The organism is Psychrobacter sp. UBA3962 (assembly GCF_002385225.1).
Lineage (GTDB): Bacteria > Pseudomonadota > Gammaproteobacteria > Pseudomonadales > Moraxellaceae > Psychrobacter.
Genome location: NZ_DGDC01000052.1, coordinates 1 through 57671 on the forward strand (window position 1 = coordinate 1; position 57671 = coordinate 57671).

The 57671-nt window shown below is 41.5% G+C and carries 47 protein-coding genes (1 of these 47 running past the window's edge); 32 read left to right on the top strand and 15 right to left on the bottom strand.

What is annotated here, in order from left to right:
- Positions 1–144 precede the first annotated feature (144 nt).
- A complete protein-coding gene (locus B3S92_RS11810) occupies positions 145–513 on the top strand; it encodes a hypothetical protein (RefSeq protein WP_296206400.1) in 369 nt (122 codons plus the stop codon).
- A gap of 245 nt (positions 514–758) precedes the next feature.
- Entirely contained in the window at positions 759–1391 is a 633-nt protein-coding gene (gene ruvA / locus B3S92_RS11815; RefSeq protein WP_296206402.1) for a Holliday junction branch migration protein RuvA, read from the top strand.
- Positions 1392–1487: 96 nt separating this feature from the next.
- Here ruvA and B3S92_RS11820 read toward each other — a convergent pair whose 3' ends face one another.
- Both B3S92_RS11820 and B3S92_RS11825 read right to left on the bottom strand, forming a co-directional pair.
- Positions 1488–2678 carry an aspartate aminotransferase family protein gene (locus tag B3S92_RS11820; RefSeq protein WP_296206405.1) on the bottom strand — a complete coding sequence of 397 codons (1191 nt, stop codon included), beginning with the start codon at positions 2676–2678 and terminating at the stop codon, positions 1488–1490.
- A gap of 105 nt (positions 2679–2783) precedes the next feature.
- Positions 2784–2993, bottom strand: a complete 210-nt coding sequence (locus B3S92_RS11825; RefSeq protein ID WP_296206407.1) for a DNA gyrase inhibitor YacG — start codon at positions 2991–2993, stop codon at positions 2784–2786.
- Between the two features lie 245 nt (positions 2994–3238).
- Between B3S92_RS11825 and B3S92_RS11830 the strand changes: the two genes are divergently transcribed.
- The gene (locus B3S92_RS11830; RefSeq protein WP_296206409.1) at positions 3239–3994 is read left to right on the top strand and encodes a methyltransferase; all 756 of its coding nucleotides are present in this window, start codon (positions 3239–3241) and stop codon (positions 3992–3994) included.
- Between the two features lie 186 nt (positions 3995–4180).
- On the opposite strand, the gene B3S92_RS11835 is transcribed toward B3S92_RS11830, so the two are convergent.
- A complete protein-coding gene (locus B3S92_RS11835; RefSeq protein WP_296206411.1) occupies positions 4181–5617 on the bottom strand; it encodes an ABC1 kinase family protein in 1437 nt (478 codons plus the stop codon).
- A gap of 321 nt (positions 5618–5938) precedes the next feature.
- Positions 5939–7219, bottom strand: a complete 1281-nt coding sequence (gene purD, locus B3S92_RS11840; protein WP_296206414.1) for a phosphoribosylamine--glycine ligase — start codon at positions 7217–7219, stop codon at positions 5939–5941.
- A 251-nt stretch (positions 7220–7470) separates the two neighbouring features.
- Between purD and B3S92_RS11845 the strand changes: the two genes are divergently transcribed.
- The 10 genes from B3S92_RS11845 (at position 7471) to B3S92_RS11890 (ending at position 17896) form a co-directional block, all read left to right on the top strand.
- Positions 7471–7677, top strand: a complete 207-nt coding sequence (locus B3S92_RS11845) for a DUF2905 domain-containing protein (protein WP_077451747.1) — start codon at positions 7471–7473, stop codon at positions 7675–7677.
- Positions 7678–7941: 264 nt separating this feature from the next.
- A complete protein-coding gene (locus B3S92_RS11850) occupies positions 7942–8697 on the top strand; it encodes a methionine ABC transporter ATP-binding protein (protein ID WP_208608074.1) in 756 nt (251 codons plus the stop codon).
- 2 nt (positions 8698–8699) lie between these two features.
- The gene (locus B3S92_RS11855; protein WP_077451749.1) at positions 8700–9383 is read left to right on the top strand and encodes a methionine ABC transporter permease; all 684 of its coding nucleotides are present in this window, start codon (positions 8700–8702) and stop codon (positions 9381–9383) included.
- A 240-nt stretch (positions 9384–9623) separates the two neighbouring features.
- Positions 9624–10511: a MetQ/NlpA family ABC transporter substrate-binding protein gene (locus B3S92_RS11860; protein WP_296206421.1), complete on the top strand. Its 888-nt coding sequence runs from the start codon at positions 9624–9626 to the stop codon at positions 10509–10511.
- A 308-nt stretch (positions 10512–10819) separates the two neighbouring features.
- A complete protein-coding gene (locus tag B3S92_RS11865; protein ID WP_296206424.1) occupies positions 10820–11626 on the top strand; it encodes a hypothetical protein in 807 nt (268 codons plus the stop codon).
- A 129-nt stretch (positions 11627–11755) separates the two neighbouring features.
- A complete protein-coding gene (gene serC / locus B3S92_RS11870; RefSeq protein ID WP_296206429.1) occupies positions 11756–12904 on the top strand; it encodes a 3-phosphoserine/phosphohydroxythreonine transaminase in 1149 nt (382 codons plus the stop codon).
- A 106-nt stretch (positions 12905–13010) separates the two neighbouring features.
- Positions 13011–14867: an extracellular solute-binding protein gene (locus B3S92_RS11875; RefSeq protein WP_296206431.1), complete on the top strand. Its 1857-nt coding sequence runs from the start codon at positions 13011–13013 to the stop codon at positions 14865–14867.
- A gap of 89 nt (positions 14868–14956) precedes the next feature.
- On the top strand, positions 14957–15736 hold the full coding sequence (gene gloB / locus B3S92_RS11880; protein ID WP_296206433.1) for a hydroxyacylglutathione hydrolase: 780 nt from the start codon (positions 14957–14959) through the stop codon (positions 15734–15736).
- Between the two features lie 56 nt (positions 15737–15792).
- A complete protein-coding gene (locus tag B3S92_RS11885; protein ID WP_296206436.1) occupies positions 15793–16863 on the top strand; it encodes a microcin C ABC transporter permease YejB in 1071 nt (356 codons plus the stop codon).
- 1 nt (position 16864) lies between these two features.
- Positions 16865–17896, top strand: coding sequence for an ABC transporter permease (locus B3S92_RS11890; RefSeq protein WP_296206438.1), 1032 nt, complete (start codon positions 16865–16867; stop codon positions 17894–17896).
- Positions 17897–17994: 98 nt separating this feature from the next.
- On the opposite strand, the gene B3S92_RS11895 is transcribed toward B3S92_RS11890, so the two are convergent.
- Entirely contained in the window at positions 17995–18378 is a 384-nt protein-coding gene (locus tag B3S92_RS11895; RefSeq protein WP_296206440.1) for a hypothetical protein, read from the bottom strand.
- Between the two features lie 434 nt (positions 18379–18812).
- On the opposite strand from B3S92_RS11895, the gene B3S92_RS11900 reads away from it, so the two are divergent.
- Complete coding sequence (locus tag B3S92_RS11900; RefSeq protein ID WP_296206444.1) at positions 18813–19478, top strand: alpha/beta hydrolase; 666 nt, start codon at positions 18813–18815, stop codon at positions 19476–19478.
- Positions 19479–19566: 88 nt separating this feature from the next.
- Positions 19567–20703: a cell division protein ZapE gene (gene zapE / locus B3S92_RS11905; protein ID WP_296206446.1), complete on the top strand. Its 1137-nt coding sequence runs from the start codon at positions 19567–19569 to the stop codon at positions 20701–20703.
- A 164-nt stretch (positions 20704–20867) separates the two neighbouring features.
- On the opposite strand, the gene B3S92_RS11910 is transcribed toward zapE, so the two are convergent.
- Entirely contained in the window at positions 20868–21410 is a 543-nt protein-coding gene (locus B3S92_RS11910; protein WP_296206447.1) for a hypothetical protein, read from the bottom strand.
- 524 nt (positions 21411–21934) lie between these two features.
- Here B3S92_RS11910 and aceE point away from each other — a divergent pair.
- From aceE to B3S92_RS11925, 3 genes are all read left to right on the top strand, one after another.
- On the top strand, positions 21935–24760 hold the full coding sequence (gene aceE / locus B3S92_RS11915) for a pyruvate dehydrogenase (acetyl-transferring), homodimeric type (protein WP_077451289.1): 2826 nt from the start codon (positions 21935–21937) through the stop codon (positions 24758–24760).
- 60 nt (positions 24761–24820) lie between these two features.
- Positions 24821–26548 carry a 2-oxo acid dehydrogenase subunit E2 gene (locus B3S92_RS11920; protein WP_296206454.1) on the top strand — a complete coding sequence of 576 codons (1728 nt, stop codon included), beginning with the start codon at positions 24821–24823 and terminating at the stop codon, positions 26546–26548.
- A 207-nt stretch (positions 26549–26755) separates the two neighbouring features.
- Positions 26756–27751: an ion transporter gene (locus B3S92_RS11925; RefSeq protein ID WP_296206456.1), complete on the top strand. Its 996-nt coding sequence runs from the start codon at positions 26756–26758 to the stop codon at positions 27749–27751.
- A 115-nt stretch (positions 27752–27866) separates the two neighbouring features.
- On the opposite strand, the gene B3S92_RS11930 is transcribed toward B3S92_RS11925, so the two are convergent.
- The 3 genes from B3S92_RS11930 to B3S92_RS11940 form a co-directional block, all read right to left on the bottom strand.
- Complete coding sequence (locus B3S92_RS11930; RefSeq protein ID WP_296206459.1) at positions 27867–28547, bottom strand: TerD family protein; 681 nt, start codon at positions 28545–28547, stop codon at positions 27867–27869.
- Between the two features lie 120 nt (positions 28548–28667).
- Positions 28668–29720 (bottom strand): helix-turn-helix transcriptional regulator, encoded by a 1053-nt coding sequence (locus B3S92_RS11935; protein ID WP_296206462.1) that lies wholly within the window; start codon positions 29718–29720, stop codon positions 28668–28670.
- Positions 29721–29870: 150 nt separating this feature from the next.
- The gene (locus B3S92_RS11940) at positions 29871–32321 is read right to left on the bottom strand and encodes a Lon protease family protein (protein WP_296206465.1); all 2451 of its coding nucleotides are present in this window, start codon (positions 32319–32321) and stop codon (positions 29871–29873) included.
- Positions 32322–32497: 176 nt separating this feature from the next.
- Between B3S92_RS11940 and rsmG the strand changes: the two genes are divergently transcribed.
- The 7 genes from rsmG (at position 32498) to B3S92_RS11975 (ending at position 40783) form a co-directional block, all read left to right on the top strand.
- Positions 32498–33175 (top strand): 16S rRNA (guanine(527)-N(7))-methyltransferase RsmG, encoded by a 678-nt coding sequence (rsmG, locus tag B3S92_RS11945; RefSeq protein ID WP_296206468.1) that lies wholly within the window; start codon positions 32498–32500, stop codon positions 33173–33175.
- A gap of 119 nt (positions 33176–33294) precedes the next feature.
- A complete protein-coding gene (locus tag B3S92_RS11950; protein WP_077451282.1) occupies positions 33295–34059 on the top strand; it encodes a ParA family protein in 765 nt (254 codons plus the stop codon).
- A gap of 278 nt (positions 34060–34337) precedes the next feature.
- A complete protein-coding gene (locus B3S92_RS11955) occupies positions 34338–35399 on the top strand; it encodes a ParB/RepB/Spo0J family partition protein (RefSeq protein ID WP_296206473.1) in 1062 nt (353 codons plus the stop codon).
- Between the two features lie 226 nt (positions 35400–35625).
- Positions 35626–37470: a lipid A export permease/ATP-binding protein MsbA gene (gene msbA / locus B3S92_RS11960; RefSeq protein WP_414707033.1), complete on the top strand. Its 1845-nt coding sequence runs from the start codon at positions 35626–35628 to the stop codon at positions 37468–37470.
- A gap of 41 nt (positions 37471–37511) precedes the next feature.
- Complete coding sequence (gene lpxK, locus B3S92_RS11965) at positions 37512–38594, top strand: tetraacyldisaccharide 4'-kinase (protein WP_296206477.1); 1083 nt, start codon at positions 37512–37514, stop codon at positions 38592–38594.
- Between the two features lie 130 nt (positions 38595–38724).
- Positions 38725–39567 (top strand): 3-deoxy-manno-octulosonate cytidylyltransferase, encoded by an 843-nt coding sequence (gene kdsB, locus B3S92_RS11970; protein WP_296206479.1) that lies wholly within the window; start codon positions 38725–38727, stop codon positions 39565–39567.
- Positions 39568–39634: 67 nt separating this feature from the next.
- Positions 39635–40783: a DNA polymerase III subunit delta' gene (locus B3S92_RS11975; RefSeq protein ID WP_296206481.1), complete on the top strand. Its 1149-nt coding sequence runs from the start codon at positions 39635–39637 to the stop codon at positions 40781–40783.
- Between the two features lie 145 nt (positions 40784–40928).
- Here the strand turns inward: B3S92_RS11975 and B3S92_RS11980 are convergent, their stop codons facing one another.
- Positions 40929–42773, bottom strand: coding sequence for an acetyl-CoA C-acetyltransferase (locus B3S92_RS11980; protein ID WP_296206483.1), 1845 nt, complete (start codon positions 42771–42773; stop codon positions 40929–40931).
- A 623-nt stretch (positions 42774–43396) separates the two neighbouring features.
- Between B3S92_RS11980 and B3S92_RS11985 the strand changes: the two genes are divergently transcribed.
- The 4 genes from B3S92_RS11985 to B3S92_RS12000 all read left to right on the top strand — a co-directional run bounded on the left by B3S92_RS11985 (position 43397) and on the right by B3S92_RS12000 (position 47935).
- Positions 43397–44797: a 3-oxoacyl-ACP reductase gene (locus B3S92_RS11985; protein WP_296206485.1), complete on the top strand. Its 1401-nt coding sequence runs from the start codon at positions 43397–43399 to the stop codon at positions 44795–44797.
- Positions 44798–44945: 148 nt separating this feature from the next.
- Positions 44946–45845, top strand: coding sequence for a MaoC family dehydratase (locus B3S92_RS11990; protein ID WP_296206489.1), 900 nt, complete (start codon positions 44946–44948; stop codon positions 45843–45845).
- Positions 45846–45948: 103 nt separating this feature from the next.
- The gene (locus tag B3S92_RS11995) at positions 45949–46461 is read left to right on the top strand and encodes a beta-lactamase hydrolase domain-containing protein (protein ID WP_296206492.1); all 513 of its coding nucleotides are present in this window, start codon (positions 45949–45951) and stop codon (positions 46459–46461) included.
- A gap of 100 nt (positions 46462–46561) precedes the next feature.
- Positions 46562–47935 carry a serine hydrolase domain-containing protein gene (locus B3S92_RS12000; protein ID WP_296206494.1) on the top strand — a complete coding sequence of 458 codons (1374 nt, stop codon included), beginning with the start codon at positions 46562–46564 and terminating at the stop codon, positions 47933–47935.
- Positions 47936–47965: 30 nt separating this feature from the next.
- On the opposite strand, the gene B3S92_RS12005 is transcribed toward B3S92_RS12000, so the two are convergent.
- The 5 genes from B3S92_RS12005 to lipB form a co-directional block, all read right to left on the bottom strand.
- On the bottom strand, positions 47966–49210 hold the full coding sequence (locus B3S92_RS12005; protein WP_296206497.1) for a cation:proton antiporter: 1245 nt from the start codon (positions 49208–49210) through the stop codon (positions 47966–47968).
- 510 nt (positions 49211–49720) lie between these two features.
- Positions 49721–50179, bottom strand: coding sequence for a DIP1984 family protein (locus B3S92_RS12010; protein ID WP_296206499.1), 459 nt, complete (start codon positions 50177–50179; stop codon positions 49721–49723).
- A 196-nt stretch (positions 50180–50375) separates the two neighbouring features.
- Entirely contained in the window at positions 50376–52280 is a 1905-nt protein-coding gene (ilvD, locus tag B3S92_RS12015; RefSeq protein ID WP_296206502.1) for a dihydroxy-acid dehydratase, read from the bottom strand.
- A gap of 127 nt (positions 52281–52407) precedes the next feature.
- Positions 52408–53151 (bottom strand): hypothetical protein, encoded by a 744-nt coding sequence (locus tag B3S92_RS12020; protein ID WP_296206505.1) that lies wholly within the window; start codon positions 53149–53151, stop codon positions 52408–52410.
- Positions 53152–53179: 28 nt separating this feature from the next.
- Entirely contained in the window at positions 53180–53920 is a 741-nt protein-coding gene (gene lipB, locus B3S92_RS12025) for a lipoyl(octanoyl) transferase LipB (protein ID WP_296206506.1), read from the bottom strand.
- Positions 53921–54218: 298 nt separating this feature from the next.
- Between lipB and B3S92_RS12030 the strand changes: the two genes are divergently transcribed.
- The 3 genes from B3S92_RS12030 to B3S92_RS12040 all read left to right on the top strand — a co-directional run.
- On the top strand, positions 54219–55100 hold the full coding sequence (locus B3S92_RS12030) for an SDR family NAD(P)-dependent oxidoreductase (RefSeq protein WP_296206507.1): 882 nt from the start codon (positions 54219–54221) through the stop codon (positions 55098–55100).
- A 245-nt stretch (positions 55101–55345) separates the two neighbouring features.
- Positions 55346–56758: a coniferyl aldehyde dehydrogenase gene (locus B3S92_RS12035; RefSeq protein ID WP_296206511.1), complete on the top strand. Its 1413-nt coding sequence runs from the start codon at positions 55346–55348 to the stop codon at positions 56756–56758.
- Between the two features lie 303 nt (positions 56759–57061).
- Positions 57062–57671 carry the 5' end (the start) of a glycine betaine ABC transporter substrate-binding protein gene (locus B3S92_RS12040; protein ID WP_296206552.1) on the top strand. The gene runs 1307 nt beyond the window's last position, so only the first 610 of its 1917 coding nucleotides appear in the window; it begins with the start codon at positions 57062–57064; its stop codon lies beyond the right edge, outside the window.

Consider the following 57671-nt stretch of genomic DNA (forward strand, 5'->3'; position numbering starts at 1 on the left):
TTTTTCGGGGTGATTACCCCAGTACTATATTAGGTTTAGATAAACTAAAACTTAGGTTACTTAAAGCTACTTGTGTTTTCAATTACTAGCTATTAGAATGCTGAAAATCTAATATTGTAATAACACATATTGTGAGGAGTTCACATGTTATACCGTAATCTTTTAATCTCAGGTCTTGTTGCTAGTGCTGTTGCTATCACTGGTTGTAGCAAGGAGACTGAAGAAGCTGCAGATGCAGGTAATGTAGAAGCTGCTGCTGAGAGCGCAGGTCAAGATACTATTGATAATGCTCAAACGGCGGGTGCTGTAGCTACCGGTGCTGTTGTTAATGCTGGCGAAGCCATTGCTGAGGGTGCAAATTCAGCCGTTGAAGGGACAGCAACAGCAGTATCAGAAGGCGCAACTGCTGTAGCTGAGGGTTCAAAAGATGTAGCAAACAATACTACAGATAATGTAGACCTACAAGTTAATCCAGAAGTTGTGGAAGCGGTTGATGAAGATCAACAGTACTAATTTATCTGCTTAAAGTCTGTATTTTTAAATACTATATTTTTTAAATAGTATGTTTTTTAAATACTATTACATTTAAGTGTAATAAAAGCTCTGATTTTATCAGGGCTTTTTTAATGGCTATGGGTTTATGAGAATCAAATAAACAGAACATAGCGTTAATGGAAGCAGGGCACAAGCTCAGTTAATGCTTGGGTATCTTTGCTATAATGAAGCTTGTTTTTTTATTAGAGAATTAAAATAACATTATGATAGGACTAATTGAAGGTAAGGTATGTCATTTGTCTGCTCCAGTGGCATGCATTATGACCGCTTCTGGGGTAGGTTACGAGATAGAATTGCCTCTACCAGACTTTTGTCAGCTGCAACTCGATGCTAGCGTGGCTGTATGGACTCATTTACATGTGCGTGAAGATGCCCAGTTGCTTTATGGATTCATAAAGTATCAAGAAAGAGATGTTTTTCGCCAGCTAATTCGTATTAATGGGGTGGGTGCAAAAATGGCGTTGGCTATGATGTCCACCATGTCTGCCCCTGAGTTAAAGCAGGCCGTTGAGACGGATAATGAAGTGGCACTAACGCGAGTACCCGGCATTGGTAAAAAGACGGCACAGCGACTACTTATCGAACTAAAAGGTAAGTTTGATAATATTGAAAGCAGTGGTGGATTATTTGAAGTGTTAGAGGGCACACCCCAATCTGCTGCAGGTAGTGAAGGAGTTATACTTGCTGAGGTTGAATCGGCACTTATTAGCCTAGGTTACCGAGATAAAGAGGCTCAAAAAGCGATTAAAGCGGCAAGAGAAACTGAAGCGGGTCAAAATATTGTTGATACTCAGTCGTTATTAAAACTAACGTTACAACAGCTCTCAAGCTTTTAATTACTAGCTTTTAATGTTTGAAAATAACCTAAGCATAAAAAGCCCTTAAAAATTTAAGGGCTTTTTCTTTATATAGGTAGTTACGCTTTTATTTGATTAGCTTAAAGTAGATTTAATCAGTCGAGTCAATCTTTCAATCAGCTGATCACTTTCCTCACGCTTTAGATTTAAAGGAGGTAATAAGCGGATAACATGACCTCCAGTAACGTTAATGATTAGTTTCTCATACTCACGCGCTCTATCCACTAAATCGCTGCAATCGGTAGACTCTGGCAATACAACGCCTATCATCATGCCATGTCCTCGAGTGGTAACGCCAAATTCTTTTAAGGCTTCCTTCAAAGACTGCTGGATGTAGTCGCCTTCAGTAGTGGCATTTTGCATAATATCGGTATTAGTTAAAATGTCATAAACGGTATATACCACGCGGCTGCCTAAAGGTGTGCCCCCGTAGGTAGAACCATGACTACCCACTTGGAATAAGTCACAAGCACGACCACGAACCATGCAAGCACCAATAGGGAAGCCGTTACCCAAACCTTTGGCGGTAGACAATACGTCAGGCTTAGCGTTACTGTGCTGATAAGCAAAATATTTGCCGGTACGACCATTACCCGTTTGAACTTCATCTAGCATAAATAACCAGTCTTGCTGATCACACAGGGCTTGTACTTGCTCCAAATACTCGAAGCCGTCTTTAGCGGTATTTAAGCCGCCTTCACCTTGAATAGGTTCTAGTAGCACTGCCGTAATCTCATCTTCATCTTGTGCGACTTGTTTTAAAGCTTCAATATCACCGAAAGGGACTCGGATAAAGTCTGAGTCTAAAGTATAAAAGCCTTCACGTGCCTTGGGGTTTGCAGTAGCGGTTACCGTCAATAGAGTACGACCATGGAATGATTTCTCCATGACGATAACTTTAGGTTTCTTAAAGCCTTTTTTATAGCCATATAGACGGGCCATCTTAAGTGCAGCCTCATTGGCTTCAGCGCCACTGTTGGCGAAGAAAACACTGTCCATGCCAGCTGCTTGACACAAAGCTTCAGCGGCTTTTTGTTGCCATTCGATTTGGAATAGGTTACTGGTATGGACTAAAGTGGCTGCCTGCTCCTGAATGGCTTTAGTAATCTCAGGATGGCAATGACCCAGACCACAAACTGCAATACCCGTTAATGCGTCTAAGTAAGCAGTATTGTCAGCAGTAAAAAGCCAGCTGCCTTCTCCTCGAGTGAAGCTTATGGGTTGAGGGCTATAGGTAGGCATAATATAGGAATGTGATGCTGACATGATGGGTCCTTAAACATTTAGCAGATAGGAGGGTAATAAGTATTGTAGCTGAATAAATACGATGTGTGCAGTATTTAAAACAGCCTCTTAAAGGCAAGCCAATAACTAATAATTTAGATCATCAGAAAAAGGCGACTCTTCGGCAGCAACACGATACTCTTCATTGGCCCAAGCGCCTAAATCAATAAGTTTGCATCGATCACTACAAAAAGGCTTATAAGGATTGTCTTGCCATGCAGTAAGTTTTTTGCATCTAGGGCAAGGGTAGGTTTTTGGACTTGAGGGGCTGCTGGAGTGGTCTGTAGAGTCGGTCATAGTTTAAAGTCTTTAGATTACAAGTAAGTTGTGAGTCACCAAATGGCTAAATTAGAATTATAACATGAGTATCAGAGGGCTTATACTGCTTCACAATCTATCTTAACATGCGATGTAAAGCTAATATTATGATCAAGGTGAACATGAAAATAACCGCTATAGTTCACCCTGATAAGGCTTTAGAAATGATAACATATATCACATTATCAATAATTCTCTAACTTGATTAAGTGTTTAAAACAATTATGTCAATTTCAAAACCTAACTCCTTATTGTCTACTGAGGCGCTAAGTCATAACAAAAGTCGCTGTTTTAAACCTGAGAAGCTAACCGCTCCAAGAGACTTTTCACTACCTGTATTCGTGACTCGCTCTCTTGAAGCCAGTAAAGAGACTGGTGGTAAGGTTAGCCTAGATGATGACAGCCGACCGCTAATAGTGGAGATTGGTGCTGGTAAAGGCATGCATGCTTGCTTATATGCCAAAAAGAATCCCGAACATGATTTAATCGCTATTGAAAGAACCCAAAACAAATTCACTGCTTTTAATAGCTTAGTACAATCTGTTAGCAATGAAGTGGTTAATCTAGATAATATCTTAGCAGTACATGCAGACGCTATTCCTTACTGTGTCTACGCGTTACCGGCACAAAGTGTGGATGTGTTTTATTTGCTATATCCCAACCCTGAACCCAAAAACCCCAATCAACAATGGTTGAATATGCCGTTTTTTGAGTTTTTATTATCCCGATTAAAACCTAGGGGCAGGGTGATATTGGCCAGTAATATCGAAGAGTATATAGATAATGCCTATCAGCAGGCGGTTGAGACTTGGTGTTTAGCGACCGAGAGAAGGCAAGTTCCCATAGATAGCAAGCGTACTCACTTTGAAATAAAGTATTTAGCTAGAGGTGAAACCTGCTGGGAGCTTGAAATGATAAAGCCCGAGGGTTACGTCACTCGCTTTGATGAGTGGAATTCTGAGGCATTACAATCAGTTTAAGAAGCCGTCAATTTAAATACCAGTTATTTGATTTTTATTGAAAATAATAATCGAAACGGAAACTGGCAGATTTAGTCAGATGGGGTTCATAAAAAAGGCTTGCTTGAACTTAGTCCAAGCAAGCCTTTAGTTATTGGCTCAATAAATCCTATAAACCCTTAGTTTTGAGGCGCTCGCATATTAAGTTTACATGTTAATAGGCACGAATTTACTCAGGGTGTCATAGGTGTTGGTTCTGGCATTCAATACCGTTAAGAAGGTATAGGCGCCAATAAATTTACGACTGATAAACATAAATTCTTTTGGAGGTAAGCTGAACTCGCGAGACTGCATAGCACTGGCTGAGCCTTCCATCAGTCTCTTATGTAAATTGCTATTGGCCCAGTGGTAATAGCCATGCTCATCTATCAAATCGCTAGACTTATTTTGCGGCAAACTAGGATTTCTAAAGGGTTCTGTCGCCAATAAGAAAACATCGGCCATATTGGCTTTTACCTCTAAGCTCATACTGTCGAAGAATTCATAGCCCTGCATGGCATCCATCATTTGCTGCTTATCATAATTAAAGCCTGACAACATAAGATTGCGGGCAATTTTTAATAAATCATCATCGAACTGACGCATGGCCCCGAAGTCTAATAAAATAAGCTTGTCTTTGCCATCTGGCTTATCTGCAGGCTCTGAGCGAATTAGATAGTTACCAAAATTGGGGTCAGTTTGCATCTCTCCCCAAACAAAGATTTCATTGAGCATGATATCGATAGCGGCTTTACCTAAAGCGTCTCGGCGACGTTGTGGTAAAGCTTTTAGGTTCGCATTGGTAACTGGAACCCCTTCTTCAAAGCTTAGACACAGTAGTCTTGGGGTAGAGTAGGCTTCATAAACTTTAGGAACCCCGTAACGCTCATCATCTTTTAGACGCTCATAAAAGCGCATAGTGGTTTGGGCTTCTGCAACATAGTCCACCTCGACCTTTAATAAATCGCTAATTTCATTAAACCATTCATCTAACGCTTTGGTTTGCGGTACTGCATTAGTCACTTTTAATAAATGTTTGAATAAGCTTAAGTCCGAGTCAATAGCATCCGCAACACCAGGGTATTGGACCTTAAGTACCACCTGTTGACCTGTGGCTTTAATGGTAGCTCGGTGTACTTGTGCTAAGGACGCTGTACCAATAGGAGTTGGTGAAACCTCTAACTCATCTAAACGGTTGCCAAGCTGTTGGCGTAGAGCCGACTCTACTACCGGCCATGACAAGCTTGCGGTACTGTCATTCAAGCGATGTAAGGCTGCAGTTATTTCAGGATGTAAGAAATGCTCACCGTATAAAGCCAGCATTTGACCAATCTTCACTACTGAACCTTTTAGCTTACCTAATTCATCTGCTAAATAAGCCGCTTGCTCCTTCATAAACTCTTGGTTGCGAGAAGCTCTTTCTTCTTTACTTAAAAAAAGACCGCTAAAGCTGTTACCTGCCCAACGTCTTCCTAAATTTAAAGAGGTTTTGGCCATAGAAAGGCGGCGATCTAAACGAGAAGTCTTAAGTTCACCCATCTCATTTGTTAAACGGCTTTTTGGTAAGTCTGTTTGTGGCGGTGTTGAAGAATGTGAATTTGACATGTTTTAACCATTTAGAAAACTAAAGCTGTGGCTATGTTGGCCTTTAAACAGCAATATAAGTAATTAGGGTTGGCACAAATATCCTGATAGTTATTAACTTATAATTATTTTAACCGTACCAATTAAGGCTACTTTTTTGTTGGCATGCTTTCTAGAGTAGCATTGTTACTGTTGTGACGCACTGACCTAAGAGTTTCAACAACCAACTTAGTAAAATAGCTAAGTATCTAATATGTCAATGGGGCTAAATACCCACAAAACAATGGTAATATTTAGCCCTATGATTTATATCACAATAAAGCCAATAAAGAGGGTGCTTTATTAGCCACGGTTAACTGCTCTATAACCAATGTCACGGCGATAATGTGCACCTTCAAACTGAATAGAAGCGGTAACCTTTAAAGCTTCACTCTGTGCTTCGGCAATGGTATCCCCTAAAGCTGTAACACAAAGCACACGGCCACCATTAGTGACAACATGTTCGCCATCGGCTTTAGTCCCGGCATGGAATACTTTAGTGGTTTCGCTGCTTTCTAGCTCTGGAAGACCAGTAATCACATCCCCTTTAGAAGACGTTTCAGGATAGCCTTTTGAAGCCAGTACAATACCTAAGGCCGCACGCTCATCCCACTCAGCAGATTCTGGTAATTCACCCGCAATTCCTTGTTGGACAAGTTTCACCAATGAGCTTTTTAGGCGCATTAAGATAGGCTGAGTTTCAGGGTCGCCAAAGCGGCAGTTAAATTCAATAACGTAAGGATCGTTTTTGTCATCAATCATTAGCCCTGCATACAAGAAACCGGTGTAGGGGTGACCTGCTTGCTTCATGGCATCAACCACAGGCTGGATAACTTGATCGATAACCTTTTGATGAACCTCTTGAGTCACAACAGGGGCTGGCGAGTAAGCGCCCATACCGCCAGTATTTGGTCCAGTATCACCTTCGCCGACGCGTTTGTGGTCTTGGCTGGTGGCCATAGGTAGGATATTTTCGCCATCAATCATACAGATAAAGCTGGCTTCTTCCCCTTGTAAAAACTGCTCAATTACCACACGGCTACCGGCATCCCCAAATTTATTATCACCAAGCATATCTTCAATAGCGCTGTGAGCTTGTTCGATGGTCTCTGCTACGATAACCCCTTTACCTGCCGCTAGGCCATCTGCTTTGACTACAATGGGTGCGCCATTTTCATTGATATAAGCTTTAGCAGCTTCTATGTCAGTAAAAGCCTCATATTTCGCAGTTGGGATATTATTGGCCTGCATAAACTCTTTGGCAAAAGTCTTAGAGCCTTCAAGCTGGGCACAATATTGAGTCGGGCCCCAAGTGGCGATATTTGCTTTTTTGCAGTCATCAACTAAGCCAGCTACTAAAGGAGCTTCTGGGCCTACGATGATAAGCTCAACTTTATTTTGTTGGCAAAAATCAATAACCGCTTGGTGATCTGTGGTATCAAGGTCAATATTTTCACATTTTGGTTCAAGAGCTGTACCAGCGTTGCCATTGGCCACATAGACTGTGGTGACATCGGCGTCTTTTGCACATTGCCAAGCCAGTGCATGTTCACGACCGCCAGAACCAATAATTAAAATATTCATATATATCCTTGTTAACTTAATGAGGTATGTTTATTAATGGGGAAATATTACACAATAGGCCGGCTGCTATTGGCGATATAAAAAGGCACAACATAATTTGGCCCATAGTATATGGGATAATTAGAATTCATTTTATCAAAATATAGCCATTAGGGGCAGGTTTGTTACCTTGCAAGTCTATTATTAGTAATAAACCCCTAAAATAGTGGGGTTTAATTTATTATTCACAGTTTTTATAAAGGAAAAGTCTTATGGCCAAGGTTTTAATATTGATTGGGGTGGTTTTGGTGGTGCTAGGCCTAATATGGAGTGCTTTTCCAGGAGCTTTTTCTTGGTTGGGCAAACTGCCTGGTGATATTCGTTATGAATCAGGTAATACTCGAGTGTATTTCCCAATCGTCACTATGATTGTGGTGAGTGTGGTGCTTAGTATCCTACTGAATATATTTCGACGTTAAGTGGCTAGTCGGATTTTTAGTCCGATTTTCGAGACCACTTAATGCCAAGAGTTTCTATGTCCAATTGATGGGGTTAATTGTACGAATTGAATTTAGATATTCTAGTTAAGCATGGCTTTTGTTTGGATAAATTGATGTTATAAACAGTGCAGTATGCTATATTATTGCGCTTTGTAATTTTCATTACAGTCGATTTAGACTGTGTTTGTTTCCTAAATTCAGTGTAACTTCAAAAGCTGTAAACCGTTATTCAAGATGACTGCCATGAGCGATATGATTGTTCTAGATCAAGTATACAAAAAATTCCAGACTCAAAAGGATGGTAAAACCCATTGGTTTACTGCTGTCGAACCGATTTCTCTGACTGTTAAGCAAGGAGAAATCTTTGGTCTGATGGGGTATTCTGGGGCAGGAAAATCAACCTTATTGCGCTTAATGAATTTGCTTGAACGTCCTGATGGCGGCACAGTTACTATAGATGGTGAAGTGCTGACTGATATGAATCCAAAACAGTTAAGGGTCGCTCGTCATAATGTCGGTATGATTTTTCAGCAGTTTAACTTGATGTCTAATAAAACTGTTTTTGAAAATGTAGCTTTTAACTTAAAAGTTGCAGGCTATGCCAAAGATAATATTTATGCCCGAGTCATGGAGTGTTTGGAGATCGTGAATTTAACCGATCGAGCCAATCATTATCCTGCTCAGCTTTCAGGCGGACAAAAGCAGCGGGTTGGTATTGCCCGTGCCATTGCTCCTAATCCAAAAGTACTACTGGCTGATGAGCCGACCAGTGCCCTTGACCCTTCGACTACCAGAGCATTGTTAAGCACCTTAAAAGAAGTGAATGAAAAGTTGGGTGTGACTATTGTCATCGTAACTCATGAAATGAGCGTTATTCGCCGTATTTGTAATCGTGCTGCATTATTGCATGAAGGTCATTTACTTGAAGTGGCTGATGTTGTTGATGGTCAAATTATAGCCACCACTGAAGTGGGTCGCGGCTTGGTTCAGGAGGATTAATAATGTTAGCAATGAGTTTTAACGATGCCACAGCCCGTCTTTGGGAGCTGCGTAATGAAATCTGGCAAGCGATGATTGATACCTTTGTGATGCTAGGTATATCGACCGTAGCGGCCATTATTATCGGCGGCTTGTTTGGGGTGTTTTTGTTCTTAACTAGTGATAAGCAGTTGCTGCAAAATAAGAGCTTTTATGCGCTTCTGGGCGGTATAACCAACTTTATGCGAGCCTTCCCCTTCGTTATCTTAATGATTGCGATGACTCCTTTTACCAAATCCTTAATCGGCACCAGTATTGGTCCCATTGCTGCATCGTTAGTATTGGCGCTGGCAGGCTCGTTTTATTTTGCTCGATTAGTTGAACAGAACCTGAGAGAAGTGCCACGCGGTATTGTTGAGGCTACCGAATCTATGGGAGCCACTCCTTTTACCATTATCAAAGTGTTATTGACCGAAGCCCGTTCAGGATTGGTGCTATCAGTAACCATACTATGTATTAGCTTGCTGTCATATTCAGCGGCAGCTGGTATGATTGGTGGCGGTGGTTTGGGCGACTTAGCCATTCGTTATGGCTACTATCGTTATCAAACCGAAGTTATGATCTTCATTGTGATTATGCTTTCAATTATGGTAATTGGTATTCAGGGTATTGGTAACTTATTAGCGGCCAAACTTGATAAGCGTTAATTGCAGATTTTTGACAGCAGCGCTGAACCTTTAGTGCCTTGTAGTACTTTAATTCTAATACCTTAATGAATTTTATTCATAAGTAGTGCCAAAAGTTTCATGTAGAAGCTTGCAGATATCGGTTAGAATGTAACCCATAAACTGCAGTAACAATTATTAATTCTGTAGTAACATTTTAACTTTAATGAGCCTTTATAAAATTATTTGTTAAAGGCCCCTTCTTATTTAAAGGATTGATCCATGAAAGTAGCTGAAATTCGTAAGCAAATTTTTGCCGCAGCCGCTATAGCTGGTATTTCAGGCCTAGCATTAGTAGGTTGTAATAACAGTGCTAACCAAGACGCAGCCAATGCTGATGCCGGTGCTGCTACTGAAGAGAAAAAAACCATTGTAATCGGTACCACTGAAGGTGACTTCGCTGATATGGTTCGCGATCAAGTTAAAGGCGAGCTTGAAGCACAAGGATATACGGTTAAGCTGACGACTTTCACAGATTATGTTCGTCCTAACTTAGCGCTAGCTGAAGGTGATTTGGATATCAACATCTTCCAACACAAGCCTTATTTAGATACTTTTAAAGCAGAAAATAACTTAGACCTTGTTGAAGTATTCCAAGTACCAACAGCACCACTAGGGGTGTACAGTGGTAAGAAGAAGTCTTTAGAAGAAGCTTATGACGGTATGAAAGTATCTGCGCCTAACGATCCGAGTAACTTCGCTCGTGCGTTAGTTATGATGGATGATTTGGGCTGGATTACCCTAAAAGACAACGTTGACCCCTTAACCGCTTCTAAGTCTGATATCGCTACTAACCCAAAAAATATTGATATTATTGAGTTAGAGGCAGCTCAGCTACCTCGTGCTCGCGATGATGTTGATTTTGCTATCATCAACGGTAACTACGCTACTGACTCTGGCATTAAGCTAACAGAAGCTTTATTCCAAGAAGCCAGCTTTGCCTATGTTAACTGGTCAGCGATTAAAGCGTCCGATAAAGATGCAAAATGGGTTAAAGATGTAACAGACGCTTATAATTCAGAAAGCTTTAAGGCTTATGCGCACGAATCTTTCCCAGGTTATAAATATCCAAAAATCTGGGGTGAAGGCCAAGAAGCAGAGGCTAAATAGTCTGCTGTAACTCACTTTAAGGGTGGTTATAGTGACCACCGTTAAAGGAGATAAAAAACCTGTTATCTGTAAGGCTTAGAGCCTGAAAGGTAGCAGGTTTTTTTATATTTGTGTTTTTATATTTTTTGGTACTGATAAAGCTTTTCTCGGCCTGCCAATCTGCAAATTAACATCGAGATATGAGCAGATCTTTGGTAAACTTAGGCTCTAACTTTGATTACTGATTTTAAAGATTTTATGTTTTCTTAATGGATAAGAAACCACACGAGCTCTATACATGGGTTCTATAATTGAAAAATGATATCTCTATGACCGCTGCCTATCACGCATCTTCTAATTCTTTAATCCCCAATAAAGGGGCAGATAGTGCTGTGCCTGCCTTATTAATTCAGCAGAGACACATATTGGGCATGATGGGGCTTGATATCTGGGTTCAGCGCGATAGAGCTACCACCTTGGTAGATTATGATACGGCAGTTAAGCAGCACAGGGATACTACTCATAACCAAAGCAGCGCTAATATTAGACTAGCAGTGGTCTCTGAGACGCCGGTAGCAGCTGTTAATGAAGAGCCTAACGCAAACGCAAAACCGGATAATACTTCGACAGCAGATAGCCCAGTTATAGACCAACCTACAGCTAACCAGGAGCAGCTAACTGCCAATCCGATACAAGCTTTAAAGAAAAAGTTCGTAGCCCCTGAAGAGCAGACTGCTAAGGCAAAGGTAAGCTTAGCTGATAGTTTAGAGCAAGTGGCTCCTTTTGAAATTTTGGGTGTAAGCTTTAAAGACTGGGTGTTAATAGCGGATGCTGAGGCATTGAAGCTACCGCAGCAGTTAACTCTTTGGGAAAATATCTTGAGTGCCTTATCGATAAGTCCTCAAGTGCTAAAATTCCCGATTTGTCCAGGTATTAGCGATAAAGAATCTGCGAATGCTAGTGTGGCAGGATTTGTATTTTGCTTGGCTAAAAGAAATGATGTAAAAGTTGGCGCTATAACTAATATGCCTAAGAGTTTGGAGCACCCACAGCTTACTATTTTGCCTTCTTTAGCTGATATGCTGCAAAATAGTGAATTAAAAAAACAGCTTTGGCAAACACTTAATCAACATTAAAGCTGTTCCTCTGTTGAATAAATACTGAGTCAGTTAACAGTGTTTATCACTTTGATAATTGTATTATACTTATGCAATTAACCTAAAATGCTATACCCCACCCACCTTATTTCGTTTTGTAGGAAAATTATGAACCAAGTAACTGCAGCCGCTAACTTAAATGATGAAGCTTCTCTCAATCGTAAACACAATTTTTGTGCTGGGCCAGCCTCTTTACCGACAGAGGTGTTGCTAAAAGCACAAGCTGAGATGTTGGATTGGAAAGGAAAAGGCGTCTCTATTATGGAGATGAGCCATCGTAGTGCTGATTATGTGAAAGTGGCGCAAGAAGCAGAGCAAAGCTTACGCCGTTTAATGAATATCCCTGATAATTACAAAGTACTGTTCTTACAAGGTGGGGCAACGCTTCAATTCTCTGCTATTCCGTTAAACCTATTGGGTAACGAGGAGAGTCAGGGTAAAGCAGATTATTTAACCACGGGCGCTTGGTCAGGCAAAGCTATTAAAGAGGCCAAACGCTACGCTCAGCTAGGACTGGGTGAAGTGAATGAAGTGGCGTCTAGTAAAGATTCAAACTTTACTACAGTTCCTAATCAAGATGAGTGGCAGCTAACTGAAGGGGTACAATATTTTCATTACTGTGCTAATGAAACCATTCACGGGGTACAAATTTTTCAGCCACCCCAAGTTGATGCGCCATTAATTGCGGATATGTCTTCTTGTATCTTGTCAGAACCTATTGATGTCTCAAAATTTGGGATGATTTATGCAGGGGCTCAAAAAAATATTGGTCCTGCAGGTTTGGTTATCGTGATTATCCGTGAAGATTTAATTGGTAAAGCTAGCGAGTGGTGCCCAGCCTTACTTGATTATGCCAATCAAGTGAACAAGGAATCTATGCTGAACACGCCAGCCACCTATTCTTGGTATTTAGCAGGGCTTGTGTTTGAGTGGTTAGAGCAACAAGGTGGCTTAGAGGCCATTGCAAAAATTAACCGTCAAAAAGCAGAATTATTATATAAAACCATCGATGACAGCGAGTTTTACATTAATAACGTAGACCCTCAGTATCGCTCAATTATGAACGTGCCTTTTACCTTAAAAGACAGTAGTTTAGATGGGCAGTTTTTAGCAGAAGCTGAACAAGCAGGCTTATTAAACCTAAAAGGGCATCGTGATGTAGGCGGTATGCGTGCAAGCATCTACAACGCTGTAAGCCTAGAGTCGGTGCAAGCTTTATGTGATTTTATGGTTGAATTTGCTAAAAAACAGGCTTAATTAAACTGGATTAAGTCACGCTTAGTCATCTCTAAAGTTACCATCTCTAAAGCTTTAGGATGGTTGCTTCTATACTAGGAATTAAACTTATTTAAGGAGGGAGTAAATGCAAATTAAGCTGTTTTCCAAAAAACAGAATGCTTGTTTTGCCTCGACCTTAATGAGTGCGATATTGCTTATTTTAGCGCCTAGTGCCTATGCTGATCCTATTACTGTGACAGCCATTGGCCACAATAGTGAGGCGCGTTATATTAATGCGCCTTATCTACCTTATGCCAACCCTAAAGCCCCAAAAGGCGGTACGTTATCGCTATCGGCACTGGGTACCTTTAACAGTGCCAACCCTTGGATGACCACAGGGGTGGCTATGAATGGTACCGACTATCTTTACGATACCTTACTATCAGGCTCATTAAATGAGTCTTTTGTTATGTATCCGCAGCTGGCTGAGAAAGTCACTTATGACCCTGATGATACCAGCTGGATTATTTATCATATCGATCCTAATGCTAAATTTTGGGATGGTAGCGCTGTCACTAGTTATGATGTCCAAGCTACTTATGATGCTTATTTGAACAAAGGGCTGATGCAAGTGCGCAGTTATTTGGCGGCTATCGATAAAGTGGAAGTCCTAGATAAGTACCGAGTAAAGTTTCATTTCAAATCTTCTGACAATAAAGAGGTTTTATTGACGGTTGGCCAGTTTCCAATCTTTAAAAAAGCTTCGGTTGAGAAGGATTTTGAAAAGTTATCGCTTACTCCTTTAATGGGCAGTGGTCCTTACAAGTTGCTTAACATTGAACAAGGGCGTAGTGTGACTTATAAGCGTGATCCTAACTATTGGGGCAGACAGCTTATGGTCAATAAAGGCCGATTTAACTTTGACTACATTAAATACCTGTACTACGGTAGTGATGAAATTGCATTAGAAGGATTTAAGGTAGGGCAGTATCACTTTCGCCAAGAAAGCTCTGCTAGGAAGTGGACAACCGCTTATGACTTTGGTGCTGCTAGAGCAGGGCTGATAAAAAAAGAAGCCATTGTTACCAAAAACCCTGTGATGATGCAGGCTTTGGTGATGAATCTTCGAAAAGACATCTTCTCCGATATACGTGTGCGTCAAGCGATGACCGATGCGTTTGACTTTGAGCTAATGAACAAGACTTTGTTCTATGATCAATACGAGCGTTTAGAAAGCTACTTTCATGGTTCAGAGTTGGCGGCTACCGGAGTACCAGATACAGAAGAATATGAGGTGTTAAAGCCTTTACTGCCAAAGCTTGAGCCTATTCAAAGGCAGGCCACTGTGGCGAAGTGGCAGCTTGCTAAGTCAGATGGCAAAGGCTACCATCGGCAAGCTTTATTAAATGCCCGACAAAAACTGCTACAAGCCGGTTTTTATTATCAAGATATGAAGCTATATCAAGCCAATGGCAAGCCAGCTAGTTTTGAGATCTTAATTACTGACGATAAAATGAGCCGAGTACTTCTGCCTTATGTGAGAAATTTAAAGAAGCTAGGCTTTACGGTCTCAATTCGCCAAGTGGATACCTCTCAGTATTTAGAGCGCTTAAGACGATTTGACTATGACATGATAGTGGCCGGTTTCCCGCAAAGCACTTCGCCTGGCTCTGAACAAAGCTATATGTGGGGTAGTGCTGCAGCTGATGAGCAAGGTAACCAAAATTACAGTGGTATTAAAAACGAAGCCATTGATACAGTCATAGACAAGCTCATTAAGGCTGAGAATAGAGAAGAGATTGTGCTTTATACTAAGGTGTTGGATCGCTTATTGCGGGCTGGCTATTATATGGTTCCTATGTATGGAACTACCAATACCCGAGTGGTCTATTGGGACAAGTATCGTCACCATAAAACGTTGCCAGACAATGCTATAGGCATTGACTACTGGTGGGTAGATAAATCTGCAGAATCCATTGTTAATAAATATTTAAAACGATAATTTAAAGTATTAGCTAAGATACTTTGACATAAGAAGACACGACTTAGTCATATTAAAGAATAAATACACTTTAAATAATAGGAAGTTTCATGAGCTTAATTATTACGCCTATACCCGCCTTTAATGATAACTATATATGGGCGCTAGTAAATGATAAGAATAAGCAAGCCATCGTCATTGATCCAGGCCAGGCGGCCCCTGTTGCTGACTATTTACAGCAATACCAACTTGAGTTGACCGCCATTTGGGTTACTCATCATCACGATGATCATATTGGTGGTATAGCAGAGCTACGTGAGATGTACCCTATGACGCATGTGGTAGCAGGATCTGATCATGGAGTGAGTCCAGACCAGATTGTCAAAGAAGGCAGCTCAGTAAGTGCTTGGGGGTACACAGCTCAAGTATGGGCAGTACCTGGGCATACCGCCTCGCATTTGGCTTATGTATTGACCCATGAAGATGAGAAGCAAGTATTCTGTGGCGATACCTTATTTAGTGCAGGCTGTGGTCGGGTCTTTACCGGTACTATTGAGCAATTATATGAAAGCTTTAAGCGGTTAAATAAATTGCCTAAAAATACTTTATTTTATCCAGCCCATGAATATACCGCCTCAAACTTAAGATTTGGCTTATCCATTGAGCCAGACAACCCAGTTATGCAACAAACTTTACAGCAAGTTGAGGCCCTTAATGAAGAGGGTAAGCCGTCGTTACCAGTGACCTTAGAGCATGAAAGACAGGTTAACGTATTCTTGCGTAGTGAAGAGCTGACGGTTATTGATGGGGTGCAAAGACAGGTGGAGCTTGTAGACACAAAGCCATTAACCGTGTTTAGTGCTTTAAGAGCCCTAAAAGATAACTTCTAACTCAACGGATTAGATTGGAACTATCATGATAAGCAGTAATAAATAAGGATAGAGTCATGGGTCGTTATATTTTAAAACGCTTATTGCTTATCATACCCACCTTATTCCTCATTCTTTTAACCAATTTTATATTGGTTCAAGCAGCACCAGGTGGCCCAGTTGAGCAGCAAATAGCCCAAATTGAGCTGGCCCAAAATAAGGGAGAAACCACTGGAGCTGCAATGGGAGGGGGCAGCATTCTTTCAGATGGGGCCTATAGAGGCTCAAGAGGACTGTCTGAGGAAATGGTAGAGGCCATTAAGGCACAATATGGCTTTGATAAGCCGGCCCCTGAACGCTTTTGGATTATGCTAAAGAACTATGCCGTGCTTGATTTTGGCACGTCATTCTTTAAGGGTAAGCCAGTTACCGAGCTAATCGTAGAAAAATTACCGGTCTCTATTTCTCTTGGTCTTTGGAGCACCCTGCTTATCTATCTTATCGCCATACCTTTGGGTATCTATAAAGCGATGCACCACGGCTCAGGGATTGATAAATTTACCGCGGTTATGTTAGCGGTTGGTCATGCCATTCCTATATTTGTGTTTGGTGTTATTTTATTGGTGCTATTTGCAGGGGGGAGTTACTGGCAGATTTTTCCCTTGCAGGGACTGGTTTCAGAGAATTTTGATCAGTTAAGTCCTCTGGCCAAAATTAAAGACTATTTTTGGCATTTGGCATTACCGCTGACGGCAAGCACCATTGGTGGCTTTGCAGCCCTTACTTATTTAACAAAATTTAGTTTCATCGAAGAGTTATCCAAACAATATGTGCTGACTGCACGGGCCAAGGGTTTAAGTAACCGCCAGGTGCTGTATGGTCATGTCTTTAGAAATGCGATGCTTATTGTTATTGCGGGTATTCCTGCCGCCATTGTCAGTATATTTTTTACTGGAAATTTCTTAATCGAGATTATATTTAAGCTTGATGGCTTAGGCTTACTTGGCTTTGAGGCCATTGTACAGCGAGACTATCCAGTGATATTTGGTACCTTATTCATCTTCACCTTGGTGGGTCTGTTATTACAGCTTATTAGTGACATAAGCTATCATCTCATTGACCCACGTATTGACTTCGAGGGACGCTAAGATGAGTAAAGATAACCCTTTGCTTAATCCAATATGGCAGGCAAGACTCAATCGTTTTAAACAAAATAGACTCGGAGTGGTGGCTCTGCTGTTATTTTGTCTCATCTCTTTAGTCTGTTTGGGCGCTAATTTCGTCGCCAATGACAAGCCTTTATTGGTTAAATATGAGGACGATTTATATTTCCCAGTAGTTAAGGCTTATCCAGAAACCGCATTTGGCGGAGTATTTGAGACAGAAGCGGACTATAAAGATCCAGCAGTAAAACAGCTAATTGAACAAAAAGGCTTTATGATCATGCCACTCATTGAGTTTGCGGATCAGACGGCCAGTGTTGAGCTAGAGAAACCTTATCCGGCACCGCCTAATGCCAATAATTGGTTAGGAACTGATGATACGGGTAGGGATGTATTGGCTCGAATTCTATATGGAATGCGGATCTCTTTAATTTTTGGCTTGGCTTTGACCTTAGCGGGATCATTAATAGGGATTATCATTGGTGCGGTGCAAGGCTATTATGGCGGATGGCCGGATCTGATTGGCCAACGCTTTATGGAGGTGTGGGCAGGGTTACCTCAGCTGTTTATGATCATTATTTTGGTCAGCTTATTTAACCCCAGTGTTTGGGTACTATTTGCTTTAATGCTGCTATTTGGTTGGATGAGTTTGGTAGGCTTAGTTCGTGCAGAGTTTTTAAGGGCACGTAATTTTGATTATGTTAGAGCAGCCCGCAATTTAGGGGCCTCTGATAGCCAAATTATGCTGCGTCATATTCTTCCAAATGCTTTGGCTTCAAGTCTGTCTCAGCTGCCTTTTATATTAACTGCCAATATTGTGGCCTTAACCTCACTGGACTTCTTGGGCTATGGATTGCCGCCAGGCTCTCCTTCGTTAGGGGAGCTAATGAACCAAGGTAAAGATAATCTAGATGCTCCATGGTTGGCTTTATCTGCCTTTTTTAGCTTAACCGTCGTGTTGTCATTACTGATATTCGTGGGAGAAGCGCTAAGAGATGCCTTTGATCCAAGACGCTAGCTTGTAGTTATAACTTTTCGAGAAATACCGCATAATAAAAAAGGTTCTTACTTAATAAGAACCTTTTTTGTAGACGGGTCTAGAGCTTGCCTAATAGCTTACTGACAACGGAAGCTGATATTATACTCATAGTCGTCATCGCGTGATAAGTTGGGTTTACCTGTGCCTAGCACTACGCCTGCAATTGCGCCTGCTTGATCAATCATGCGACCTGTTCTTTGGTCAAACAAGCCATTGTATTTGACTTCATCTTTGACAATGACTGCCTGACGCATACCGCAAGTCTTTTTGGCACTAGCCAAAGCATTTTCTTGAGCCTGAACTTTAGTTTTGCCAACACCTGTGGTTTCAAAGGTAGAGTCTGCGCGCTGAATAACAGGGGCAGTGGGGGTAGATTGACAAGCGCTTAAGCCAATTGCAGCCGATGCAAGGAAGCCTAAAGTGGTGAGTTTTGTCATTTTTTGCCAAGCTAGTGTGGTCATAAGAGGCCTCAAAATAATTAAAAGGAATTATAAACTAAGGGAAGCTAAGTAAATAAATATAAGTAACAAGCAAAGCTAAATCCAGGGTCTAAAATTAGGACCATCAAATAATAAGCAATACAGTTGTCATGGTAGTATAGGAGAGTATACTTTCGCAATTATTGAGCGTTCATTGTTTAGTGTAGAGCTTATTGCTTCTGTATTACAACTACAATAATATCAGCTAGCACTTATTATAGACTAACTAGCATTTATTAGAGGCTAAGTAAAGCATAAGTTGGCTTAGGCCTCCTATGCATTGTCTGCTACATTAACACAGCCTTACCCACTTATAAGGTGGTTTTTGCTATCATGGGGTCACTTGGGATATATAACCCTTGCTATAATTTTGGCAATAACTAATAAACACTATATAAAAGATAAAGATTTTGACTATGAAAACCAAAACTGAAGAGTTTTTGATTGATGGACCTGCAGGAAAACTTGAAGTAGAAGCGCTATGGCAGAATGAGGATCCTAGGGACCCTAACACCAAAAAAGTGGCTTTATTATGTCATCCTAACCCTTTATTTGATGGTACTATGAAGAATAAAGTGGTGACCACCATGTTTAACTTTGCCCGTGATGAGGGTATGCATGTGGTGCGTTTTAACTTTCGTGGGGCAGGCAAGTCGACCGGTGAGCACGATTATGCGGTAGGTGAAATTGAAGATGCTATGACAGTATTACAGTGGATTAGCGATCACACCTCAGCAAATCAGCTATGGCTAGGAGGGTTTTCCTTTGGCGGTTATATTACTGCGAGGGTTGCTGAGCAGTTATTAGTTACGCCCCATATTTGGGGGTTGACTGAGATGGAGCTAACAAAGGTAGTATTAATGGCGCCTTCTGTTGAAAACAATGATGCTTCGGATGTTATGTTGCCGACCCAAAAAACCATTCAAATCTATGGCGATGCCGATACCGTGATTAAGCCTGAGCTTATGAAAAAATTTGCTGAAGACAAACAAATCGCCAGTTATGTGCTTGAAGGTGCAGGCCACTTCTTTCATGGTCGTTTAACTGAAATTAGAACTTTATTAGAGCAACACGCAGTATAAGCCATAAGTATGCCAGCGAGATGGAAAACGCTTGAGTGGCTAAAATTAGTTTTTTATTCCTTGATGAGATAAGAGCGATAGTTGAAATATGAATATGACCCCATTACAAAGGTACCAAGCTGCGATAGCTACTGATGAGTTTAATCATGATCCTATTCAGGAACAGGCGATGACCTATCTTGATGGGGTTTATCATCAACTGATAGAGAACTCCAAAGAGAAAAAAAGTTTTTTTGGCCTGTTTAAATCGCAACCTGTTCCGCCCAAAGGGCTTTACATGTGGGGCGGTGTAGGTCGAGGCAAAACTTGGATGATGGATATGTTCTTTGAGTCTGTGCCCCTACAGCGCAAAATGCGGATGCATTTCCATCACTTTATGCAGCGGGTTCACAAAGAGCTAAATAAACTTCAAGGCAGTAGTGACCCCTTAGAGAAAGTGGCAGATATCATCCATGATGAGGCGGTACTAATTTGCTTCGATGAATTCTTTGTTTCCAACGTCTCCGATGCCATGATCTTAGGGGATTTATTTACTATGCTGTTTAAGCGTGGTATTACCTTAGTTGCCACCTCAAATATTGAGCCATCCGGTTTATATAAAGATGGACTGCATAGAGATCGCTTCATGCCAGCGGTAGCGGAGCTTGAGAAGCACACCACTGTAATGAATATCGACTCAGGTATTGATTACCGCTTACGCTTACTGCAGCAAGCTGAGCTATATAAATACCCGTTAACCAAAGAAAATAGTCACTGGTTGGCCAACCGTTTTGTGTCATTGGCCAATAATCAAAAGATATCAAAAGAGCCCATTATTATTAATGGGCGTGAAATTAAGATTAACGCTCGCACCAAGACCGTCTTGTATTGTGATTTCAGACAGCTGTGTATGGAGCCAAGATCTGCCAATGATTTTATTGAGATCTCCAATAACTTTACTACAGTATTAGTAGATAACGTTCCTGAGCTAACGGATGTGCTGCGAGATCCTACGCGTCGTTTCATTTACTTAGTAGATGAGTTTTATGATCGCCGTGTGAAACTACTAATTAGAGCAGAGCAGTCTATCTTGGAATTATATCAAGGTGAAAAGCTGGCCTTTGAAATTGAACGGACCCGCTCACGTCTGCTTGAAATGCAGTCGGAAGATTATTTAAAGCTTGAGCATCGTTTAGATGTAGATAGCTCACAAGCCACATTGGACGATGATGAGTTGGTTGGCTAGTTAGCGATTGAAATCTGGTTTAGTTAATATCAGCTTTTTAAAGGCTTAAATATAAAAAACTATAAAGGCTTATAAATAGAGGGTTATTAATTCTCTGTTTATAAGCCTTTTTTTAGTTTTTAAAATTATTAGGTTTCAAATGCAGATGACAGCTGAGCTAGGCATTAATGAACAATGGTATTAAAGGCCACGCTCACTGACTTACGTGGCGGAATATACTTAATGTCCCAGCGCAGAGATTTATATTCAGAATAAGGTACTTCTACCAGCTTCCCATCAACCATACGCATTAAGGGTAGGTCACGGTAATTGTAGTTATCAAGCGAAGCTTGGGCGCTAGGAGGATAAGCCTCTCCAGTAAATTCTGTATTGGCTGGAATAGGGAGGGTTACCGTGGTGTTTTGAATCGCAGTATTTAAAGTATTGCTATAGGTAGCTTTATACTGGATTAGAGTACCAATTTTGGCTGTATTTACAGGGATATATACCTTTTCGCCCTGATTATTAGTCACGACTTTGCTAGCACTAAGCCTCATTTTCAGAGCGTCATTGGCTTGGGCGGGGGCTGCTGTCAGGGCAAGTAAAATACCAGATAAGACAGCCGCAAGATAAACATTACTGTACTTCAAAAAAGACTTGGATAATATAGGCTTCCAAAAACGAGAAGGCTTGCTATAAAACACGGCTCCTGAAATAACTGCGATCAAGATGAACTCCTTTATGAGACTATGCCACTTAGGGTGGTAGCGAGTCTCTTATGCTTTAGTTGTTATAGTTAATATCAACACAAACCATTTATAACTATAAAAAACTTTAATTTAAGTCTTTAGACGATGATCTCAAATTTACGATTTGAGCATCGATCAATTGGAAAAAAGTGTTAAAAATAAAAGTGCTAAAGCTGGGTAAAAATCTCACCCAATTGCTTATTTAATTAATAAGCCAAAATAGAAAAGAGTTAATGCCTTATCTATAATTTTATTACAATTGTTAAGTTAAAGCGAGATGTATTCATCGCCATAGCCTACTTATTTAACCCAGTTATAGCAATATTTTAAGTCAGCTAATAGATAAGCCCTGATTATCTCAAAAATGTATAATAATTATTTATTTAATAAATACAGTTACAAAAACCATTTAGTTTAAGGGATAGGTAAGCTCGCTAAATACGTTTATACTAATGGGCGATACAAGTGTTTACTCGAACTAATAAGAAAATTAGGGATTACTTATGAAATACTATAATGATGCTGATCATACCGAAACTCAAGAGTGGCTAGATGCCTTTGAGTCGGTTATTAAGCATAGTGATAAAGACCGAGCTCGATTTTTGCTTAAGGCTCTATATAACATGGCGGTACAAGAAGGCTTACCGTTTAACCGCCTGGACACGGCCTATTTAAATACGATTCCTGTTGAAGACGAGCCTACTTATCCAGGCGACTTGGGTATTGAGCGTAAAATTCGTGCCTTGGTACGCTATAACGCTTTAGCTATGGTAATGCGTGCTAACCAAAATGACGATGATTTAGGCGGCCACTTAGCGACGTTTGCCTCAAGTGCTACCTTGTACGAGACTGGGTTTAACCATTTCTTCCGCGCAGCCAGCGATCACTTTGGTGGTGACATGATTTATTATCAAGGTCACTCAGCACCAGGTATCTATGCACGATCTTTCTTAGAGGGGCGTTTAACCAAGGAGCAATTAGAAAACTTTCGCCGTGAAGTAGGAGGTAAAGGTTTATCTAGTTATCCGCATCCTTATTTAATGCCAGATTATTGGCAGTTCCCGACCGTATCTATGGGTCTGGGACCAATCATGTCAATTTATCATGCTCATGTGCATAACTACTTAATCAATCGTGGCTTACTTGAAGATGAAGATCGCAAGATTTGGGCCTTCTTAGGGGATGGTGAAACAGATGAGCCAGAAAGCTTAGGGGCTATTTCGCTGGCGGGCCGTGAAAAACTAGACAATTTAATTTGGGTGGTTAACTGTAACTTACAGCGTTTAGATGGCCCAGTACGAGGTAATGGTAAGATTATTCAAGAGCTTGAGTCTGTGTTCCGTGGGGCAGGCTGGCGAGTGATTAAAGTTATCTGGGGCGGCAAGTGGGATACTTTATTAGATAAAGATCATTCCGGCGCTCTAAAAAGACGCATGGAAGAGACAGTAGATGGCGAGTACCAGCTTTATGAAGCCCGTGATGGTGCTTTTACTCGTAAAGAATTCTTTGGTAAATATCCTGAGCTTGCTGAGATGGCTGAGCAGCTAACCGATGAAGATATTCGCCACTTAAACCGCGGTGGCCATGATCCTATTAAAGTTTATGCCGCCTTTAGTGAAGCGATGAAGACCAAAGGCCAGCCTACAGTGGTATTGGTTAAAACGGTAAAAGGGTATGGTCTTTCTACGCAGGCTCAAGCTGTTAACAAAGCACACCAAATTAAGAAGCTTGATAAAGAAGGTCTAGTTTACTTCCGTGATCGCTTTGACTTGCCATTTACCGATGAAGAATTAGATGAACTTCCATTCTATCGTCCCGATGAAAACTCTGCGGAAATGAAGTACTTGCGAGGCCGCCGTGAGGCATTAGGCGGGCATCTACCTAACCGTCGTAGTGGTCATATTCCATTAAACATTCCTGACTTATCTATTTTTGATCGGGTGTTAAAAGGCAGCAATGGTAAAGAGCAGTCAACGACTATGGTCTTTGTTCGCTTATTATCAGCCATGTTAAAAGACAAAGATATCCAAGACCGTGTGGTGCCTATCGTGCCTGATGAAGCCCGTACTTTCGGTCTAGAAGGTATGTTCCGTCAGTTAGGTATTTATTCTTCAGCAGGACAAAAATACATCCCTGAAGATAGTGAAGCCTTAATGGGTTATAAAGAAGCCAAAGATGGGCATATGCTGGAAGAAGGTATTAACGAAGCCGGTGCTATGAGTGCTTGGATTGCCCTAGCGACCAGTTACTCAGTTAACGCATTGCCTATGATTCCATTGTATATCTACTACTCAATGTTTGGCTTCCAACGTGTTGGCGACTTAGCTTGGGCCGCAGGGGATTGTCAGGCACAAGGGTTCTTGTTAGGCGGTACCGCGGGACGCACCACACTTAATGGTGAAGGTTTGCAGCACCAAGATGGTCACTCACACATCTTATTTGGCACCGTACCAAACTGTGTCAGTTATGATCCCTGCTATGGCTATGAGTTAGCAGTTATTATGCATGATGGTCTGCGTCGTATGTATGGCGAAGGTGAACGTGTTTATTACTACATTACTTTAATGAATGAGAATTATGAGCAGCCTGCAATGCCTGAAGGCGTGGAAGAAGGCATTAAACGCGGTATGTATCTGCTAGAAGATAACAGTCATCTACATGCCACCGCTCATGTTCAGCTATTAGGCTCAGGTACTATCTTACGTGAAGTTCAAAAAGCTGCGAAGATCCTATTTGAAGAGTTCAATGTAAGCGCTAACGTGTGGAGTGTGACCAGCTTTAATGAACTAACTCGTGAAGGTATGGCTTGTGATGATTACAACCGCTTGCACCCAATGGAAGAAGAGAAGGTGCCTTGGGTTACCGAGCAGCTTGCCAAACACGATGGTGTGGTGATAGCCGCAACGGATTACATGCGCAATTACTCGGAGCAAATCCGTGCTTGGTTGCCTGACAATCGTCCTTACTCAACCTTGGGTACCGATGGTTATGGCCGCTCTGATAGCCGCGCACAGCTACGCAACTTCTTCCATGTCAATGCTGAACATATTGTTGTGGCTACGTTAAAGCGTTTGGCGGATGAAGGTGAGGTGGAGATGCGTTTGGTAAAAGACGCCATCACCAGCTTAGGTATTGATGTGGATCAGCCTCCTGCGTGGCAGCCACAACCTCAGTACGATCATTTCCCAGATGCTCCAGCACCGGATAATGTCAATCCAAATCCAGTACCAGAGTTAGTAGAAGAAGAGGATGAAGAAATTAGTAGCGAAGGCCGTGCAGAGGATCAGGCCGATGCCGAGCTATTAAATGATGAAGATGTTGAGGAATAAGTTTGATCTCTGCTTCACTTTTAAGAATGTTACTAATTACAAGAATTCTGGAGAACAGATATGGAAATTAAAGCCCCTGATTTGGGAGTAGATAGCGCCGAAGTTAGTGAGATTATGGTCTCTGTCGGTGACAAAATTACTGAGAATGACAATATTGTCTTGTTAGAATCTGATAAGGCTGCCGTTGAAGTGCCAAGCTCAGGCAGTGGTACAGTCAGTAAGATTATGATTTCAGTTGGTGATACAGTCACTGAAGGAACGGTGCTTATTGAGCTTGAAGCAGATGCAGATTCTGAATCAGATGATAAGCAAGACTCTGAGCAGCCATCAGTAGATGAAAAGGCTGAGAACAATGAGGAGCAGCCTACTGAGGAGGCTGCCCAACAAGCAGAGCAATCAGACGAAGTTGCTGAAGAAGCTGAGAATGAGTCTGAAGCTACTGAGTCGAAAACCTATCCTCTACCAGATTTAGGGGTAGAGGAGGCTGAAATTGCTGAAATCATGGTAAGTGTTGGCGATACGGTTGAAGCGGATCAGTCTATACTGTTGGTCGAGTCTGATAAAGCTTCTGTTGAAGTGCCTTCACCTGTGGCAGGTATAGTAGAAGAGATTCTAATTGCAGCAGGAGATAAGGTGACAAATGGTCAGGATTTCATTGTCATTAAATCCTCTGGCGCTAAAAAAGCATCAGCTGCTCCGAAAAAGGATAAACAGCAGCCAGCTCAAGCGGAGCAGACAACCGCTAAGCAGTCTGCTACTAAGAACGCGAGCGATAATGACAAGTCCTCTGCCACTGCATCACAGCCTAAGCCTGCTGCTCAAGTCGACAAGCTGAGCGAGCAACAAGTCAATGCCAAATTGACAGATGTCTATGCTGGACCCGCAGTGCGTAAGCTGGCTCGTCAGCTAGGGGTGGACATTACTCAAGTGCAAGGCACAGCATTTAATGATCGTATCTTAAAAGAAGATATCTTCGATTATGTCAAAGCTCATATGCAGTCTAATGGTGCTGATACTTCAAATGCGAAGGTAAGTGCCGTTGCTTCAGGTCTTCCGAGCTTACCAGATATGAGTAATACTGATATTTGGGGTGAGATTGAGACGCAAGATTTAAGCCGCCTACAAAAAGTGTCAATTCCGCAGCTAAACTACAATACTTATCTGCCACAAGTGACTCAGTTTGATTTATCAGACATTACTGAAACAGAAAAATTACGTGGTGAGTTAAAAGGGGAGTTTAAAGCGCAAGGTATTGGGCTTACTATTTTAGCTTTCATTGTTAAAGCAACGGCGTATGCCTTAATGCAGCACCCTAAATTCAACAGTCACTTGAGTGATGACAATACACAGATTCATATCCGTAAAACTGTGAATATGGGTATTGCTGTTGCCACAGATGATGGGCTGATTGTGCCCGTAATTAAAGATGCTCAGACTAAGGGTATCAAGCAGATCGCCATTGAAATTGGAGAGTTGGCAGCCAAAGCCCGTGATAAGAAATTAACGGCTAAAGAGCTTCAAGGCGCAAGCTTCACCATCTCAAGTCAAGGTAACTTAGGAGGTACTTACTTTACACCTCTGGTTAACTGGCCTCAAGTGGGTATCTTGGGAATCTCTGAGGCAACCATGCAGCCACGTTGGAATGCAAACAAGCAAACGTTTGAACCACGTCTGATGTTGCCACTATCACTGTCTTATGATCATAGAGTGATTAATGGAGCAGATGCGGCTGTCTTCACCCGCTATATTGCTAAATTACTTGCAGATCCAAGACGTATCTTGCTGTAACGATAGAGTCTCTGCAAAAACTAAGGCCTTTGATTGAAAACCCAATCAAAGGCCTTTTTGTTTTCAAATAAAGTAATATTGCTATTACTTCACTGTCCTCTATAATATTCGCAACCAGCAGGATAGCTGATTCTTTAAGCTACAGTAACTTAATCCAGTGAAAACACCTGTTTTAAACTTTCTTAAAACAACCTACCTAAGCCGCATATGATAAACAATCAATTATATCAGCAACTCCGCAATCGAGTTTACGACATCATTGAAAACGAATCTTATCAAACTCGCTTTAGCAAAATGTTTGACAAGTTTTTGATAATATTGATTTTATTAAACGTGTCAGCCGTTATTGCTGAATCAGTAGATGCGTGGTATTTTCCGAATCAACAGCTTTTCAATGCTTTTGAATACTTCTCTATAGTTGTTTTTAGTATTGAGTATCTGCTTAGGGTGTGGGTAATTGTCGAAAAGGACAAAGAGAATCACCCAGAAATTCCTCATTGGAAAAGACGGTTGATGTGGATAAAAAGCCCAGGGGCTATTATTGATTTGATTTCTATTGCCCCGGCTTTTTTGAATTATTTTGTCACAGTAGATTTACGTTTCCTACGCGTTTTAAGACTATTTAGACTGTTAAAGCTAACCCGTTATTTTGCTGCGATGCGCATTTTATTGGTGGTACTGAGTAAAGAGAAGGAGTCGTTTAAAGCGGTTGTCTTTATCTTGATTATTATGATTGTGACTGCCTCTAGTGGTATTTATGTGGTAGAGAACCAAGCCCAGCCCGAAGTCTTCGAGTCAATCCCTAAGTCTATGTGGTGGGCGGTAGTGACTTTAACCACAGTGGGTTATGGAGACGTTATTCCGGTAACCAATATTGGTAAGTTTTTAGGCGCAGTCATCACCATATTAGGGGTGGGTTTAGCAGCCTTACCCGCGGGTATTTTGGCCTCAGGTCTGGCTTCAGAGCTTGAGCAGCGACGTGAAATATTAGAACAAAGATTCCGCGAGTTGTTGCTTGACGATGATGATATGAACTTAATAAGGGATAGATATAAGATTGATAAGATTAGACGGGAGCTAGGGCTTAATAAAGAGCAAGCTGAAGAGGTTATCGTGCAGTTATTACGCGAAAAAGAGTATCAACAAAAGCTGGCTGAAATCGATAAGAAAAACTATTGCCCGCATTGTGGTGAGCATCTATAGCCTATGTCATAGTATCACTCATAAAAAAGAGCTGAATTATTCAGCTCTTTTTTTGGTTAAAACCTTTGTTTTAACGAATTTCAGTTTTAACAAAGATTTATTTTAACATAGCAAACTAACCATAGATTCGGCTTAAATCACGTTGGATTTGTTCTATCACTTTGCTCATTTTATGACTGGATAAAGCCAAATCTTTTTGGGTGTAGCGCCACTCTCCTAATTCACGGCTTAAAATGGCAACACAGATAGCCGCACTGTCATGGGTTATCAAAGTTAAGTCGGAGGAGTAAATCTCATTACCTTCATCGTCACTTAGGTATAGATTGCCTCGTTCAACTTGACGAATAGGGTAGCCATTATAAGAGGATATAACTAAGGCGATATGGCACACTGTTTCAGGTAAGCGCGCCAGTCTTAGCTCAATGGTTTCAACATCTACATTTCTATCGATTTCAGCAGCAGAGCCTCTGTCTTTACCATCTAAACTATCGCCTTGATGGCGAATGGCTTCAGAGCTGTCGCGCAGTTGTTTGAACCATACCTTATCGATAACCTGTAACTTCTGATCAAGTAATACACAAGATAAATCAATATCTAGGGTGGTTTTATTCTTTTTTAAACGGTTAATAAGCCCCTTTTTTATCACTTCAGTGTATTTAAAGTTTAGGCCATATAATAGGGTGCTTCCTTGGATAGGCAGCTCGCTCAACAGATGGGTAATCGGTAGAGTAGTAGAGGCTTGGGGGGTTGAGCCTGAGTCTACAGTTTGAGTCGGGCTTTGAGTTGTAGAGGCCAAAAGAAACTCCTAAGTGAGAATAATCGTATAAATAAGAAATATGCCTAATCAATCAAGTCATTCAATAAAAGCAATTATAGCACTTTACCTTGGTTGAAAATAACTGGCTACGGTAATGGATTACATCCCCGCCTCATCTTGCTTAACCGCTCTTTCTAATATTTCAGGCTCAATAGAGATTAGCTTTTTGCCAAAACCACGTAACCACCATACCAATTGTGAAGTTAAATTCACCGTGGCAGTAATGGTTTGAGTATTGTGCTCTTCATCGTCAGTGACAATTTGATCTTCACTGAGGCGACTTTCTGTCAAACTGGTACCCGCTTTACCATTAAATACTAAGGTTATCTTTGTGTTCTTACCGTGATTGGGCAAATCTTTGAATAGATAATGGGCAAACCCCATACCCCCTGAATCCAAATAAGAGGTTAAATCAAAGTTGTCAGGGATGACAGCCTTGGAGTCTTCATCAACAGTCACTTCTGTAAAGCGATGTAAGGCAAAAGTGCGAATGATTTGCTGCTCATCATCAACCTTAGTTGCCAGTAAGTAGATGACCACACCGCGCTGTACAATCGCTATAGGGTTAAGAACATATTCGCCAGGGTTGTCCTTATTGCGGCGGGTATAGCAGGCAGTAATCTGGCGCTCATAAAATATGGCTTGATAAATAGAGTCTTTACATTCTCGGCAAATCTCAGGAGCTATCAAAGGCTGTGTTGCCGGCTCAATACGGACCCGGTCTAACCAATTGTGAGTGATTTTACTGTCTTTTAATTGTCGTCTTGCCAAATCAAACCAAGGGAATAGTTCGTCTAATATGGCAGGAGGCAGCAGCTGAGCCAAATTGGCTTCGACCATATTGAATGCCACAGCCTGTGACAAGTTCATGTGCGGTAAGCTTTGAACAGGGGCATCTTCTTTCCAGCGCCACCCTTGGGGGTTGGCATTGTTCTTCTCGATAGGAAAGCGCTTTGATAAGGCATTTAAGTCGCGCTGTACCGTACGCAGGCTCACATCAAAATTAGCCAAACTTAACTGCTCATGCAAATGATGGGTGCCGCGCCAGCTGCCACGCTCCAACAAATTAAGCAGCTCCCACTGACGGGCTGTGGTTGCCGTACTGTTATTGGCAGTACGCTGGCTTTGAGGGGTGTCCTTACTTTTGGTCATATCAGTCATCATATTGTTTTGATTATTAAGTAACTAGCTTATGATTATTAAATAACTGTTTTTTGATTATTAAATAATTATGAATATAGCAAAGCTAAAAAATAGCATAATTTCAGTAGGGATACGATAGCGTTGTAAGTTTTAACTCAATTATTCATTGCGTCGGCTGTTTTTAGTCTCTTTTAAGGCAGAGTCTTCAGCATGTTGCGGCTCGTCTGTCTCTTCTGGGGGATTTAATTGTTCTTCCCATTTCTTAAGATTCTTGATGATTTTGCCAAATAAACTTTCTTTGCGATAGCGACCTTTTTTATTGGTAGTATCAACGGGCATGTCCGCCAAAATGGTGAGGGCCTCGCTTAAGCTTTTCACTCCATAGATATGAAATTGCTGTGCTTTAACCGCTTCTATAATATCATCACGAAGCATCAGTTGAGAGATATTGGCATAAGGCAGGATGACCCCTTGATCCCCAGTTAGCCCTTGGTGCGAGCAAGCATCAAAAAAACCAGCTACTTTGGCATTAATTCCACCCACGGCTTGGACTCGACCCAATTGGTTCATGGAGCCGGTAATGCCTAGCGCTTGAGAGATAGGAACCTCTGCTAATGCAGATAATAGAGCACAGGCTTCTGCTAGAGTGGCACTGTCTCCATCAATGTGAGCGTAACTTTGCTCAAAGGCCAAAGAAGCTGTGAAGTTCAAAGGATGGTAGGGGCTAAATAAAGCACGTAAATAGCTGTTCATAATTAGCATGCCTTTGGCGTGTAGACTCCCCCCAAGCTCGACGTCTCTTTCAATATCTAAGATATCGCCTGAGCCCACACTATGCTGAACCACAGCGGTTAATAAAGCGGGCATGCCAAATTCACTGTCTGCATAATCAATGATGGTTAACGCATTAATTTGACCGACGGCACTGCCTGTGGTACTAATCAGCTGTTGGCCATCGGTGATCTCTTGTAGATAAAGCTCTTTTAGATAGCTTGAGCGAAAGCTTATGTCCTTGATGGCTTGTTTAACATGAAGGTAGGTGACCAGATCAGCTTGCTCCTTTTTGGCCAAACGGTCTGCTTCTAGCATGACTTGTATCAGGCTATCGCTATGTAAACTGAGCTTGTTCTGATCTTCAGACAATAAGCTTAAAAACTCTAAAACTGTCGCTTGGGCCGAGCTGTCGAAATGTTTAAGCTTGTATTTGGCAATGATATCAGCCATTTTGCCAACCATTTCAACTTCATTATCAATTGAGCGAACCACTTCTTCATGAAAATCAGCTCGTATTTTAAATAAGGATAAAAATTCTCCATCTTGCTCAGCATACTGATCATATAAATCAGACTCGCCAAGCAAAATAACTTTGTTCTCTAAAGGGATGGGCTCTGGGGTAAGTAAATTATCACCCAGGGCACTGTTGTGATTAACCTCAATAGGGCTTAGCTTGCCGGTTCTCAGAGCCAGTTTTAAGCCATGCCAAGCTTCGGGATACTCACTGATGTGTGAGGCTTCTATGATTAAAAAGCCCCCATTGGATCTGTGTAATGCTCCGGGCTGAATCATCATATGATTACTAAGGGTACAGCCTGCCTGCAAGGTTTGATTGATTTTACCTAACAAGTTGCTATGCGAAGGATTGGGCTCAAAGACAATAGGAGCGCCGTCAGGTGTTTGGGTCTGATTTGGTTTTATAGCATACTCATAGTCTCGATTAGGCCCTAATGAGCTGATGATATTAATATTATATCTATCTGGTATTTGCTGATTGTGTGCAGGGATAAAGCGAAAGTCTTTGGCTTGTAAAGTAAGCGGAGCGTTAACAATCAAATCCTGTTGTAGCAGCTGTAAATAGGCACACAGCTTGCTGTTGCTACTATAAGTATGTAATAAGTTCGAAAAATAAGGAGCAAGAGCTTGCTTAGCAGTGTCTTTAGCCTTTTGAGCTAAGTCATTTGTTCCCTTATCTTTAGAGTTTTGATCAGAGTTTCTATCATCTAAAAACATCAAGGCTGCGGTTAAATGGTGCCAAATCTCGGCCAGCTCAGCAGATAGCTTAGGGGCTGTACTAGGTTCTAAGGCAATAGCTAACGGAGAATTGGGGCTATTAAAGTTAAAGCAGTAAATCCAATCTTTCAATAACGTTTGCTTATGGCCACTGTTTGCCAAATACTGGGTAATAAAGGTTCTTTTACCGAGGCCACTGGCACCTACTGCAAAGACGTTATAGCCGCCAGCAGTGATATCAAAGGCAGTGTTTAAGGCGGAGACAGAACGCTGTTGACCGAAGCCACAGTTTAGACGCGCGGCCAATTCAGTAGAGGCAGGCAGGGCACTAGGATCACTGTGTTTTTTTAACTTGGACGAGTCTACTTTGCAGTTGTCTTTTATTTGGGTTACTGTTTTAGTAGCTAAAGCAATTCGCTGTTGTTTAGATAATTGAGTCATTGTCTGGTTCGAGATGTTGAGTTTTTTTGTATTTGCATTACCATACGGCTCCTCAAAATTAGAATTTGAGTCAGCACTGGTTAAATGTGAGCCATTTTGAGTCTTATTAGGGCTTTTAGGAGCTTTGTTTTTAGGATTCATAGCATTGCTAGAAGATGACATAGTTGGCTCAGATCAAATAGAAGATTAGGATGAAAAATAATATTGAGTATATCGCATGATAGGCAGGGGATAACATCTAAAAAAATTACGAACGTGTTATAATGCCACGCTAAACCTTTTGGCTTGAGATAAACCCATAATTTGGCTGTATTATAGTACAGTATGGTAGCGATAAAATGATGAACACCAATGAGTTTCAAGTGATATCTAATCAATATCAAGAGCTTGATAAACTTTTACTTGATTCAATTGAACAGTTAAAGCTAGAAATTAGTGCTGAACAGCGCGGTAAGTTGATGTTGTATTTAGACAAGCTTTTGTTTTGGAACAAGGCTTATAATCTAACCGCAATCAAACAACCCAAAGAAGCTTTGATTAAACATATTATTGACTGCTTAGCCATATTACCGCACCTAAAATCTGGTAAGCTTTTAGATATTGGAACTGGGGCAGGCTTGCCTGGAGTGGTTATCGCTATTTGTCAGCCGGAACGTGAAGTGACAGTGCTTGATAGCAATCAAAAAAAGATTCGTTTCATTCGTCAATCGGTATCTGAGCTTAAATTAACCAATGTTACGCCTGTGGCCAGCCGAATTGAAAACTTTGTGCCCCAGGAGCATGAGAAATTTGCTGTTATCACCTCTAGAGCCTTCGCCAGTTTAACTGACTTCGTGGAAGCTGCCGAGCCAAGATTGGCACAAGAAGGTTGGCTGCAAGCCATGAAGGGATTAATTCCTGAGCCAGAAGACATGAATGCTTTGGTTGATGAGTGGCAGATAGAGCATATTGCTTTGGATGTGCCTCATTTACATGAAACTCGGCACTTAACTGAATTGGTTAAAAAAAGCATCTAGAAAACTGATACTCTGGTTTTACAATACACACCATGAGAGTCTAAGTTAGCCAATTATCTAATTGATATTATAATAACTATTTAAATCAACCTGCTTTACTGAGGTAGAAGAGTAACCCTATGGAAATTCTGGCAATAGCAAATCAAAAAGGCGGCGTGGGTAAGACCACAACAGCAGTGAACTTGGCCGCAAGCTTGGCAGGTCGACGCAAAAAAGTATTGCTTATTGACTTAGATCCACAAGGTAACGCCACATCAGGCACAGGGCTTGAGAAGCGGGCATTAGAGTTGACCATAGCTGATGTTTTGTTAGATGGTATTGACTTAAAAGATGCTATCTATCCTAGTCCTGCAGGATTTGATGTGGTAGGTGCCAATCGCGACTTATCTGGTATCGATATTACTTTGATGGGCAAAAGTGACAGTCATCTGTTATTAAGTAATGCCATGCAAAATATTGGCGATTATGACTATGTGATTATTGACTGCGCCCCAAGTCTTAACTTGCTGACCATTAATGCCATGGTAGCGACGCAAGGCGTTATCATTCCTATGCAGTGTGAGTATTATGCTCTAGAAGGGTTGGCGGATTTATCCCAAACTATTGACAGGTTAAAAGAGCTTAACCCTGAGCTGCATATACGCGGTGTGTTACGAACTTTATTTGATTCTCGTAATACTTTAGCCAATGATGTCTCAGCAGAGCTTGAGTCCCACTTTGGCGACTTGATGTTCAAGACTATTATCCCAAGAAACGTGCGTTTGGCCGAAGCGCCTGCGCATGGGATGCCTGTGCTGGATTACGAGAAAAGCTCTAAAGGGGCTCAAGCCTATCGTAAATTGGCCACAGAAATTATTAAACAAAGCCGTCAGCTGTCTCAATAAACAGATCCGTTCGGCTTTGTGACTTCGCTAAATAAGCGGTGAATGATGAGCAAGCAGCGTAAACCCAACCTATAAACTAGCCATTAGTTACTATAAATGGCGTTTGCGCTTGCAAGCGACACACAATTCATTAAAATGAAGCTCCCCTAGGGGCGTAATCATATTTCTTAGTTTTTATAGCTTTTAAAAGTTAAGGGGTTAAAGTAGGGGCTTAATACAGCAACTATAATAAATACCACTTAATAGTTTAGGCAAGCAGGGTGTAGAGGATAACCAACATGGCAAAAAAGCGTGGATTAGCTGCAAACCGAGGGTTAGATGCTCTACTCGGATCTATCAAAAAAGAAAAAGCAATCACAGCTGCCGCTTTACGTGACGACTTACAAGTTGATCGCGAGGCCAAAGAGTCGCCTGCGAAAAATGAACCGATACTAAAACAGACTGCAGCTAAAAAAACAGCGGGCAGAAAAAAGACAGCCATCAATAAGGTAGAAACGGCTTCAGTTAAGCCTGTCAATGAGGCTTCTGATGAAGAGATGACCTTAGTGCAAATGGATGTTGAGCGTCTGCAGGCCGGTAAATATCAGCCAAGACGTGATATGAGTGAGACGGCGTTGGCTGAATTGGCGTCTTCAATCAGACAACATGGGGTAATGCAGCCCATCGTAATTCGTCCTTTATTGGCCAACGAAGAAAAACTATCCGATACTATTACTCACGAAATCATCGCTGGTGAACGTCGCTGGCGTGCAGCTAAGATGGCGGGACAAAATACCATTCCTGCTATTGAACGTGCTTTGTCTGATGAACTGGCTATTGCTCTGGCATTAATTGAGAATATTCAGCGCGAAGACTTATCGGTGATTGAGCAGGCCGCAGCATTACAGCGCTTTCATACTGAATTTGGTATGAGTCACGCCATGATTGCTGAGGTGGTTGGTAAAGCAAGAACTACTGTCTCAAACTTGTTGCGCCTTAATCATTTGCATGAGGATGTCAAAACTCATTTGAGTGAAGGTCATCTTGATATGGGCCATGCTCGTGCCTTGTTATCATTATCCTCTGAGCAGCAGCCTATTATTGCTGAAAAGATCATTGAAGCTTCCATGACTGTGCGTGATGCAGAGAAATTGGTTAAGTCTATTCTTAATCCAGAAAAGCCTAGTAAGCCTGCCTCACAAAATTCAGAGGCAGAAATTGAGAAGCTGAATCAACAGTTATCTGACTATTTAGGCGCTACTGTGAAGCTGAAGCAGAAGAAAGGTGGTAAAGGTAGTATGGAGATTTTCTTTCATAGTCACGAAGAGCTAGAGGCTTTATTAAAGCACTTTAAATCATAATCTAACGCATTGGACATATTCTTTACACTTCTCGGAATTAATATATTGGGAGTAGTGTGGGGTCCATTAAGAGGCTTTGTGGTATTAAGATAAAATTGTAATCCATCGAATTATGGTATTGATACTTGATAGAGTATTGATATCTTAATGGTGTAAACCACAGACGATGTTACCAGCCACAGATTGCCCTAAAGTTAGCTTAAAATGAATTTTATAAAAAAGGCATATGATGACTAAACCATCACCTAAAGATGCATCGTCAACTACTTCCCTAGGTCGCAATGGCCAGGAATCAAACTTATTACAATCTAACCTTAAGCCACAAAGTCCTTCGGGAACCCAGACCTACCTAAGGTTGATGCAATATATCAAGCCGTACTGGTGGGCTATTGCCCTTACTATTATTGGCTTCGGTATAAATTCAGCAACAGAGATTGGTATTGCTAAACTGATTCAATTCATAACTGATGCGATTAATGATGGCACTCAATCTGATCTGAATCTTTTTCCTTTTTTGATTATCCTATTATTTTTTATCCGTGGCATAGGCTCCTTTTTAGGGAACTATTTCTCAGCGTTAATCTCTAGAAACCTGGTCTATAAGCTACGAGTTGAAGTATTCGACAAGCTACTGCGCTTGCCCAACTCTTTTTTCTTAGCCAATCCTGCGGGAACCATATCCTCAAAGCTTATTTTTGATGTAGAACAAGTCACAGCCGCTAGTACCGATTCACTAAAAACTTTAATACGTGATGGTATGACAGTCATCGCCTTGATGGGGTATCTACTGTATACCAACTGGCGTTTGACCTTGATTTTATTCTTAGTGTTACCGCCTATTTTATGGTTGATTCAAAAGGCTTCAAAACGCTATTTAAAACTCTCAAAAGGCATTCAGAAGTCGATGGGCGATGTGAGCCACATTACTAATGAGGTAATCGGTGGTTATCAGGTCGTCAAAAACTATGGGGGACAACCCTATGAGCAGGCCCGTTTTGAAAAAGCTTCGGTTGATAATCTGAAACAAGGTATGAAGATTGTTGTCACCAATAGCATTAATACACCAGCAGTACAGCTGCTAATGGCGCTGGCTTTTTCGGTGGTGATTTGGTTGGCACTAAGACCAGAGGTAATAGCCAATACCACAGCAGGGGAGTTTATTGCTTATCTAACTGCTGCAGGCTTATTAAGTAAGCCAGTAAGAACCTTGACCGATATCAATGAGAAGCTACAAAGAGGGATTGCTGCTGGCGCCTCAATTTTTGCGTTACTGGATGAGGTAGAAGAGGAAGATCTAGGGACTCATATTGAGCGCGTTAAAGGCGAGATCGTCTTTGATAACGTGTCTATGTCTTACCCAGATGGTACCAAAGCCTTAGAAGATTTTAGTCTAACTATTGAATCGGGTCAGACCGTAGCTTTTGTGGGTAAAAGTGGGGCTGGTAAAACCACTTTGGTTAATTTATTAACCCGTACCTTGGATCCAAGTAGTGGCAACATATATATCGACGGTATGCCCATCGAAAAGATTGCTTTAAGCTCACTGCGCTCTCAGATAGGTATGGTTAATCAGCAAGTGGTGCTATTTAATGACAGTGTCCGTCATAACATTGCCTATGGCGACTTAGCAGTGAAGAGTGAGGAGCAACTGATTACAGCGGCTAAAGCTGCCTATGCCCATGACTTTATTATGCAGCTGCCTAAAGGTTATGATAGTGAAATTGGCTCAGAAGGACTTCAGTTATCTGGGGGACAGCGCCAAAGATTGTCTATCGCTCGTGCGTTATTAAAAGATGCTCCGATATTGATATTGGATGAGGCGACCAGTGCACTGGATAATGAGTCTGAGTACTACATCCAACAAGCGTTAGAAAACGTGATGAAAGATCGCACTACTTTGGTGATTGCTCACCGCCTTACTACCATTGAATCCGCTGATAAAATTGTGGTTATGGATAAAGGTAGGGTCGTTGAAGCGGGCACTCATGAAGAGCTGATGTCACTTTCAGGTCGTTATGCTCATATGTATGACAGAGACTTTTCGGAAGATCAGCTAGAAAATAATCGATAGAACATTAATAACTTTTAGCAACTGACGGTTTATGATTGACTATGGGAAGCCACCACAAAATAAACAATAGCGATAACGATGATAGTAAGCCTTTTAACTTAGAGCTTGCTATTGTTGATGCTTGGCAAAAAGAAGCGTGGTGGCTATGGCTATTATTGCCGGTGAGTGGCTTATACGGAGCCATTACTGGTATTAGGCGTAAGCTATATCTAAAAGGTATTTTGTCTAGCTACCAAGCTCCCGTCCCCGTTATGGTGGTGGGTAACATCACAGTCGGAGGCAGTGGCAAGACTCCGCTGATTATAGAGTTGGTGACTTACTTACAACATCAAGGGATTAAAGTAGGGGTCATCAGTAGAGGCTATGGTGGTGATGAGTCCTTGATGCCACAGATTGTTACCTTACAGAGCAAGCCTGAAGAAGTGGGTGATGAGCCCTGTTTGATTGTGCGCGAAACTGGGGCAGCAGTCGCAGTATGCCCTAATCGTCAGCAAGCGATAGAGGTCTTATTAAAGCAGCAACCAGAGACTCAATTGATCATAGCCGATGATGGTCTGCAACATTACAAGATGCAGCGAGATATTGAGTGGGTCGTGGTGGACAGCGCTAGAGGTTTCGGTAATAAGCAGCTATTGCCCACAGGCTTTTTAAGAGAGCCGATAAGCCGCTTACAAGGAACCACAGTTATTTATCACGAGCGTACTGAGTCCTCTCAAGCTCAACATGAGAAGAGTAAAGATAGACTGAGCATGCATTTGAAGCCGGCTTCTTTGCAGCCACTTGTTGAGGGCCAGCCAAGTCTGAGTAAGATAAACAGTGTTTATGCAGTGAGTGGCATAGGGTATCCACAGCGTTTTTTTAATACCTTAACTGATTTTGGGTACCAAGTAGACCCAAGACCCAAGCCTGATCATCATAGCTTTGAGGTGGAGGATTTACTGCCGTTAGCCGATAAGCCCATTATTATCACTTCAAAAGATGCGGTAAAAATAGCCCCTCTAGTCAAAGCCAATCCACAGCTACAAAGCTTATCTATATGGGTGTTACCAGTCAATGCAGTGCTTAGTCCAAACAGTTATCTAACTTTGAGTAAGCAACTAAAGGCACTGGGTATTCATAGCTAAAATAAAAATACTTTATTAGCAAATAATTATTAATCAATAAATTAAATAAACCATTATCTATGATGGATGATGAAGCTATATCTGCCCAACCAAACGTCAAAATCATAAAACATAAGTAGAGAGAAGCCAGATGAATTCAACTGATATCAAAGCATCAGAGCCAAAGGTTCATATTGTTATCCCGGCACGATTCAAGAGTACACGTTTACCAGGTAAGCCTCTACTGCATATACATGGCAAACCAATGATTTTGTGGGTGGCACAAAAGGCAAGTCAAGCAACGTTTGCAGATGACTTATGTATTGCCACAGATGATGATAGGATTGCTGAAGTCTGCCGTGAAGCAGGCTATGATGTGGTCATGACCGATGCCAGCCATGCCTCAGGTACCGACCGATTAAGTGAAGTTGCTAAAATTAAAGGTTGGGATGCTGAGGATATCGTGGTGAATATGCAGGGCGATGAGCCTTTAGTGCCACCGGTATTATTGCAACAGGTCAAGGATTTATTACTGCACAAACCAGAATGTGTGATGGCTACGTTATACGAGCCTATTTTAGATTATCAAGAGTTTATGCGCCCTTCAGTGGTCAAAGTGGTGACCGATAATTTGCAAAACGCTTTGTATTTTAGCCGTGCTCCCATACCTTGTGATAGAAATCATGCCTTAGCGATGGCTCAAAATAATGATCAACAACAAGCAAACACAAACACGGTAACGCCTCAGCTTGAGGTGCCTAAGAATGCTTATAGACACTTAGGTATCTATGCTTATAAAGTAAAATTATTACAAAACTTTGTGCAATGGGAACCAGGTGTTTTAGAAAACTTGGAAAGTCTTGAGCAGTTACGAGTGTTAGAAAATGGTGAGAAAATTGCCATTGCTGAAGCCAGTGTGCAGCTGCCACCTGGGGTGGACATGCAGCAAGATTTAGATCGATTAAATGCAATGCCTATCAGTGAATTACAGTAATCAGCTTTATTGTTTATTGGCTATACTGATTAAAACCAAGGGCACCTATAGGGCAAAAGAGTGACTTATGAAACAGCAACCCAACTCCGACGAAAGTATTTATTTCGCCCCTATATTGCCTTGGCAACAAACTGCTTGGGACAATCTGATAGCGCGTTATGATCGTCTGCCTCATGGACTGCTGTTTGCAGGTATGCAGGGCATAGGCAAACGGGCCTTTGTCTGGCGCTTCGTGGCTTGGCTGTTATGTGATAATAGATTACAAACTGTAGGCAATCCTAATCAGCAAGGTGCTTGTGGTCATTGTCAGAGCTGTCAATGGCTACAGTCAGGAACCCATCCTGATTTACAAGTATTGCCCTTATCAAGTCTACCGGTAACTCAGGACGATGAGAGCAAAGAGTCGACAAAAAAATCAAAGGGCAGCTCTAAAAGCTCACAGAAAAAAAACACTTCAGTCGCCTCAGAGCCCGCTAAAACTTCAATTAAAGTAGATGATATTCGCGAACTGCAGCCTTTTATCAGTCAAGGAAGTAGTGGTCGTAGAGTTTGTGTTATCGACAATGCTGATATGATGACCGTGGCTGCAGCAAACGCTTTATTAAAAACTCTAGAGGAGCCACGTGAAGGGATCCATTTGCTATTGGTTACTGATTGGCCAACGAAGCTATTACCGACAATCAAAAGTCGGGTGCAACAAGTAGCGATAGATCATATTCAGTTGGACAAAGTGACGGCCTATATAAGCAATTATATAGCTAGCAATAAAGTGATCGACTATGAATCCGAAAGCCAATTAGCTATTCAAGTTGAGCAGGCATTAAAGCTGGCCAATGGAGCACCATTAGCAGCCTTAGATATGCTGAGTAGTGAGTGGTATAAGTTTAGAGATACATGGATTAAGGTTTGGTTGGCTTTAAGGGCAGGCAAACGCAGTAGCATAGCTGCGAGCGATTATTGGCAAAAAAACTTATCGATTGATGATTTCATAAAATTGTCTGAATTTATGCTGATGGATTTTAGTCGTCAAAGCTTGGGGCTAAAGCCACTGCAAGCTGATTTAGAGTTGTCAGGATACACTTCTATTAATAGCCTTAGTTTGGACAGTATTCAACAAGTAATGAGTCTGATTGAAGATATTAAATTATCCAGCTATCAAAATGTCCAAGAAAAGATGGCTTATGATAGATTGTTATCAGGTACAGCTGCGCTTTAAAACTTAATTAACACTAAGAGCCGAACTAAACTTTATCAGTCTTAATTCAAACGATAAATATAAAAAAAGAGTCCAAAATAATTTGGACTCTTTTTTTATCTAAGCTATTTGTTTAGCTGCTTATGATTAAGTTACTAAAAAAATCTTATTTTTCTAGGATACAAGTTACGCCCTGACCACCTGCAGCACAGATAGAAATTAGAGCACGGCCTGAGCCCTTTTGATCCAATAGTTTAGCAGCAGTGGCTAAGATACGACCACCAGTCGCCGCAAATGGGTGACCTGCAGCTAGTGATGAGCCATTAACGTTTAGCTTGCTACGATCAATTGAGCCTAGGGCTTTATCTAGACCTAAACGCTCTTTACAGAAAGTTTCATCTTCCCAAGCGGCTAGCGTTGATAGCACTTGTGAAGCAAAAGCCTCATGGATTTCGTAGAAGTCGAAATCTTGAAGGGTTAGACCAGCACGCTCAAGCATACGAGGTACCGCATACGCAGGTGCCATTAGTAGACCTTCTTTAGGACCACTCTTACCTACGAAGTCAACCGCAGCAGTTTCTTGATGTGCAATGTAAGCCAATGGTTTTAGACCATGAGCTTCAGCCCACTCATCAGTACCTAATAGTACACAAGAAGCACCATCGGTTAGAGGGGTAGAGTTAGCTGCCGTCATAGTTGGGTTAGCGTTACGCTTACCGAACACAGGCTTCAAAGTAGCTAGTTTTTCTAATGAAGAGTCTGGACGTAAGTTGTTATCACGAGTCAGACCTTTATAAGGAGTGATTAGGTCGTCAAAGAAACCTTCATCATAAGCACGGGCTAGATTGTGATGACTGTTAACCGCCAACTCATCTTGGTCTTCACGAGAGATGTTCCACTCTAAAGCAGTAATGGCTTGGTGATCACCCATGGATAAACCAGTGCGAGGCTCACCATTTTGTGGCGCATCGATAAGCTCTTTAGGATTGATGCTGGTTAACGCAGCTAAACGCTGTTTATTAGTCTTCGCGGCACCCAATTTGATTAGAGCTTTACGTAGCCCATCACCCACAGCGATAGGGGCATCAGAAGTGGTATCTACACCACCGGTAATGGCAGAGTCGATAATACCTAAAGCAATCTTGTTACTGGCTGCGAAAGTTGCTTGAAGCCCAGTACCACAAGCTTGAGAAATGTCATAAGCAGGGGTTTGTGGATCAAGAGCTGTATTTAATGCAGACTCACGCGTTAGGTTTAAGTCACGGCTTAACTTTAGTACAGCACCTGCAACAACTTCACCAACACGCTCGCCTTGCAGTTCATAGCGCTCAACCAGACCGTTAAGAGCAGCACTTAACATATCAATGTTGCTGGCATCAGAGTAAGCGCCGTTTGAGCGAGCAAATGGAATACGGTTACCACCTAAAATGGCGACACGGCGGGGAAGGGCTGAGGTTTTTGAAGCATCAGACATTGATTTTTCCTTATTGGTAGTGGGTTTGTCAGTAGAATCTTTTTTTGACTCATCTGTTTTCTTAGTTTCATCAGTTTTAGACGGTTCTTTATCGTCTTTTTTGGCTGACTTATCTTCTTTCTTGTCGGTTTTTTGTTTGGTAGCAGATTTTTCTTTAGTTTGTTCTTCGCTGCTTTCGCTTTCTTGCGATTTTTGTTGTTTAGAGTCTGTAGCGACCTCTTCAGACGGCTCAGTTTGCGAATCAGCGGCTTCTTGTTCTTCCCTTTCTTTTTCTTCTGCAGCTTGAGCTTTAGCTTCTTCTACAATTCTTTGTTTGGCAGCTCTGTCTTTACTGATTACAGCATCCTCTTCTGATTTTTTAGAGGAGTTCACTTCATTTTGAAGATCAGAGAAGTCAACGGACGATTTTGATTGCTGCGTATTGTCGGTGCCTGCAGCGTTTTCATCTAATAAAGATTGACCTGCTTTGCTTACCACAGTTGAGGTTACTGCTGAATTTGCATCAGGCTTCTTATTGTTAGAATTTGATTTGCTCATTTAATATCCTTATATCTTATGACTTAAAAAAGCCGCTTAGGTATGATTAATTATTCAGTTATGCCAAAATTAGTACTTAGACCATAAGAAAACATTAACTGAGTCAATAGAGACAATTTTAACATTGTTACTAAAGCATTGTGGCGAATGTTATTCTATAATAATATAATGTTATGATTGCAAGGGCTACTCATAACATTAGGTTTAATTTTATCACATAGTCAATAATTGGCAATCTTATATCGTTGAATAATGATACTAAGTAGTTAACAGTGTGAAGCAAGTGTTGCTGAAAGAGCCTTAAAGTGAGGTTTTTTAACAAAAAAATTGCGTACAGGTGAGTGTTTAGGGGGGTTTGAGGTAAGTGGCTTTAAGCTTTAGCATGAACTGGGTAGTCGTAGTTTTTTATGTAATAAGTCTCATTAAGATTGAAAATATAGGGTAATTTAAAGCATGCCCAAAATATTTTTATTGAATTAAGACCTTAAACTTGTGTTTTCATGTTTATTGTTTTTTCATGTTTATAAAATTGGCCAAGTGAATTGGCTACGTAAAACTACGGAGTTATTTTCGCGTGGTTTTTTATAACTAATAACCAATCATTAATATAACTAGGAGATTTCATGTCAGATCGCTATGGAGAGTTTGTTCAGTCGCCACTAGGTAAGAAAGTTGCTAAAAACTTAGGTTTACCTCTACCCACTAAGTTAGATCGTTTTGAAGCGGGCGAAAAAGTCGTTCGTGGCAGCGTACTATTTGGTTCTGCTGCCGGTGAAGACAGTAGCGTAAGTGACGCTGTTGCTACCGTATTAAATAAGCTTCATGCCGAAGTGTATGTGGCTGGTGATGATGCTAATAAAGGCGCTTTAACAGGTGCTGGTGTAGAAGCCAAAGACAGTGAAAATAATAGTGATAAGTATAAAGTCCTTATCTTTGATGCCAGTAATATCGCTTATGCCCCAGATCTAAAGCAAATGTATGACTTCTTCCACCCAGTAGCTCGTCAAGTTGAGAAGTCTGGCCGAGTAATCATTATTGGTCGTCCGCCAGAAGAGTGTGAGACTATCGGCGAAGCTTTGGCGCAAAGATCTCTTGAAGGTTTTGTTAAGTCTGTGGGTAAAGAATTTAAAAATGGTATTACTTCACAGTTGCTATATGTGAGCAAAGGGGCTGAAACGAACATCGATTCTACCTTACGTTTCTTCATCTCTGCTCGTTCTGCTTACGTTTCAGGTCAAGTAGTGCGTATTGGTGAAGGCAAAGTGCAAGAGCTTGATTGGTCGAAGCCATTTGCTGGTAAAACAATTTTGGTAACTGGTGCTAGCCGCGGTATTGGTGAGTCTATGGCACGAGTATTGGCTCGTGACGGCGCTCATGTGATTTGCTTAGATATTCCACAGCAGCAAGCAGACCTACAAAAAGTAGCAGGTGAAATCGGGGGCTCTACGTTGGCTCTAGATATCACAGCTGAAGATGCAGGTAAGAAAATTGCTGAAGCCGCTGCCAAACGCAATGGCTTAGATGGTATCGTACATAATGCAGGGGTAACTCGTGATAAGACCCTAGCTAAGATGGACGAAAACCAGTGGAATATGGTTATCGATATTAACTTACAAAGTATCGCAGCCATCAACGACTACCTATTTGAAAATGATGTGTTGAATGAAGATGCCCGCATTGTTTGCGTATCTTCAATCTCAGGTATCGCTGGTAACCTAGGTCAAACCAACTATGCAACTTCTAAAGCAGGGGTTATTGGTCTGGTTCAGGCCACCGCTAAGAAGCTAAAAGAAGAAGGCAAAGGCATAACCATTAACGCCGTTGCTCCAGGCTTTATTGAGACGCAAATGACTGCGGCTATTCCATTAACCATCCGTGAAGCCGGTCGTCGTATGAACTCTATGAGCCAAGGCGGTTTACCAATTGACGTTGCTGAAGCAACTGCTTGGTTAGCAACACCAGCTTCAGGTGGCGTTAACGGTAATATCGTTCGAGTTTGTGGTCAAAGCTTATTAGGCGCTTAATCCGCTTTATTAAGCTATATAGGATATCAACGGCTAGCTGTAGGTAAATCATAGCTGTCTTTGATATTTGCGCGAAAAGGGCCATCATTACGATGGCTCTTTTTATAACAATTTGCTATTACCTATACATTAATAATAAGGATTAATTATGACCATTCGTGAATTTAAAAGCTTACCTGAAGCCAGTCAAACTTACCCTAAAGTCATTAGGTCATTGCTACCTGTCGTTGGTGGTAATAAAAAAGCTAAGAAAAACGTATTACCTGAAGCCACTTATACAGTAAATGAGCTAAAAGTTAATAAGACTAACTTACAAAATTATCGCCGTATTTGTGGTTTTGCTGACAACGGTCAAATTCCTCCTACTTACTTTGCAGTGTTGTCCCAGTCTTTACAGATGAATATGATGGTAGATGAGGCTTTCCCATTTGCTATGTTGGGCTTGGTACACGTGGCCAACTCAGTCACCCAGCATCGTCGTATCGCTGATTCAGAAGTAGTGTCTATGCGAGTCAGTTTTGCCAACCTACGTGATCATGACAAAGGCAAGCAGTTTGACTTTGTGACTGAAGTTTATAGTGAAGAAGAATTGGTTTGGGAAGGCACATCGACTTATTTATCTCGTCAAAAAACTGAGAACTCAGATGGTAAGGACAGTAAGCCAAAAACAGTTAACCAAAAGCCTACCGCTGCTAAAGATGACTTACATAGTATCTTTGCAGTACCAGAAGATATTGGGCGCCGTTATGCCAAAATCTCAGGTGACTTCAACTTAATTCATATTCATGCAGTAACTGCTAAAGCCTTTGGTTTCCCAAAAGCCATTGCTCATGGTATGTGGTCAAAAGCCAAGTGTTTAAGCTTAATGGATTTGCCAGAAGCATACACTGTGGACGTGGCTTTCAAATTACCGATTCTTCTGCCATCAGAAGTTGAGTTAATTGGGGATAATTTGAAGAAGCTGCAGCAGTCTGGCACTGTTGAATTTGACTTGTATAGTGCCAAAAATGATAAGCCACATCTGGCAGGTACTATCAAAAAACTGTAAGCTTTAAAACGATAGCAAGATAAACTATCATTGTGATATTTATTAGAATTCAGCTAAGGCTTATTGCTTTGGCTGAATTTATTACGTTTTTAAGGGAAAGAATATGGCCAATGAGGTTGAAACAACAGCAGAGCGTACCGAAACTCAGCAACAACAAGCAACATCGCTACAAGCTTCGTTAGAGCAAGTGTTAGATAATGCTAAGTTTCCAGATGCCAATACGGTAGTAACGGGCAAATTGTCTCCAGAAAAAATTACTAAAATTGCGGAAGCAGGTATAGAGCACATCATCAATCTACAGCCTGACTCTGAGCTGACCTTTGATGAAAAATCAGCGGTAGAAGCAGCTGGCATTCATTATACCCATTTGCCTATTTCAGGGGCTAATGATCTAAAGCAAATCAATCTGTTGGAGTTTGATAAAGCGTTACGTACCCATCATGGCAAAAAAACGTTACTTCATTGTGGCTCAGGGAACCGTGTAGGGGCTTGTATCGCCTTACGTGCTGGGTGGCTACGAGGTCGTAAGATGGATACTGCCTTGGAGCGTGGTAAGGAGCATGGCTTAGAGAGTCTGGAAGAAGAGGTTCGCATGCGTTTATTGGTGCCTCGCTAATAACGGGTCTTATTAATAGTGGGCTGGCTATCATTTGCCAAATGAACACTTTATCGCCTGCACATTTTTGTTTTTAATATTTAATTTTTAGAGTTAGCATATGGATAATCTGCAAGCACAATTAACCCAGCTTATGAGAGATTTACAATTAGAGGACGCACCAGCAGGCGGCTCTGTGGTGGTTTATCATAAGGGAGAATTGATTGCACAAGCCAATGCTGGCTACGCCGTACCTGACACCCCATGGGATAAAGATACTTTGTCGCTGAACTTTTCTACTGGAAAAGGGGTGTTGGTAACGCTGATTCATATCCTAGTGTGTAATGGCTTATTGGACTATGATCAACCATTGGCACACTATTGGCCAGAATTTGCAGCAAATGGTAAGCAGGACATTACTTTACGCCAAGTGCTAACCCATCAAGCAGGGCTATTCAATATTCAATCCGTTACCGATACCGCAGAAGATATGGTTCATTGGCACCAGATGTTGAGTAGAGTTGAAGCCATGAGCCCTAGAGTCCCAGCCAATCAGCAGGCGACAAGTGCTTATAGTGCCTTGGTCTCCGGCTGGGTATTGGGAGGTTTGATAGAGAAGGTAACCAATCAGACATTAAATGAAGTTATCGATGAATATTTGGCAAAACCACTGGGTATTGAAGGCAGTCTTTATTTTGGGGTTCCTCAACAAAAGCTGACGGATGTGGCCACGCTCACTAAGAACTTTGAACACTTCGAAACTTTCATTGGGGTAAAAGAGGACTCACAGTCTGATCTCTCTGCCCCTAAAAAAAGAAGTGCTAAGCCAAAGCTACGCTCTGATAATGAACAAACTTTGCAAATCTATCAAAATTTGATGGCTTATCCGTGCTGGCAGGCCGCTATGAAACAACAAGCAGGCTCTGAGCAACAAGACCAAGCTAGTAATAAAGCGATTTTAAATACCTTGGATATTGCCAATTTATATTTTGATATGAGTAGTATCCAAATGCAGGACTTCAAGTATGCTTTAGTTCCTGCTGGCCGCTCAGGCTTTAATTACTATACTGCCGACGCATTGATGGCAAAAATACCTGCAGCAAACAATGTGGCTTCAGCTGATGCATTGGCTAAGATGTATGCCATGCTTGCCAATAAAGGGCGCTGGCAAGGCAAACAGCTCATCTCTGAGCAAGTATTTCAGCAACTATCGCAAATTAATGTCAAAGGTCCAGATGCCATTATGCCCGCAGCTGATCCGCACAGCATGCAGTGGCGTCTGGGTTATCATAGAGTTTTTAGTCGTTGTTATAGCAGTGAGGAGCTTAGCTCTGCCTTTGGCCATATGGGCTATAATGGTTCAGTGGCTTGGTGTGATTTTGAACGAGAGCTTGCTGTGGCATTTGTGCATAACTACGATGTGGTTATGAGTACCGATATTCGCCAGTTTGCGATTACCGAGACCATTTTGCAATGGCTTGATCAACAACAATAGTTGGTGGTTTTATTCACTCACAAGTTTAAGTTACTTTGTTCCAGTAGACAGCTTCATCAATAGCGGCGCGGTGACTCCATGGATGAAGATTGAGCCAATCACTACAATGGAACAAATAATCCATAAGTCGCTGGCCTCAGAGGGGTCAAAAACGCCCTTATTTAGCGCGTAAGCCAAATAGTAAAAAGTACCAATACCTCGTATGCCTAAGCTTGCAATGGCAAAGCGTTCTTTATGAGGTAAATTCAATCCTGCTAATCCAATCCAGCCTGCGAGGGGACGTACCAATAGCAGGATAAGCAGACTCACAGCATAAACCTGCCAAGTCAGCTCTACGCCAGAGCTGAGTCCTTGACCCAGTGCCATCCCAAAGATAACCAACACCAATGACATCAATAAACCTTCAGATTGCTCGGCAAAGTCATGTAACTCTTCATGATAGTCGTGCCCATGTTGGGTGCGTCTAAAAGTAAATGCCGCCACAAAGACTGCAATGAAGCCATAGCCATGGATAAATTCAGCCAGCCCATAAGCCAAAAGGGTAATGGCAATGATCACATAGCCTTGTGACAGGGCTGTCTCTTTGGTTCTGTTAGAAAAGACAATACGTCCAATTGTTTTTCCAACAGCTACGCCAATAACTAAACCTGCTGCAATCCGCCAAATCACATCCATGGTAAACCAATCAAGTAGTAAGCTTGAGGTTATCTTATCGGTGCTAGTAAATTGTTCTGCAATCTTGATAGCAAGGTAAACAAAAGGGAAGGCAAGACCGTCATTAAGCCCCGCCTCTGAGGTCAATGCAAATCGAGGTAAGTCTTCTCCATCACCATTAGGCGGTCCCACTTGAACGCTTGAAGCCAGTACAGGGTCGGTCGGTGCCAGTACTGCGCCAAGTAGTAGGGCTGCGCCTAGGCTCAAACTAAATATATAATGACCCAATGCGGCCATAGCCACGATACATAACGGCATGGTTATCAGCAACAAACGTATGGTGGGTCGCCATCTTTGATATTTTAAAGGGGTATCAAGCTTAATACCTGCGCCAACCAATGATACTAAGACAACCAATTCACAAAGTTTTTCAACAAACGTGCCATTATCAATAGGACTTAAAAAAGGAAAGCTGGTCCATAAGTAGCCTATAGTCAGGCCTAATATAACCTGCAACATAGGTAAGGAGAGTGGCAGTCGCTTTAAAAAATAAGGGGCGAATCCTCCTAATAAAAAGGCAAAGCCGCAAACTAATAAGAAATGGTTATAGTTTTCTATCATATTGATCCGATTGCTTTAGGAGGAGGGTTAATAATTTTTTATCTTCCTAAAAAGGCAAGTTGCACCCTATATCTACAGGTAGGTTGGGCTAGAGTAGAACAGCTATTTTAGGGGGAGATACGATTATTTTAAGGGAAGACACAGTTATTTTAAGGGCGGATACAATAAATTATAAAGTATCAAGGAAAGCTATGATGAAGGAATAACCAATAAAAACCGTTATTTTTTAGTTAATGAAAAACAAATAAGTTTTGTGATTTGGTAAATTCACAATCTTGAAAGGGAGAAACTGACTGTCAGTGTCTGGTAGTAAGCTATAACAGGTAACGTATGAAAAGTGAGGGGTACTGGGCATGAGTAGTAAAAAAAGCACGCCTGCCCACAACGCTTAGCAACCACTACAGAATGTTTTCAACCCCCTGTTGTGGCGGTAAGGGGTCTGACACTCGCCCAGTCAGTTCCAATTGTTATTGTAGCAAATAAGGGAAGGTTAGAGGCGTGTAATAGGGCCTATTGCACCAAATCTATTTGCCAATTATTGGCTTGAATAACAAGATTTAATTTGCGTAACTTCATGGACAAATCATCGGCTTGCTTCTGTAGGGCTGACACAGAGACCATTACCTTCCATTTTATTTCGCGGGGGCTATAACGGGCAGCTTCGTTACTGGCCATATCAATGGCGTCGATTAAAAGTTTATGACGCATCTCTAATTCATCTCTTTTATTTAATAGGCTCAATAGCGATTCACCTTCGCTGGTTTGACTCAAAGCATTGGTGCGGTGAATTTTCTCTATTAGTAAGGCAAGCTCGGTGATGACTTGATTGGCTTCAATGATGAGCGCACTGGGATCTTCGTTTGGGGTATCACCGTCTTGCACTTTTACATTATTGGCAATGCGTGCTTTTAATTGAAATAGCTTTTTTTGTAAATCACTTCGGATCAATAATGCTTCTGCGAGCTTCATGGCATTTCCTGTTTAATAGGTGATAGAGGTTCTATATTCTGTATAAAGAGCAAAATGCTCACTCTACAAGAGGATGACTTTACAGGACACTGACTCTATAAATTAAGCGTTTTTTATAGGTCATAAAAATAATATGTTTTAAGCATCAAAAAAGCCAGCCGAAGCTGACTTTTTTATAATAACAATGATTTACAGTTTAACGCTCAACTTGACTAACATCACGTACAGCACCGGTATCGGCACTGGTAGTCATAGCAGCATAAGCACGTAAAGCTTGGCTCACATGACGTTCGCGGCTAACCGGCTTCCACGCTTGGCTACCACGGGCTTCCATTTCCTCTCTACGTTTTGCCAATTCATTTTCAGAGATTTCAAGATTGATACTACGGTTAGGGATATCAATATGGATAGTATCACCTTCTTCAACCAATCCAATAGCACCGCCTTCAGCGGCTTCTGGGCTGGCATGACCGATTGATAGACCCGAGGTACCCCCAGAGAAACGACCATCGGTTAATAAGGCACACTCTTTACCCAAACCTTTTGATTTTAGGTATGAAGTGGGGTAGAGCATCTCCTGCATGCCTGGACCCCCTTTAGGTCCTTCGTAGCGGATAATGACGATATCCCCAGCTACAACCTTATCGGCCAAAATCGCCTCGACGGCATCATCTTGTGATTCAAACACACGAGCACGACCGGTAAACGTTAAGATGCTGTCATCAACACCGGCAGTTTTTACCACACAGCCACGTTCAGCAATATTACCAAATAATACTGCTAGACCGCCGTCAGTAGAGTAAGCATTATCGACAGAGCGGATACAGCCAGACTCACGGTTTAGGTCAAGGTTAGACCATGCTTTGTTTTGAGAGAATGCTTGCGTGGTACGTACCCCACCTGGTGCTGCGATGTATAAATCACGAGCAGTTTGATGGTTTGGATGGTCAGTATTCATCACATCCCACATCTCTAAAGCTTCTTGTAGCGAGCTACTATGAACAGTAGGAATATCCGTAGTCAATAAACCTGCACGATTTAGCTCTGCTAAAATACCGAAAACACCCCCTGCACGGTGTACGTCTTCCATATGGTATTTCTGAGTCGCTGGCGCAACTTTAGATAAGCAAGGTACGCGGCGGCTTAATTGATCGATGTCTGCCATTTTGAAATCTACTTCAGCTTCATGAGCCGCAGCCAATAAATGCAGAATGGTATTGGTCGAACCGCCCATGGCAATATCTAAGCTCATGGCGTTTTCAAAAGCGGCCTTAGTAGCGATAGAGCGTGGTAATACTGAGTCATCATCTTGCTCGTAGCGACGCTTGGCTAGATCTACAATGCGGCGTCCTGCTTCTAAGAATAGCGCTTCACGCTTGGCATGAGTGGCAAGCAATGAGCCATTACCAGGAAGCGATAAACCTAAAGCTTCAGTCAAGCAGTTCATCGAGTTGGCGGTAAACATACCGGAGCATGAGCCGCAAGTAGGACAGGCTGAGCGTTCAATTTCTAATACATCAGCATCGCTAACATTGTCATCAGCGGCATCAATCATCGCATCAACTAAGTCTAGTTTACGAATCGCTTTACCATCTTCATTAACAGGCGCATCTAAATTGTGGCTAGGAGCAAGATCGGATGCCAATACCTTACCGGCTTCCATAGGGCCCCCTGAAACGAAAATCACAGGAATATTAAGGCGCATAGCGGCCATCAACATACCTGGGGTAATTTTGTCACAGTTTGAGATACAAACTAAGGCATCAGCACAATGCGCATTGACCATATATTCAACAGAGTCAGCAATTAAGTCACGACTTGGTAGCGAATAAAGCATACCACTGTGACCCATGGCAATACCGTCATCAACAGCAATGGTATTGAATTCTTTGGCAACACCGCCGACTCTTTCAATCTCTCTTGCTACCAATTGTCCCATGTCTTTTAGGTGGACATGACCTGGAACGAACTGAGTAAATGAGTTGGCAATGGCAATAATGGGTTTGTCAAAATCACCATCTGTCATACCTGTGGCGCGCCATAAAGCACGAGCACCTGCCATATTACGGCCTGAAGTTGAGGTCTTAGAGCGGTATTGCATACAACATCCTTTTTATCTTTAGAGGTTCATTTACTATCGGCTATTGTAACCTATTAATCCGATTTTGGTTAAAGCAAATAAGATTGTCTATCTATAACCTAATCTTATGATTTATTGGGTTAAATTGCTATACCAATCTTTGGCTAATAGCCTCTTGCAAATTAGTAATATGGGACTTGTTATCTTCTAATAAGGCCAAAGCGGCCAAGCCGAATTCACCAGGTAATAGCTGATACTCTGGCAGCTGTGGAATTTCTATCCAATCAGGGTCAGCGGTCATGATAAGGGGTTTACTGCCTTTATTAAGCACAAAGATATCACCATAAAAGTGCCAGTCTTGCATTGAGGCTTGTATGGCCTGATCAGCTGTCGTGGTATAAACAGGGTCATAATCTTTAGCAGTATTGGTAAACTTTAATCTTAGGGCAATTTGTAGCCGCTCGCAGAACATAACCAGAGTCCCAGTGATTTTTACCATCCAAGGAGTAGGAACTAGTGCAGCGTCTATACCCAGTAGCTCAGCCGCTTGTTGTGCTGACATTGGGGTTTGAAACTGTTTTAACAGACTGCCGGTTAAAGGATGAAGCTGTTTTAGCTCCTCAGATAGGGCATCATGGTGATAGATAAATGGCAGTAATTGATCTTGAGTCACTGACTTATCAACGATTTTGCAATTATGAACTTGCCAGGGCGTCTCTTTATCACTTAATAACTCATTTAGTATTAAGGTATTAGGATCGGCAAGCAAGCTATTGGTCACAGAGTTCTGATTGGCTTCATCGGCAGGTACAGACTCTAAGGTTGCCGTAGCATTGGGATCAGTATATTCAGGGGAGGATATTGGTGTCCTAAAGCTTGTATCTGAAGTCATAGCTTAGTTCTCATGATGAGTAAATTTATTATTTATTGATAGGGTTTAGTTTAATATCGCCTGCAAGACGTTGCTGAATGTTCGACAGCAATTGCTTGGTTACTGCTAAGTCACTGATTGGCGTTTCTGATGTCGCAGCTAAGTCAACAAAGTCTTCAAGTTTTAACATCTGCATGCCGGCATAGCCACAAGGATTAATGGCGTTAAACACTGCTAAGTCACAGTTTAAATTTAGGGCAATGCCATGATAACTAAAGCCATGTTTAATTTTAAAACCTAGGGAAGCTATTTTTCCTAGCATCAAGTCATCGTTATTGTATATATATACTCCAGGGGCATCGCGCCGGGATTTGGCATAAAAGCTTTTCTCGTGTGAGTCCTGAGTTAAGGCGCTGTTCAAGACATCTTCAATACTTTGTTCAGCATGAGATACCATATCACGGACTGACCAGTTGGCTGCATTTAAATCAATAAGCCAGTACAGCACCAGTTGCCCTTTACCATGCCAAGTCACTTGACCGCCGCGATCAGTATGAATGATTGGCGTATCTACCTGTTGTAGAATATGTTCCTCTTTGCCTGCCTGACCTAAAGTATAAACATCGTTATGCTCAACTACCCATAGCTCATCTGGAGTAATTATGCCTTGTTTCTTCTGCTCAATTCGGGACAGAGTAGTATTTAGCATGGCATCATGAGTGCTTTCATAGTCAGCGTTTAATAGGGTACGCAGAATTGGAATATTATCTGGGCTAGTATTGTTATTCATTTTTAAAACAGCCATAATCAACAAATGTTTTGTTTTAGGGGTTAATTACCATTAATGATGGTGATAATGTTAACTCACTATGATAACTAAAAAAGGCAGAGATTGGGGTAAGTTTCTTCCAATCAAACACAGCATGTATGTGTAAAATTTTCAATTTTTATTGTTTGATCTATTTCCTAACAGCGCACAATATAAATTAAAATCTTATAAAAAATACGCTGTAATATAGCTCTATTTTACTATTTGAACCATTATGCATTTAGGTATAAATTTTATCTAACAAAAAGGAATTGCTGCTATGAAAGCTTCTAGAAATTTACGGAAAGCTGTAAAAAATAAAAATATTGTTATCACGGGTGGGTCCAGTGGGATAGGTGAGAGTACTGCCTATTTATTAGCAGAAGCTGGAGCCCATGTGATCCTAATTGCTCGCTCTTTAGATAAGTTGGAAGCCGTCCAAGCCAAAATTACAGCTTTTGCGGGTAAAGCCAGTGTGTATAGCTGCGATTTGACCGATATGGAAGCTATCGTTAGTACTGCAAATCAGATTTTAAAAGATCACAAACATGTTGATATCTTAGTCAATAACGCTGGCCGCTCAATTCGTCGTTCAGTGGATGAGTCACTTGATCGTTTCCATGATTTTGAGCGTACTATGAGTATCAACTATTTTGGAGCGGTAAAGCTGGTGTTAGAGTTTATCCCAGGTATGCTAAAGCGTAAAAGAGGTCAGATCATTAACATCTCCTCTATTGGGGTGCTAGCCAATACCCCGCGTTTCTCCGCTTATGTTGCCTCAAAAGCAGCCCTCGATGCGTTCAGCCGCTGTGTCGCTGCTGAAGTAAAAGGTAAGAAGGTTCATTTAACCTCTATTTATATGCCTTTGGTACGTACTCCCATGATTGCTCCAACTAAGATGTATAACTATATGCCTGCGCTAAGCCCACAAGAAGCTGCAAACTTAGTGGCTAAAGCTATTATCGAAAAGCCGGTGAGTATCTCAAGCAACATGGGCCGATTTGCTTCAGCTACTTATTCTCTAGTGCCAAAATTTAACCTTGGTATTCAGTCATTGGGTTATCGTATCTTTCCAGATTTTAAAACTGCTAAAAGTAAAAAGGCCAAACCTAATTTACTACAAAGAGGCTTTGCCCGAATTTTGCCTGGTGAACCTCATTAAATACTTATCTAGTAAAACCTACCTAGTAAAACCTGCTAAATAATTAATAGCACAATTAAAGGATTAATTGTGCTATTTTTATATTCGCTCACAAGTTAGGTCATATTTTTAACAGATATATCGACGTAGGTTGTAATCCTGTGAGGTATAACTGCTATGTTTTAAATTGAATAGATAGTTAAAAATATGTCAGCCTTGGTGAGTTAAATAAAAATTAATAATGACGCAATCATAAGGATGTTTGAATGAGTCAAAGTATCATTACCACAAAAGAGCAGTTAACCGCTCAGTTTGAACATATGCACAAACTGAGCCGTAAGCGTCCAATTAATTCATGGACGGATAGAGAGGCTTTACTTGAAAGTTTAGAAGCCATGTTATCTGAAAATAAGCAAATTTTTGCTGACTCAATTAGTCAGGATTTTGGTCATCGTAGTAAAGATGAGACCAATTTCGCGGAATTATTTCCAAGCTTCCATGGGATTTCTCATGCCAAGAAAAATGGAAAGTCTTGGATGAAAACCCGCCGTGTGCCCATCTCTACTCTCTATAAACCTGCCCATAATGAGATCCAGCCTCAACCTTTAGGGCTGGTAGGAATTATGGTTCCTTGGAACTATCCTTTGTTCTTGGCTGTGGGTCCTATGATTGATGCGCTGACTGCTGGCAACCGTATTATGATTAAGATGAGTGAATCGGCGCCCCTATTTGCAGAAGCCTTTGCCGAAGCGGTTTCTCGTCATTTTTCATCTGATGTGGTGTCTGTGGTAGTCGGGGAAGTGGATTTGGCTGTGGCTTTTAGCGCCTTGCCTTTTGACCATCTACTTTATACTGGCTCAACCAACGTGGGCAAACAAGTTATGGCTGCTGCTGCTCCTAACTTGACGCCTGTGACTTTAGAGTTGGGCGGAAAATCTCCAGTTGTTATAACGGACGAAGTGAATTTAGAAAATGCAGTCAATCGAGTAATGATGGGTAAGACCTTAAATGCGGGTCAGACCTGTATCGCCCCTGATTATGTATTGATTAACTCTTCACTGCACAGTAGATTTGTTAAATTAGCAAAGGAGTGGGTAGAAAAACATTACCCAAATATAGCCAATAATGAAGACTACACCCACATTATTAATGACAGTCAATATAAGCGGGTTAAAGAGTATTTAGAACAGTTACCTAACGAGCAAGTGGTTCCATTGACCAACGTTGCAGCCAATGCAGAAACTCGTTTAATGCCGCCAGTGATTGTCCTAAATCCTGATCCAGAGAGTGAAGTAATGCAAAATGAGCTTTTTGCACCCATCTTACCTCTAGTACACATTAATGGGTTGCGTGATGCGGTTGAGTTTGTCAACAGTCGTCCACGCCCGTTAGCCTTATATGTCTTTGGTGAGAACAATGATGATATTGAGTACGTGCGCAATTACACTGTTTCAGGTGGGGTAGCCGTCAATGAGGTCATTATGCATGTGGCCCAGCATGAATTACCTTTTGGTGGTGTGGGTCATTCAGGAATAGGCGCTTATCACGGAAAAGCAGGTTTTGAGCGCTTAAGCCATATGAAACCGGTCTTTGTGCAGTCCAAATTTAATGCGATGAATATCATGTTACCTCCTTATAGTGATCTGTTTAGAAAAGGACTCAAGTTCTTAACCAAATAGTTCACTGCTAAACAACAGTTCGCTAATCTATTTGTAAACCAAAAATTTTATTAATAAAGGCCCTTCTAAAATATTAGAGGGGCCTTTGCTTTATTAAAACTACACTCTGTATTGGTAATTTTAAGTAAAGTACGGTATAACCAATAAAGGTGATGCTTTTGATCATTTACCATAGTTTTTACCACAATAATAAAAATAGGTATTATTTTGCGTCCATATAACTCACGTAAACATCGCTCTGCCAAACATTATTCCTTTTTAGGCCTGTTAGTGTTGTGTCTCTCGCTGTGGTCGTCACCCGTTATGGCCGCTTGTGGTGCGGGCGATGGCAAGCCGGTAAAGTTTGGTTCTTTAACTTGGGAGAGTGGCCAATTTATTTCTTCAGTACTGCAGACTATTGCAGAGAAGGGCTATGGCTGCGAAACTGAGTTGGTACCCGGTACTGGGCCAGCCTTAGAGACCGCATTGGCGCAAAATGACATACAGGTCATTGGAGAGCAATGGGTTGGGCGCTCGCCGATTATGGAAGAGGCGATTGCAGCAAATAAGGCCGCTGTCATAGGTGATACCTTACAGGGCGGGGCCACCCAAGGTTGGTATGTACCCAAATATGTGCTTGAGGACAATCCTGAGCTTAAAAGTTATCAAGATTTACCTAAATATGCCCCTCTATTTACCGATCCTGAAAACCCCTCTAATGCCCGGTTTTTAAACTGTCCTACCGGTTGGACCTGTGAAGTATTTAATACCCATTTGCTCAAAAATTTAGGTTTAACCACCCCAAACAGTCAAGGGGTTAAGTTTAATAATGTTCACCCTGGTACAGGTGCAGCACTAGATGCTGCCATATCTTCTGCCTTTGAGCAGCGTAAGCCGTTGCTGTTTTATTATTGGCAGCCCACCGGTCTTATGG

Excerpts from the sequence above, each read along its gene's own strand:
- B3S92_RS11810 (WP_296206400.1), top strand. The coding sequence starts at position 145 with ATGTTATACCGTAATCTTTTAATCTCAGGTCTTGTTGCTAGTGCTGTT.
- ruvA (WP_296206402.1), top strand. The coding sequence starts at position 759 with ATGATAGGACTAATTGAAGGTAAGGTATGTCATTTGTCTGCTCCAGTG.
- B3S92_RS11820 (WP_296206405.1), bottom strand. The coding sequence starts at position 2,678 with ATGTCAGCATCACATTCCTATATTATGCCTACCTATAGCCCTCAACCC.
- B3S92_RS11825 (WP_296206407.1), bottom strand. The coding sequence starts at position 2,993 with ATGACCGACTCTACAGACCACTCCAGCAGCCCCTCAAGTCCAAAAACC.
- B3S92_RS11830 (WP_296206409.1), top strand. The coding sequence starts at position 3,239 with ATGTCAATTTCAAAACCTAACTCCTTATTGTCTACTGAGGCGCTAAGT.
- B3S92_RS11835 (WP_296206411.1), bottom strand. The coding sequence starts at position 5,617 with ATGTCAAATTCACATTCTTCAACACCGCCACAAACAGACTTACCAAAA.
- purD (WP_296206414.1), bottom strand. The coding sequence starts at position 7,219 with ATGAATATTTTAATTATTGGTTCTGGCGGTCGTGAACATGCACTGGCT.
- B3S92_RS11845 (WP_077451747.1), top strand. The coding sequence starts at position 7,471 with ATGGCCAAGGTTTTAATATTGATTGGGGTGGTTTTGGTGGTGCTAGGC.
- B3S92_RS11850 (WP_208608074.1), top strand. The coding sequence starts at position 7,942 with ATGAGCGATATGATTGTTCTAGATCAAGTATACAAAAAATTCCAGACT.
- B3S92_RS11855 (WP_077451749.1), top strand. The coding sequence starts at position 8,700 with ATGTTAGCAATGAGTTTTAACGATGCCACAGCCCGTCTTTGGGAGCTG.
- B3S92_RS11860 (WP_296206421.1), top strand. The coding sequence starts at position 9,624 with ATGAAAGTAGCTGAAATTCGTAAGCAAATTTTTGCCGCAGCCGCTATA.
- B3S92_RS11865 (WP_296206424.1), top strand. The coding sequence starts at position 10,820 with ATGACCGCTGCCTATCACGCATCTTCTAATTCTTTAATCCCCAATAAA.
- serC (WP_296206429.1), top strand. The coding sequence starts at position 11,756 with ATGAACCAAGTAACTGCAGCCGCTAACTTAAATGATGAAGCTTCTCTC.
- B3S92_RS11875 (WP_296206431.1), top strand. The coding sequence starts at position 13,011 with ATGCAAATTAAGCTGTTTTCCAAAAAACAGAATGCTTGTTTTGCCTCG.
- gloB (WP_296206433.1), top strand. The coding sequence starts at position 14,957 with ATGAGCTTAATTATTACGCCTATACCCGCCTTTAATGATAACTATATA.
- B3S92_RS11885 (WP_296206436.1), top strand. The coding sequence starts at position 15,793 with ATGGGTCGTTATATTTTAAAACGCTTATTGCTTATCATACCCACCTTA.
- B3S92_RS11890 (WP_296206438.1), top strand. The coding sequence starts at position 16,865 with ATGAGTAAAGATAACCCTTTGCTTAATCCAATATGGCAGGCAAGACTC.
- B3S92_RS11895 (WP_296206440.1), bottom strand. The coding sequence starts at position 18,378 with ATGACCACACTAGCTTGGCAAAAAATGACAAAACTCACCACTTTAGGC.
- B3S92_RS11900 (WP_296206444.1), top strand. The coding sequence starts at position 18,813 with ATGAAAACCAAAACTGAAGAGTTTTTGATTGATGGACCTGCAGGAAAA.
- zapE (WP_296206446.1), top strand. The coding sequence starts at position 19,567 with ATGAATATGACCCCATTACAAAGGTACCAAGCTGCGATAGCTACTGAT.
- aceE (WP_077451289.1), top strand. The coding sequence starts at position 21,935 with ATGAAATACTATAATGATGCTGATCATACCGAAACTCAAGAGTGGCTA.
- B3S92_RS11920 (WP_296206454.1), top strand. The coding sequence starts at position 24,821 with ATGGAAATTAAAGCCCCTGATTTGGGAGTAGATAGCGCCGAAGTTAGT.
- B3S92_RS11925 (WP_296206456.1), top strand. The coding sequence starts at position 26,756 with ATGATAAACAATCAATTATATCAGCAACTCCGCAATCGAGTTTACGAC.
- B3S92_RS11935 (WP_296206462.1), bottom strand. The coding sequence starts at position 29,720 with ATGACCAAAAGTAAGGACACCCCTCAAAGCCAGCGTACTGCCAATAAC.
- B3S92_RS11940 (WP_296206465.1), bottom strand. The coding sequence starts at position 32,321 with ATGTCATCTTCTAGCAATGCTATGAATCCTAAAAACAAAGCTCCTAAA.
- rsmG (WP_296206468.1), top strand. The coding sequence starts at position 32,498 with ATGATGAACACCAATGAGTTTCAAGTGATATCTAATCAATATCAAGAG.
- B3S92_RS11950 (WP_077451282.1), top strand. The coding sequence starts at position 33,295 with ATGGAAATTCTGGCAATAGCAAATCAAAAAGGCGGCGTGGGTAAGACC.
- B3S92_RS11955 (WP_296206473.1), top strand. The coding sequence starts at position 34,338 with ATGGCAAAAAAGCGTGGATTAGCTGCAAACCGAGGGTTAGATGCTCTA.
- msbA (WP_414707033.1), top strand. The coding sequence starts at position 35,626 with ATGATGACTAAACCATCACCTAAAGATGCATCGTCAACTACTTCCCTA.
- lpxK (WP_296206477.1), top strand. The coding sequence starts at position 37,512 with ATGGGAAGCCACCACAAAATAAACAATAGCGATAACGATGATAGTAAG.
- kdsB (WP_296206479.1), top strand. The coding sequence starts at position 38,725 with ATGAATTCAACTGATATCAAAGCATCAGAGCCAAAGGTTCATATTGTT.
- B3S92_RS11975 (WP_296206481.1), top strand. The coding sequence starts at position 39,635 with ATGAAACAGCAACCCAACTCCGACGAAAGTATTTATTTCGCCCCTATA.
- B3S92_RS11980 (WP_296206483.1), bottom strand. The coding sequence starts at position 42,773 with ATGAGCAAATCAAATTCTAACAATAAGAAGCCTGATGCAAATTCAGCA.
- B3S92_RS11985 (WP_296206485.1), top strand. The coding sequence starts at position 43,397 with ATGTCAGATCGCTATGGAGAGTTTGTTCAGTCGCCACTAGGTAAGAAA.
- B3S92_RS11990 (WP_296206489.1), top strand. The coding sequence starts at position 44,946 with ATGACCATTCGTGAATTTAAAAGCTTACCTGAAGCCAGTCAAACTTAC.
- B3S92_RS11995 (WP_296206492.1), top strand. The coding sequence starts at position 45,949 with ATGGCCAATGAGGTTGAAACAACAGCAGAGCGTACCGAAACTCAGCAA.
- B3S92_RS12000 (WP_296206494.1), top strand. The coding sequence starts at position 46,562 with ATGGATAATCTGCAAGCACAATTAACCCAGCTTATGAGAGATTTACAA.
- B3S92_RS12005 (WP_296206497.1), bottom strand. The coding sequence starts at position 49,210 with ATGATAGAAAACTATAACCATTTCTTATTAGTTTGCGGCTTTGCCTTT.
- B3S92_RS12010 (WP_296206499.1), bottom strand. The coding sequence starts at position 50,179 with ATGAAGCTCGCAGAAGCATTATTGATCCGAAGTGATTTACAAAAAAAG.
- ilvD (WP_296206502.1), bottom strand. The coding sequence starts at position 52,280 with ATGCAATACCGCTCTAAGACCTCAACTTCAGGCCGTAATATGGCAGGT.
- B3S92_RS12020 (WP_296206505.1), bottom strand. The coding sequence starts at position 53,151 with ATGACTTCAGATACAAGCTTTAGGACACCAATATCCTCCCCTGAATAT.
- lipB (WP_296206506.1), bottom strand. The coding sequence starts at position 53,920 with ATGAATAACAATACTAGCCCAGATAATATTCCAATTCTGCGTACCCTA.
- B3S92_RS12030 (WP_296206507.1), top strand. The coding sequence starts at position 54,219 with ATGAAAGCTTCTAGAAATTTACGGAAAGCTGTAAAAAATAAAAATATT.
- B3S92_RS12035 (WP_296206511.1), top strand. The coding sequence starts at position 55,346 with ATGAGTCAAAGTATCATTACCACAAAAGAGCAGTTAACCGCTCAGTTT.